The 57671-nt window shown below is 43.4% G+C and carries 53 protein-coding genes and 1 rRNA gene (1 of these 54 running past the window's edge); 26 read left to right on the top strand and 28 right to left on the bottom strand.

All coding sequences use genetic code 11. The annotated features are described in order from the left end of the window. Window positions 1–699 (bottom strand): 16S ribosomal RNA (locus AO382_RS05450); it reaches 830 nt to the left of the window's first position. Window positions 700–1310: 611 nt separating this feature from the next. Continuing rightward, a complete protein-coding gene (locus tag AO382_RS11045) occupies window positions 1311–1784 on the bottom strand; it encodes a hypothetical protein (RefSeq protein WP_227513637.1) in 474 nt (157 codons plus the stop codon). Window positions 1785–2374: 590 nt separating this feature from the next. Between AO382_RS11045 and AO382_RS05440 the strand changes: the two genes are divergently transcribed. From AO382_RS05440 to AO382_RS05425, 4 genes are read left to right on the top strand one after another with little or no spacing between them, the layout of a single operon-like run. Beyond that, window positions 2375–3301 carry a metal ABC transporter substrate-binding protein gene (locus tag AO382_RS05440; RefSeq protein ID WP_064618815.1) on the top strand — a complete coding sequence of 309 codons (927 nt, stop codon included), beginning with the start codon at window positions 2375–2377 and terminating at the stop codon, window positions 3299–3301. After that, window positions 3301–4209 carry a metal ABC transporter ATP-binding protein gene (locus tag AO382_RS05435; protein ID WP_064618813.1) on the top strand — a complete coding sequence of 303 codons (909 nt, stop codon included), beginning with the start codon at window positions 3301–3303 and terminating at the stop codon, window positions 4207–4209. The genes AO382_RS05440 and AO382_RS05435 overlap by 1 nt, the downstream gene beginning before the upstream one ends. Further along, the gene (locus AO382_RS05430; RefSeq protein ID WP_064606356.1) at window positions 4206–5063 is read left to right on the top strand and encodes a metal ABC transporter permease; all 858 of its coding nucleotides are present in this window, start codon (window positions 4206–4208) and stop codon (window positions 5061–5063) included. Before AO382_RS05435 ends, AO382_RS05430 begins: the two co-directional genes overlap by 4 nt. Window positions 5064–5066: 3 nt before the next feature. Further along, window positions 5067–5909 (top strand): metal ABC transporter permease, encoded by an 843-nt coding sequence (locus AO382_RS05425; RefSeq protein WP_172796543.1) that lies wholly within the window; start codon window positions 5067–5069, stop codon window positions 5907–5909. Here AO382_RS05425 and AO382_RS05420 read toward each other — a convergent pair. From AO382_RS05420 to AO382_RS05410, 3 genes are all read right to left on the bottom strand, one after another. Continuing rightward, window positions 5895–6557 (bottom strand): YczE/YyaS/YitT family protein, encoded by a 663-nt coding sequence (locus AO382_RS05420; protein WP_064618809.1) that lies wholly within the window; start codon window positions 6555–6557, stop codon window positions 5895–5897. The genes AO382_RS05425 and AO382_RS05420 overlap by 15 nt on opposite strands. Before the next feature lie 68 nt (window positions 6558–6625). Further along, window positions 6626–7840, bottom strand: coding sequence for a tyrosine--tRNA ligase (tyrS, locus tag AO382_RS05415; RefSeq protein WP_064618807.1), 1215 nt, complete (start codon window positions 7838–7840; stop codon window positions 6626–6628). A gap of 119 nt (window positions 7841–7959) precedes the next feature. Beyond that, window positions 7960–8373 carry a hypothetical protein gene (locus AO382_RS05410; protein WP_064618805.1) on the bottom strand — a complete coding sequence of 138 codons (414 nt, stop codon included), beginning with the start codon at window positions 8371–8373 and terminating at the stop codon, window positions 7960–7962. Between the two features lie 292 nt (window positions 8374–8665). On the opposite strand from AO382_RS05410, the gene AO382_RS05405 reads away from it, so the two are divergent. The 10 genes from AO382_RS05405 (at window position 8666) to acnD (ending at window position 19502) form a co-directional block, all read left to right on the top strand. Next, window positions 8666–9850, top strand: a complete 1185-nt coding sequence (locus AO382_RS05405; protein WP_064618803.1) for an anhydro-N-acetylmuramic acid kinase — start codon at window positions 8666–8668, stop codon at window positions 9848–9850. Between the two features lie 114 nt (window positions 9851–9964). Next, entirely contained in the window at window positions 9965–10918 is a 954-nt protein-coding gene (locus tag AO382_RS05400) for a LysR family transcriptional regulator (protein WP_064618801.1), read from the top strand. 266 nt (window positions 10919–11184) lie between these two features. After that, entirely contained in the window at window positions 11185–12075 is an 891-nt protein-coding gene (prpB, locus tag AO382_RS05395) for a methylisocitrate lyase (RefSeq protein WP_064618799.1), read from the top strand. 139 nt (window positions 12076–12214) lie between these two features. Continuing rightward, a complete protein-coding gene (locus tag AO382_RS05390; RefSeq protein WP_064610768.1) occupies window positions 12215–12988 on the top strand; it encodes a sulfite exporter TauE/SafE family protein in 774 nt (257 codons plus the stop codon). A 125-nt stretch (window positions 12989–13113) separates the two neighbouring features. Further along, entirely contained in the window at window positions 13114–14265 is a 1152-nt protein-coding gene (prpC, locus tag AO382_RS05385; RefSeq protein ID WP_064610758.1) for a 2-methylcitrate synthase, read from the top strand. 100 nt (window positions 14266–14365) lie between these two features. After that, entirely contained in the window at window positions 14366–14878 is a 513-nt protein-coding gene (locus tag AO382_RS05380; RefSeq protein WP_147286452.1) for a hypothetical protein, read from the top strand. Window positions 14879–15076: 198 nt separating this feature from the next. Next, window positions 15077–15679 carry a hypothetical protein gene (locus tag AO382_RS05375; RefSeq protein WP_064618794.1) on the top strand — a complete coding sequence of 201 codons (603 nt, stop codon included), beginning with the start codon at window positions 15077–15079 and terminating at the stop codon, window positions 15677–15679. Between the two features lie 32 nt (window positions 15680–15711). After that, on the top strand, window positions 15712–16482 hold the full coding sequence (gene tam, locus AO382_RS05370; protein WP_064618792.1) for a trans-aconitate 2-methyltransferase: 771 nt from the start codon (window positions 15712–15714) through the stop codon (window positions 16480–16482). Between the two features lie 50 nt (window positions 16483–16532). Next, window positions 16533–16886, top strand: a complete 354-nt coding sequence (locus tag AO382_RS05365) for a hypothetical protein (RefSeq protein ID WP_064618790.1) — start codon at window positions 16533–16535, stop codon at window positions 16884–16886. Window positions 16887–16910: 24 nt separating this feature from the next. After that, window positions 16911–19502, top strand: coding sequence for a Fe/S-dependent 2-methylisocitrate dehydratase AcnD (gene acnD / locus AO382_RS05360; RefSeq protein ID WP_064618788.1), 2592 nt, complete (start codon window positions 16911–16913; stop codon window positions 19500–19502). A gap of 43 nt (window positions 19503–19545) precedes the next feature. Here acnD and AO382_RS05355 read toward each other — a convergent pair whose 3' ends face one another. From AO382_RS05355 to AO382_RS05335, 5 genes are all read right to left on the bottom strand, one after another. After that, on the bottom strand, window positions 19546–20007 hold the full coding sequence (locus AO382_RS05355) for a hypothetical protein (RefSeq protein ID WP_064618786.1): 462 nt from the start codon (window positions 20005–20007) through the stop codon (window positions 19546–19548). Window positions 20008–20205: 198 nt separating this feature from the next. Then, window positions 20206–21168 carry a CobW family GTP-binding protein gene (locus AO382_RS05350; RefSeq protein ID WP_064618783.1) on the bottom strand — a complete coding sequence of 321 codons (963 nt, stop codon included), beginning with the start codon at window positions 21166–21168 and terminating at the stop codon, window positions 20206–20208. Further along, the gene (locus tag AO382_RS05345; RefSeq protein ID WP_064618780.1) at window positions 21165–21467 is read right to left on the bottom strand and encodes a hypothetical protein; all 303 of its coding nucleotides are present in this window, start codon (window positions 21465–21467) and stop codon (window positions 21165–21167) included. The genes AO382_RS05350 and AO382_RS05345 overlap by 4 nt, the downstream gene beginning before the upstream one ends. Window positions 21468–21537: 70 nt before the next feature. Next, window positions 21538–22383 carry a polysaccharide deacetylase family protein gene (locus AO382_RS05340; RefSeq protein WP_264753399.1) on the bottom strand — a complete coding sequence of 282 codons (846 nt, stop codon included), beginning with the start codon at window positions 22381–22383 and terminating at the stop codon, window positions 21538–21540. Between the two features lie 149 nt (window positions 22384–22532). After that, a complete protein-coding gene (locus AO382_RS05335; RefSeq protein WP_064618778.1) occupies window positions 22533–23900 on the bottom strand; it encodes an amidase family protein in 1368 nt (455 codons plus the stop codon). 386 nt (window positions 23901–24286) lie between these two features. Between AO382_RS05335 and AO382_RS05330 the strand changes: the two genes are divergently transcribed. Together AO382_RS05330 and prpF are read left to right on the top strand one after the other, a co-directional pair. Then, complete coding sequence (locus tag AO382_RS05330; RefSeq protein ID WP_064618776.1) at window positions 24287–25087, top strand: cation transporter; 801 nt, start codon at window positions 24287–24289, stop codon at window positions 25085–25087. A gap of 26 nt (window positions 25088–25113) precedes the next feature. After that, the gene (gene prpF, locus AO382_RS05325; protein ID WP_064618774.1) at window positions 25114–26280 is read left to right on the top strand and encodes a 2-methylaconitate cis-trans isomerase PrpF; all 1167 of its coding nucleotides are present in this window, start codon (window positions 25114–25116) and stop codon (window positions 26278–26280) included. Window positions 26281–26375: 95 nt separating this feature from the next. On the opposite strand, the gene AO382_RS05320 is transcribed toward prpF, so the two are convergent. Continuing rightward, window positions 26376–28160 (bottom strand): DUF389 domain-containing protein, encoded by a 1785-nt coding sequence (locus tag AO382_RS05320; protein WP_064618772.1) that lies wholly within the window; start codon window positions 28158–28160, stop codon window positions 26376–26378. A 232-nt stretch (window positions 28161–28392) separates the two neighbouring features. Between AO382_RS05320 and AO382_RS05315 the strand changes: the two genes are divergently transcribed. Both AO382_RS05315 and AO382_RS05310 read left to right on the top strand, forming a co-directional pair. Beyond that, the gene (locus tag AO382_RS05315; protein ID WP_064610202.1) at window positions 28393–28998 is read left to right on the top strand and encodes a class I SAM-dependent methyltransferase; all 606 of its coding nucleotides are present in this window, start codon (window positions 28393–28395) and stop codon (window positions 28996–28998) included. A gap of 13 nt (window positions 28999–29011) precedes the next feature. Continuing rightward, window positions 29012–30382, top strand: coding sequence for a deoxyguanosinetriphosphate triphosphohydrolase (locus tag AO382_RS05310; protein WP_064618770.1), 1371 nt, complete (start codon window positions 29012–29014; stop codon window positions 30380–30382). A gap of 18 nt (window positions 30383–30400) precedes the next feature. Here AO382_RS05310 and AO382_RS05305 read toward each other — a convergent pair whose 3' ends face one another. Beyond that, window positions 30401–30892 carry a type IV secretion protein Rhs gene (locus tag AO382_RS05305; protein WP_227513636.1) on the bottom strand — a complete coding sequence of 164 codons (492 nt, stop codon included), beginning with the start codon at window positions 30890–30892 and terminating at the stop codon, window positions 30401–30403. Between the two features lie 95 nt (window positions 30893–30987). Between AO382_RS05305 and AO382_RS05300 the strand changes: the two genes are divergently transcribed. From AO382_RS05300 to AO382_RS05290, 3 genes are all read left to right on the top strand, one after another. Beyond that, window positions 30988–32226: a replication-associated recombination protein A gene (locus tag AO382_RS05300; RefSeq protein WP_064618768.1), complete on the top strand. Its 1239-nt coding sequence runs from the start codon at window positions 30988–30990 to the stop codon at window positions 32224–32226. 114 nt (window positions 32227–32340) lie between these two features. Then, entirely contained in the window at window positions 32341–33435 is a 1095-nt protein-coding gene (gene ribBA, locus AO382_RS05295) for a bifunctional 3,4-dihydroxy-2-butanone-4-phosphate synthase/GTP cyclohydrolase II (RefSeq protein WP_064618766.1), read from the top strand. 163 nt (window positions 33436–33598) lie between these two features. Beyond that, entirely contained in the window at window positions 33599–33859 is a 261-nt protein-coding gene (locus tag AO382_RS05290; protein ID WP_064618764.1) for a GlsB/YeaQ/YmgE family stress response membrane protein, read from the top strand. 72 nt (window positions 33860–33931) lie between these two features. Here the strand turns inward: AO382_RS05290 and AO382_RS05285 are convergent, their stop codons facing one another. From AO382_RS05285 to rpmH, 13 genes are all read right to left on the bottom strand, one after another. After that, window positions 33932–34546, bottom strand: coding sequence for an L-threonylcarbamoyladenylate synthase (locus tag AO382_RS05285; RefSeq protein WP_064618762.1), 615 nt, complete (start codon window positions 34544–34546; stop codon window positions 33932–33934). Further along, complete coding sequence (dprA, locus tag AO382_RS05280; protein ID WP_064618760.1) at window positions 34533–35777, bottom strand: DNA-processing protein DprA; 1245 nt, start codon at window positions 35775–35777, stop codon at window positions 34533–34535. The genes AO382_RS05285 and dprA overlap by 14 nt, the downstream gene beginning before the upstream one ends. A gap of 3 nt (window positions 35778–35780) precedes the next feature. Next, window positions 35781–37196 carry a threonine synthase gene (thrC, locus tag AO382_RS05275; protein WP_064618758.1) on the bottom strand — a complete coding sequence of 472 codons (1416 nt, stop codon included), beginning with the start codon at window positions 37194–37196 and terminating at the stop codon, window positions 35781–35783. 318 nt (window positions 37197–37514) lie between these two features. Next, window positions 37515–38861, bottom strand: a complete 1347-nt coding sequence (rsmB, locus tag AO382_RS05270) for a 16S rRNA (cytosine(967)-C(5))-methyltransferase RsmB (RefSeq protein WP_064618756.1) — start codon at window positions 38859–38861, stop codon at window positions 37515–37517. Further along, window positions 38851–39876 carry a methionyl-tRNA formyltransferase gene (gene fmt / locus AO382_RS05265; RefSeq protein ID WP_064618755.1) on the bottom strand — a complete coding sequence of 342 codons (1026 nt, stop codon included), beginning with the start codon at window positions 39874–39876 and terminating at the stop codon, window positions 38851–38853. The genes rsmB and fmt overlap by 11 nt, the downstream gene beginning before the upstream one ends. 130 nt (window positions 39877–40006) lie before the next feature. Then, window positions 40007–40675: a riboflavin synthase gene (locus AO382_RS05260; protein WP_064618752.1), complete on the bottom strand. Its 669-nt coding sequence runs from the start codon at window positions 40673–40675 to the stop codon at window positions 40007–40009. Window positions 40676–40960: 285 nt separating this feature from the next. Continuing rightward, a complete protein-coding gene (gene ribD, locus AO382_RS05255; RefSeq protein ID WP_064618750.1) occupies window positions 40961–42013 on the bottom strand; it encodes a bifunctional diaminohydroxyphosphoribosylaminopyrimidine deaminase/5-amino-6-(5-phosphoribosylamino)uracil reductase RibD in 1053 nt (350 codons plus the stop codon). Next, window positions 42010–42480, bottom strand: a complete 471-nt coding sequence (nrdR, locus tag AO382_RS05250; RefSeq protein ID WP_064610171.1) for a transcriptional regulator NrdR — start codon at window positions 42478–42480, stop codon at window positions 42010–42012. Before nrdR ends, ribD begins: the two co-directional genes overlap by 4 nt. Before the next feature lie 99 nt (window positions 42481–42579). Continuing rightward, the gene (gene mnmE, locus AO382_RS05245) at window positions 42580–43980 is read right to left on the bottom strand and encodes a tRNA uridine-5-carboxymethylaminomethyl(34) synthesis GTPase MnmE (protein ID WP_064618748.1); all 1401 of its coding nucleotides are present in this window, start codon (window positions 43978–43980) and stop codon (window positions 42580–42582) included. A 165-nt stretch (window positions 43981–44145) separates the two neighbouring features. Continuing rightward, window positions 44146–45789, bottom strand: coding sequence for a membrane protein insertase YidC (gene yidC, locus AO382_RS05240; RefSeq protein WP_064618746.1), 1644 nt, complete (start codon window positions 45787–45789; stop codon window positions 44146–44148). A 169-nt stretch (window positions 45790–45958) separates the two neighbouring features. After that, window positions 45959–46279, bottom strand: coding sequence for a membrane protein insertion efficiency factor YidD (yidD, locus tag AO382_RS05235; RefSeq protein ID WP_064618744.1), 321 nt, complete (start codon window positions 46277–46279; stop codon window positions 45959–45961). 17 nt (window positions 46280–46296) lie between these two features. After that, a complete protein-coding gene (rnpA, locus tag AO382_RS05230) occupies window positions 46297–46737 on the bottom strand; it encodes a ribonuclease P protein component (RefSeq protein ID WP_227513635.1) in 441 nt (146 codons plus the stop codon). An 85-nt stretch (window positions 46738–46822) separates the two neighbouring features. Beyond that, window positions 46823–46957 carry a 50S ribosomal protein L34 gene (rpmH, locus tag AO382_RS05225; protein WP_003662232.1) on the bottom strand — a complete coding sequence of 45 codons (135 nt, stop codon included), beginning with the start codon at window positions 46955–46957 and terminating at the stop codon, window positions 46823–46825. Window positions 46958–47560: 603 nt separating this feature from the next. Here rpmH and dnaA point away from each other — a divergent pair. The 5 genes from dnaA to guaA all read left to right on the top strand — a co-directional run bounded on the left by dnaA (window position 47561) and on the right by guaA (window position 55698). Then, window positions 47561–48964 (top strand): chromosomal replication initiator protein DnaA, encoded by a 1404-nt coding sequence (gene dnaA / locus AO382_RS05220; protein WP_064618742.1) that lies wholly within the window; start codon window positions 47561–47563, stop codon window positions 48962–48964. Between the two features lie 36 nt (window positions 48965–49000). After that, on the top strand, window positions 49001–50158 hold the full coding sequence (dnaN, locus tag AO382_RS05215) for a DNA polymerase III subunit beta (RefSeq protein ID WP_064618740.1): 1158 nt from the start codon (window positions 49001–49003) through the stop codon (window positions 50156–50158). Between the two features lie 3 nt (window positions 50159–50161). Continuing rightward, window positions 50162–51370 (top strand): DNA replication/repair protein RecF, encoded by a 1209-nt coding sequence (gene recF / locus AO382_RS05210; RefSeq protein ID WP_064618738.1) that lies wholly within the window; start codon window positions 50162–50164, stop codon window positions 51368–51370. 135 nt (window positions 51371–51505) lie between these two features. Beyond that, the gene (gene gyrB / locus AO382_RS05205) at window positions 51506–53965 is read left to right on the top strand and encodes a DNA topoisomerase (ATP-hydrolyzing) subunit B (RefSeq protein WP_064618736.1); all 2460 of its coding nucleotides are present in this window, start codon (window positions 51506–51508) and stop codon (window positions 53963–53965) included. A gap of 173 nt (window positions 53966–54138) precedes the next feature. Then, window positions 54139–55698, top strand: a complete 1560-nt coding sequence (gene guaA / locus AO382_RS05200) for a glutamine-hydrolyzing GMP synthase (protein ID WP_064618734.1) — start codon at window positions 54139–54141, stop codon at window positions 55696–55698. A gap of 466 nt (window positions 55699–56164) precedes the next feature. Here the strand turns inward: guaA and AO382_RS10875 are convergent, their stop codons facing one another. The 3 genes from AO382_RS10875 to AO382_RS05185 all read right to left on the bottom strand — a co-directional run bounded on the left by AO382_RS10875 (window position 56165) and on the right by AO382_RS05185 (window position 57609). Next, entirely contained in the window at window positions 56165–56350 is a 186-nt protein-coding gene (locus tag AO382_RS10875) for a hypothetical protein (RefSeq protein WP_201030219.1), read from the bottom strand. A gap of 237 nt (window positions 56351–56587) precedes the next feature. Further along, window positions 56588–57193 (bottom strand): IS630 family transposase, encoded by a 606-nt coding sequence (locus AO382_RS05190; protein ID WP_064618732.1) that lies wholly within the window; start codon window positions 57191–57193, stop codon window positions 56588–56590. After that, window positions 57184–57609 carry a helix-turn-helix domain-containing protein gene (locus AO382_RS05185; RefSeq protein ID WP_064617994.1) on the bottom strand — a complete coding sequence of 142 codons (426 nt, stop codon included), beginning with the start codon at window positions 57607–57609 and terminating at the stop codon, window positions 57184–57186. Before AO382_RS05185 ends, AO382_RS05190 begins: the two co-directional genes overlap by 10 nt. Between the last annotated feature and the right edge of the window lie 62 nt (window positions 57610–57671).

Raw genomic sequence — 57671 nt, 5'->3', positions numbered from 1 at the left:
CAGATCTCTACGCATTTCACCGCTACACCTGGAATTCTACTCCCCTCTCACCTACTCTAGTCATCCAGTATCAGATGCAGTTCCCAGGTTAAGCCCGGGGCTTTCACATCTGACTTAAATGACCACCTACGCGCGCTTTACGCCCAGTAATTCCGATTAACGCTTGCACCCTCTGTATTACCGCGGCTGCTGGCACAGAGTTAGCCGGTGCTTATTCTGTGGGTAACGTCAGGGCTTATGGGTATTAACCATAAGCTTTTCCTCCCCACTTAAAGTGCTTTACAACCAAAAGGCCTTCTTCACACACGCGGCATGGCTGGATCAGGCTTTCGCCCATTGTCCAATATTCCCCACTGCTGCCTCCCGTAGGAGTCTGGGCCGTGTCTCAGTCCCAGTGTGGCTGATCATCCTCTCAGACCAGCTACAGATCGTCGCCTTGGTAGGCCTTTACCCCACCAACTAGCTAATCCGACTTAGGCTCATCTAATAGCGAGAGCTTGCGCCCCCTTTCACCCGTAGGTCGTATGCGGTATTAGCTTGAGTTTCCCCAAGTTATCCCCCACTACTAGGCAGATTCCTAAGCATTACTCACCCGTCCGCCACTAAGTATCAGAAGCAAGCTTCCTAACTTCGTTCGACTTGCATGTGTTAAGCCTGCCGCCAGCGTTCAATCTGAGCCATGATCAAACTCTTCAGTTTAATCTTTTATTTGCCAATGAAAAAGACAAGCTTTTTTATTGGACTTTAATTTTGGCTCATTCATCGTGTACATTATGTACTTACTAGCAATAATTGATATTTTTAAAATATCTGCTCATCGTGTAAATGAATTAACTTTGAGTATTTTTGCCTTACTTAAGATAAGTAATTAAGATAAGTAATAAGTATCAATGAATGATAATTTATTTAAGTATCTTGTATTGACAAAAATCCACACAAGTTGTTCTTTAGTTTGGATTTTAAATAGTTTTGAACACTGTCGTCCAGTTGCTCAATGAGTGGCGTATTATACGCCAAAATTTTATTAAGTCAAGCACTTTTTTTCAAAAATTTAAAATTTATTTTTTTAAGTTTTTGGTGCTTCAGTAAACGGTATACTAAATACTAAGTGATTGATTTAGCAATGTTTTTTACTGTGCTGTACTGCTTAAGTGGTGCGTATTATAGGCATGATATTATGACTTGTAAAGCAGTTTTTTTAGGATTGATGGTAGAAAGTTGGTAAGTGATTGATTTTGTTGGGGGTTTTGGTGAAATTTTTAAATAAAAAGCCACACGCTGATGATGTGGCTTTTTATGGCTGATGCAAATTAGCCTTTAATACGCTTTGTACCGACCACATCGCAAAGATAGCTGGCATAGCTGGCTTTTGCATCTGCATCATCTGGGTAAATGAGTATATCTGAATGATGATCCTTGCCAAGTTGTAAAGAATGATGATCGTTGTCAAGTTGTAAATAGAAGCCAGAGATTTGCCAACCCTTATCATCACCAAAATGCATGGAGTTGCCAGCTGATTCTACCAAATTAATTGGCAAGAAACGAGTTTTACCACCCAAATTGGCTTCGGCATAGGTCGGTAGTGCTTGATCACTGAAGCCATAATTCACTTGAACCGTGTCGCCTGTGGGGAAACTACCTGTGGGGCAACTATAAGTCACTTGGTGAACCTTATTGGCGAGTTGTTTGGCAGAGCGTACAGACATGGTATCTTTGGCATTTGCGATAGCTGTAAAAGATAGACCTAGCGCTAACACAGGTGCGATGATTTTTAGTGCTTTCATTTGTTTATTTTTCCTATTTCAATCTAAAAAGTAAAAATTATGAACACTGATGATTCATGCTTAATAATGATAGCATTTTAATAGCAAATAATATCATGTTATGGCAAATATTTGATAGCAAATATTTGTTGCTACGATAATAAGATTTTATTACAAATACGATTGTTAGAAAATTTTTGTTACATGTGGGTGTGTCGATTACAATTATTTGCAATTTCTATGATATTAATGATATTTGATAAAAAAGCAATTCATGATTAATTAATACATTCATGATTAAGTGGTGCATGCCATGGCATGACATCATAACTTAATAAAGCAGGTTTTAGGGTTGATGGAATTTTAGTTAATAAGTAACTGATTTTATTAAGATTTGGAATTTGATATTATTTTTATTGCGTCATTTTTATTTGTGCTATTATATTAGGGTATCTCTTTTTAACTTGACATTTTTTATGGTAATGATTATTATTATCATAAATGGTTAAATCATTTGAAGATAATAACTTAAATGGTTAAATCATTTGAAGATACTAACTTAGTATTTTGATATATTTATTTTAATGCCAGTCAAGCAAATAGGTTAACTTATGAAATCAATCAAAACTTTTACCGCCTGTCTTACGATGTGCTTAGCCTTGGTTGGGTGCGGTCAGCAGGTCAAAGAAGACACCAACGCACAGGATGCTAATTCTCCAAAAAAACTGTCTGTTGTCACAACTTTTACTGTCATTGCTGACATTGCCCAAAATGTTGCTGGGGAGGCTGCCGATGTTCAATCCATTACCAAGGCAGGTGCTGAAATTCATGATTATGAACCCACGCCTCAAGATGTGGTTAAAGCCCAAAAAGCAGATTTGATTTTATGGAATGGTCTTAATCTAGAGCTTTGGTTTGAAAAATTTTATCATGATACCAGCAATGTGCCTGCCGTTGTTGTGACACAGGGTATCACACCGATTAACATCACTGAAGGTGCTTATAAAGACATGCCAAACCCACATGCTTGGATGTCGCCAAGTAATGCCTTGATTTATGTTGAGAATATCAAAAATGCACTCATTAAGCAAGACCCAGCCAATCAGGAAGTTTATACCAAAAATGCTGAGCAGTACAGTGCAAAAATCAAAGCTATGGACGCTCCACTGCGTGCCAAATTATCACAAATCCCTGAACATCAGCGTTGGTTGGTAACCAGTGAAGGTGCGTTTAGCTATTTGGCCAACGATTATGGTCTTAAAGAAGCTTATTTGTGGCCAATTAATGCCGAACAGCAAGGCTCGCCTCAACAAGTCAAATCATTGATTGATACGGTACGCACCAATAATATTCCTGTGGTATTTAGTGAAAGTACGATTTCAGACAAACCAGCAAAACAAGTTGCCAAAGAAACAGGTGCCAAATATGGCGGTGTGCTTTATGTTGATTCACTGTCTGAAGCTGGTGGCCCTGTACCAACTTATCTTGACTTATTACAAACCACCGTCTCAACCATCGCCAGCGGTTTTGAAAAGTGATGGATAAAATCACCATCAGCCTTGACGATATTTCGGTTCGATACAATAATGGACATACCGCCTTGTATGATGTTTCGCTACATCTACAAGGCGGTACAACCTGTGCCTTGGTCGGCATCAATGGTAGTGGCAAATCCACCTTATTTAAGGTGCTGATGGGGCTAATTAAGCCCCAAACAGGTCATGTTAAGCTTTGTGATTTACCCATTGCTCAAGCACTTAAGAAAAATTTGGTCGCCTATGTGCCACAAAGCGAAGAAGTTGATTGGCAATTTCCTGTATCAGTTTTAGATGTCGTCATGATGGGGCGATATGGACATATGAATTTTTTACGCCGACCAAAACCAAAGGATTACCAAAAAATTGATGAAGCCATGTCACGCGTCCAAATTAACCATCTTGCCAATCGACAAATTAGTGAATTATCAGGCGGGCAAAAAAAACGGGTGTTTTTGGCAAGGGCTTTGGCTCAAGAAAGCAAAATCCTTTTATTAGACGAACCTTTCACAGGTGTTGATGTAAAAACCGAAAAAGCCATTATGAATCTTTTAGATGAATTGCGTCAAGAAGGTCATCTAATTTTAATCTCAACACATAATTTAGGGACAGTACCTGAATTTTGTGACCAAGTTATCATGATAAATCGCACCATTTTAGCAATGGGAAGCACCAAAAGTACATTCACCCAAGCCAATCTTGAAAAAGTTTTTGGTGGTGTTCTAAGGCAGCTTCACTTGGTGGGTGAAGACTTGCACGATGATGATGATAAACGCACTTTGACGATTTTGGCAGACGATGAAATTCCTGCTGTCTTTTACGGTCATCATCAAAATCGCAGCTCTTATCATCGCAAAAATGTCAAATCCAGCGAATCAAATCCCCAAGCTGAGCAAAAGGATAGGTCATGATTGCATTACTACTTGAGCCTTTTGCTTATGAATATATGCTCAAGGCAATTTTTTTAAGCTCATTAGTAGGCGGTGTTTGTGCCTTTTTATCAGCCTATCTGATGCTAAAAGGCTGGTCTTTAATCGGTGATGCTCTATCACATGCTGTGGTACCCGGTGTTGCAATTGCCTATGCACTGGGTGCACCTTATGCGGTAGGGGCGTTTTTTTCTGGCATTTTAGCAGCCTTATCTATTTTATGGATTAAGTCTGTGACCAAACTGCGTGAAGATGCTGTCATTGGATTTATTTTTACGACTTTTTTTGCCTTAGGCTTATTTATCATTTCTTTAAACCCCACCGCCATCAATGTTCAAGAAATTATTTTTGGCAACATATTAGGCATTGCCGATACAGATATGTATCAAGTGACTGTTGTTATGGTCATTACTTTGTTGATTTTATTAATATTTTGGAAGGATTTGCTATTGGTTTTTTTTGATGAAATACAAGCCAAAGCGGTGGGTTTATCAAGCAAATATTATAAATTATTATTTTTTAGCCTACTTAGTGCCTGTGTGGTCTCTGCATTACAAACCGTTGGTGCAATCTTGGTTATTGCTATGGTGATCACACCTGGAGCAACTGCTTATCAGCTCACTGATAAATTTCGTACACTGATTTTAATTGCTGGTGCTATTGGTGTTATAACCAGTGGATTTGGGGTGTATTTGAGTTATTTTTTGGATGGTGCCACTGGAGGCATTATTGTATGTTTGCAGACACTGCTATTTATCATTGCCTTTTTATTTTCGCCAAAGTACGGCAGATTCAGCCAAAAACAATCTCGGTCATTCAACTCATCGGTTCGCTAAATTATGTCAAATTCTGTTTTGTGGTGGTTCACCGAACCATTTAGCCACACCTTTATGCAACATGCGCTCATCTCTGCGGTGGCGGTGGCGGTCATTTGTGCAATTTTATCTTGCTACATTGTGTTAAAGGGATGGTCTTTGATGGGAGATGCCATCTCTCATGCGGTATTTCCTGGGGTGGTTTTGGCATTTTGGCTGGGCATTCCGATGACTTTTGGGGCATTTATTGCTGGAGTATGTTGTGCTGGTGCCGTAGGCTACCTAAAAAATCACACTCGGCTTAAAGAAGACACTCTGATGGGCGTGGTATTTTCAGGTATGTTTGCGGTGGGGCTTGTGATATTTCATAAGATTGACAGTGGTCAACACTTGACACATCTTTTATTTGGCAACCTTTTGGGCATCAGTCGTACCCTGATGTACCAAACTTTGGGTGTTTCAGCAATCATCTTTTTGATACTCATTTTAAAAAGACGCGACCTTTTGTTGTACTGTTTTGACAGCCATCATGCCCAAGTTGCAGGTTTATCGATACAAAAACTACACTATGGCTTATTGATTATATTGTCAGCAACCATTGTGGTTGCTATGCAAGCGGTCGGGGTGATTTTGGTGATTGCGATGCTTATCTCACCTGGCATGACTGCTTTTATTTTATGCAAACGCTTTGATGCAATGTTGCTGGTTGCCATCATTAGCTCATGTTTTACAAGTGTATTTGGGGTAATTATCAGTTATCATCTAGATTCTGCAACAGGTGCGACGATTGTACTGATGCAAGCTTTGGTATTTTTGGTCGCGATGATTTATGACAAAATTCGCTTGCGGCGTTTAAGCTCTGCTTAGGGATTGATTGATAGATGCATATCTGTTAAACAGCACATCCAGCGACACCTGCACCACCCACCCCACACCAAAGGCAAACAGCAGTGTCGCCAAGCCCACCACGCCACCAAGCAGCCAGCCTATCAGGCACACTGTACCTTCCAAAAAAGTGCGAATCACGCCCACTTTCAGACCTGTCAGCTGGGTCAAGCCCACCATCAAGCCATCTCGCGGACCTGCACCCATGTGCGATGTCAAATAAAGGCTAGACGCAATACCAACGATGACCACGCCCAGTACAGCCAGTAGGATTTGCCACACCAAATCATCCACCACAGGCAGCCAAACATCAAACAGCCCCAAGCTCAAAGCAATAATACAGATATTTAAAATCGTCCCCAAGCCAAATCTTTGTTTAAGCGGTATCCAAAGTGCCAACACACCACAACTAATAATAAAGGTCAAAAGTCCAATATTTAAGCCTGTCTGCACTGACAGCCCCTGAGCGAATACCGTCCAAGGGGATGAGCCCAGTTGTGATTTGAGCAGCAAGGCTTCGCCAAACCCAAACAGGCTGAGCGACGCACACAGCATGGCAAGGGGTTTGGCTTTGAGCGTCCAATAGGACGTGTTGCTCCATGGAGTGTTGGGTAAAACGCGTTTTTTCATCAGGCTACTCCTTTGACCGATAAAGCAGATTATACAAAAAAAAACGGTTTTTCAATATCTCACTGTGTTTAGGCTGATTGCACCGAAACTTTGGCATACGCCTTTTTACCTGCTTGAATCACCACCGTTTGCCCTTGTTCTAAGGCAAAACTGCCATCGACCACTTGACCGTCCACTTTGACCGCCCCACGAGACAGCATGTCTTTGGCTTGGGCGGAATTTTTGGCAAGGCTGGCTTGGTTTAAGACTTGGATGATGAATAATTTATCTTGACCATTTAAAGATAAACTTACCTCTGGCAAATCAACAGGTAACTCGCCATCTGCCAAGCGGTTGCCTGCTGATTTATGGGCATTATCAGCAGCATCTTTATCATGAAAACGCTCAATCAGCTCTAGAGCTAAAATGCGTTTGATTTCTTGGGGGTTGCGCCCATTTTTCATGTCATCAAGCAACGCATTAACCTCACTCATTGGCTTAAAGCTTAAAAGCTCAAAGTAGCGAGCGATGAGTGTGTCAGGCATGGATAGAATTTTTTGATACATGACACCAGCAGGGTCATTGATGCCGATGTAGTTGCCCAGCGATTTGCTCATTTTTTGCACACCATCCAAGCCTTCTAAGATTGGCATAGTAATACACACTTGCGGCTCTTTATCATAGCGACCTTGTAGCGTTCGCCCCATCAATAAATTAAAAGTTTGGTCAGTTCCGCCAAGCTCCACATCGGCATCTAAAGCAATGCTGTCATAGCCTTGCACCAAGGGGTATAAAAATTCATGAATTGCAATTGGGGTCTGATTGCCATAACGCTTGGCAAAATCATCACGCTCAAGCATCCGTGAAACAGTGACTTGGCTTGCCAGCTGTATCATATCGCCTGCACTCATTTTGCCAAACCACTCTGAATTAAAGACAATCTTGGTTTTGTCTTTATCCAAAATTTTAAAAACCTGCTCAGCATAAGTTTGGGCATTGGCTTTCACCTCGGCTTCTGTCAGTGGTGGTCGGGTGGCATTTTTGCCTGATGGGTCGCCAATGCGTGCCGTGTAATCACCAATCAAAAACAGCACCTCATGCCCCAAATCCTGAAAATGACGCAATTTATTTAACACAACCGTATGTCCAAAATGCAAATCAGGGGCGGTCGGGTCCATGCCAAGTTTGATACGCAGTGGGCGAGCTTGTGCAAGTTTCTTCAACAAGTCTTCTTCAGAATAAATCTCAACCACGCCACGTTTTAAAAATTCAAGTTGTTCGGCAGGAGATAAGAAATTTGACATGAGACACCTTTTTATAAAAAATTGTGCTATTATAGCAAACTAATTTTGATTAAAACACTTTGAACATTTATTTTACAAAAAAATAGTCCCAACTGGGACTATTTTTTGAGTATGGCGTATTAACCTTTGATTTTGCTAATACTAACCACTCGGCAATCTTTGTGCATGGTATCACTGGCAGGGTCTTGAATGCTTGCCAAACCTACTCTGTGGTAATTACCAAGCGTTAGAGCATCCACAAAGAGTTTGTAGCTGTCTTCTTGACCAAAGAAAGTGCCTGATATATCTGAATGTTTAAGATTGATGGGCATGAAACGATTTTTGCCACCAACAACTGCCTCAGCATAAGTTGGTTGGCTTTGCTCATTAAAGCCATATTTGACTGTCAATCTACCACCTGTGGCACAGGTATAATTTACTTGACGCACTTTTGTGGTATCTCTGACGGCCTGGGTGTGGTCTAAGATATCACTTGCGTGCGAAACAGTAGCAACCAATGCTAGGGCAGGAACAAGAGCCTTTAAAAATTTCATGATTTCTCCTTGGAAAAATGAAAAGTGTTTAATAAAATCACCTTAGATGTTAGGTGTCCTAAGTTGATTGCTTTAATATATCATCAGCTCATTTAGAATAATACATTATAATAGTAAAGAATTGTTAAAAATTTGATAATATCATTGCTTTTTCAACGTCTATTCAACGAATTTTATCGTTTTTGACATATTTCGTTACATTTTTGAACCCAATCAGATACTTTAAAGTTTGGTATGATGGATATTTTATAACCCATGTTAATCAAATAATCAGTTCAACCTAAGGATAAACATGATCTGTAATACCGCCTTTGACGTGGATTTGGCAGACCGCTACTATATTGGCATGATGAGCGGAACAAGTCTAGATGCCCTAGATGCTGTGCTGTGCGACTTTGACGGTGATACGCCCAAAATTATTGCCACCCACAGTAAGCCCTTTTGTAACAAATTGCGGGCGATTTTATTGGCACTGTGTACGCCAAATGGCATATCACACCTTGATATGGGTGAATTTGATGGATTTAGCGAGCTTGATTTTTGGGGTTTGGCAAGTCGTCTGTATGGGGAATTTGCCAGTGAGATTGTCAATGAACTCATTGCCAAAACCAACCTAAGAACCAATGACATCACTGCCATTGGCTGTCATGGGCAAACAGTGCGACACCGTCCAAATTGGCGGTTTAGTCTACAATTGCTTGACCCCAATATTCTGGCTGAACGCACAGGCGTGACGGTGGTGTCAGATTTTCGCAGACGAGACATGGCGGTGGGTGGTCAAGGAGCCCCCTTGGTGCCTGCCTTTCATCAGGCAATGTTTGGCAATGATCAGAGCATCAAAGCGGTGCTCAACTTGGGCGGTATTGCGAACATCACCTTACTTGACTACGACGGTCAAGGCACGCCGATAGGCTTTGATACGGGCGTTGCCAATTTGCTCATGGACGCATGGATCGCACGGCATACAGGCACGACTTATGATAAAGATGGCACATGGGCGGCAGAAGGACAAGTGATTGAGCCGCTGCTTGAGCTGCTGCTTGATCATCCTTTTTTTGCCAAACCGCCCCCAAAAAGCACAGGTCGCGAGGATTTTCATCTGTCATGGCTAGATGCCATGCTCGGTCAGCTTGGGCACAGCCACCCAAATTTACGCTACAGTCCTGTCGATGTACAGACCACCTTATGTGAGCTGACCGCCGTCAGCGCCGCCGAGCAGATTGCTCGCTTGGTTGATTCAGGTGTGGTGCTGGTGTGCGGCGGCGGTGCAAAAAATGCCTATCTGATGGCTCGCCTGCAAGCACATCTGCCCAATTTGTCGGTCAAGCCAACCAGCAGCCTTGGCATCGATGTGGCATTGGTTGAGGGGATGGCATTTGCTTGGCTTGCACGCCAAAACATCTTAGGGCGCACAGGCAATATCCCTGCCGTCACTGGCGCATCTAAAGCGGTCGTGCTTGGCCAAGTGTGTTTTTGATTTTTAAGATATAGCCGCCAAAGCCCATGCGATGAGCGGCGTGCGTGCGGTGATAAATGACAGCAAATGGTGCTATGATTTATAGGATCAATCAATGCTGAATAAGGTGCACTTATGGAATTTCGGCAATTGGGGTATTTTTTGCATTTGGCAGGCACAGGCAGTGTCAGCCAATCTGCCAAAGTCTTGGGGTTATCACAGCCGTCTTTGAGCCGTCAGATTCAGCAGCTTGAAGAAAACTTACAAGTTGAATTATTTGAGCGTCATCATCGTCCGATGGCATTGACTGATGCTGGAGAGTTTTTGTATCGTCATATCAAGCAGCCACTGCATGAGCTTGAGCAAGCCATGGCACTGACGCGCCGCTTTGGTGATGGTCGCCAAAACCGTCTGATCATTGGCTCGGTGGTGTCTGTATTGTATGGGCTGTTACCAGAAGTGATCTCTCAGCTTAGACAAGACATTGATGGCACGCACCCTGATTTTGACATCAAAGTCATTGAGATGAGCTTTGAGCAGCAGGTCAGCGCCTTAAAATCTGGTGAGATCGATGTGGGCTTTGGTCGTTTTGTTTGTCATGACCCTTTGATTCATCAGACTTTTTTGCGTCATGAGCCGTTTGTGCTGGCTGTGCCAAAATGGCATTATTTAGCCAAAAACGCTACTGCGCCAATCGCCCTATCAGATCTGACCACCGATACACTGATTTTGTATCACAAAACCCCCAACTCCCAAGCTGGCTTGACAGAAACCGATCCGCTGCTACAACTGTTTGAGCAGACCCAGACGCAGCCTAAAAATCATGTACACGTGCGTGATATCCAAGTGGCGCTCGCCATGGTCGCCGCAAGCGAAGGCTTTACCATTGTGCCTGATAGCCTAAAAACTGTCCGCACCGACCAAATTAGCTACCTGCCTTTGGCGCATGAGTTTACATCGCCCATGTACATCAACACCTTGGCGCATAATCCCCTACCCAATCTCGCCACTTTACACGGTGTCATCCTAAGTGTGTATGAGCGCCATCACATCCAAGTACCTACCCCTTTGGTGGATGAGCCAAATTAGGGCAAATGGGTTATTTGTTGTGTTTTTGTAAATAAAAATGGGTAAAATTATGTGTTTTGTAAATAAGTTTCGGGTTAATTATGTGAAATATTAAAATTATTATTTATAATTTGCATAATACAAGAAGGAGCCCTTTTAAATTTTACTGAACATTTGTACTGTATTTGCTGACAGCCAACAAAAATTGGGGTATAGTTAAACAAAAGCCATTTTATCATAATCATAGCCATCTGATTACAACTGATTAGTAGCATAAGGAAAATGATATGAGTCAAGTTTCTGCTGGTCGCCGTTTCCGCGACGCCATCACTAGCGAAAAAGCCAACAACAAACCCTTACAAATCGTCGGTACCATCAATGCTTATACCGCCATGATGGCGACACAAGTTGGGCATAAAGCCATTTATTTATCAGGCGGCGGTGTTGCCAATGCTTCGTTTGGTCTGCCTGATTTGGGCATGACAAGCCTAAATGATGTGCTAACTGACGCCACACGCATCACCAATGCGGTAGATACGCCGCTATTGGTGGACATTGATACAGGTTGGGGCGGCGCGTTCAATATCGCCAACACCATCAAACAAATGGAAAAAGCAGGCGTCGCAGCAGTGCATATCGAAGACCAAATCGCCCAAAAACGCTGCGGTCATCGCCCAAATAAAGAAATCGTCTCGATAGCAGAAATGATCGATCGCCTAAAAGCGGCTTTGGACGCCAAAGTCGATCCTGACTTTGTGGTGATGGCGCGTACGGACGCCTTGGCTGTCGAAGGCTTGGATGCGGCGGTTGAGCGTGCGGTGGCATTCCAAGAAGCAGGCGCGGATATGATTTTTGCCGAAGCCTTGACAGATATCAATCAGTATCGCAAATTTACCGATGTGCTGGATATTCCTGTGCTTGCCAACATGACCGAATTTGGTCAAACTGATTTATACACCACCGATGAGCTGTTTAATGTGGGCGTGGACATGGTGCTCTATCCGCTGTCTGCGTTTCGCGCGATGAATAAAGCGGCGCTCAATGTCTATCAAACACTCAAAGACGAAGGCGTCCAAACTTCGGTCGTCGATACCATGCAGACGCGCATGGAGCTTTATGATTTCTTAAATTATCATGCTTTTGAACAAAAATTAGACGAGCTATTTCGTCAAAAGTAATCCAATTTTTACCATGATTTGATGGTAATTTTAAGCTGCTTTGATCATAAAAACAGTTTTTATTTTTATGGTCAAGGCTAATTAAATAAGCTATATTAGCCATTTGGGTAATGTCACTTATTTACAAAAGGCACAATCGATGTCTGAGAGTTTTCAAGCGCTGATTTTTGGTGTCGCAGCCATCTTACACGGAATCACTGGCATGGGATTTCCGATGATTGCGACCAGCGCTTTGGCATTTTTGATGCCGCTATCGCAAGCGGTCGCCATCGTTGCGATACCCAGCCTGCTCATGAGCTTGTTGGTGCTGTGCACCAATAATCAAGGCTCGCTGATTGATGAGCTTAGATATTACGCTCAGCATTATCGACTGCTTGCGGCGATGAGCGTGATCGGTGGGATCATCGGTGTTCAGCTTTTGCTGGTTTTGCCAGTCGCTTGGCTGTATGTGATGATGGCGGCAGTGACACTGTACTATGCTGGGCATGGGTTTTTGTCGATGACAGGCAAGATAGGTGCGCTGACAGTGCCCACAGGACGGCTTAGCATGGCAGCCTTTGGGCTCATTGCTGGCATCGTCGGCGGTGCAACCAATGCCATGTCGCCGATTTTGCTGATATTTTTATTCAGTCAAACCGATGACAAAAACCGCATCGCCAAAGCAAGCAATCTGTGCTACTTACTGGGTAAACTGGTGCAGATATTCTTATTACAAGGTGAATATCGCGCCTTTGGTTATGGTGAATATGCGCTACTGATCATCTTAACCGCTGTATCGATGCTTGGTTTATTTGGCGGTATTCGCCTGCGTACCATCATCAGTACGACAGTATTTAAACTGCTGATTTTTGGTATTTTATTGGTATTAGCACTAAAAATAGGACAGTCAGGGATCGCGCAACTGACTGCGTGATGATATGAATTTGTAGGCGATCATAGCCCAAAATTCACACTTAGAATTTAACCGCCACCAAAGCACGTATCGTCTTTGGCAGCATATCACCGTCTGACGGTAACGCCATTCATAAGGAGATTAACATGGCAGACACTCAAACCCCCACTTTCAAACCCAAAAAATCCGTCGCTTTATCTGGCGTGCCAGCTGGTAACACCGCCTTGTGTACCGTCGGTCGCTCAGGCAATGACTTGTCCTATCGCGGCTATGACATCCTTGACCTTGCCAAACACTGCGAGTTTGAAGAAGTTGCCCATTTGCTTATCCACGGTCATTTGCCTAACAAATCTGAGCTTGCCGCTTATAAAGCCAAGCTAAAATCCTTGCGTGGCTTGCCGATTCGTGTGATTGAAGTCCTAGAAAGCCTGCCTGCCCACACCCACCCCATGGACGTCATGCGTACGGGCGTATCTATGCTGGGCTGTGTGTTCCCTGAGCGTGAAAGCCAGCCTGCCTCAGAAGCCCGAGACATCGCCGATAAGCTCATCGCTTCTCTTGGCTCTATGCTGCTTTATTGGTATCAATACAGCCACAATGGCAAACGCATCAATGTAGAGAGCGAAGAAGACAGCATCGGCGGACATTTCTTGCACATGCTGCATGGCAAACGCCCAAGCGAATCCCATGTCAAAGCCATGCACATCTCGCTCATCTTATATGCTGAGCATGAGTTTAACGCCTCCACCTTTACCAGCCGTGTCATCGCGGGCACAGGCTCTGATATCTATTCATGTATCACAGGCTCTATCGGGGCGCTCAAAGGTCCAAAACACGGCGGTGCCAACGAAGTGGCGTACGACATCCAAAAACGCTATCGGGGTGCCGATGATGCCGAAGCTGACATCCGTGAGCGTATCGCCAAAAAAGAAATCGTCATCGGCTTTGGTCATCCTGTCTATACGGTGTCCGATCCACGCAATGTCGTCATCAAAGAAGTCGCCAAAGACCTATCGGCAGAGACTGGCGATATGCGACTGTTTGACATCGCCGAACGCTTGGAGACCTTGATGTGGAATGAGAAAAAGATGTTCCCAAATCTTGACTGGTTCTCAGCGGTGTCCTATCAAAAAATGGGCGTGCCAACCGCCATGTTTACGCCGCTGTTTGTCATCGCTCGCACCACAGGCTGGTCAGCTCATGTGCTAGAACAGCGTCAAGACGGCAAAATCATCCGTCCGTCTGCCAATTACACTGGCCCAGATGATTTGGCATTTGTGGAGATGGATAAGCGTTAATCATTGATTAACCTGAATCATAGACAAAAGCCACCTGAAGCCCAAGTATTTTGGGTGGCTTTTAAAATACATTCAATACAGTTTCTCAATGGAAAATTTTATGAAAGCACTTAACTGGTTCTACTGCGTTATAGCGGTTTCTATGATTGCAATATCTGGCTGTTCAAAATCAGATGTGGAGTCGAATGTAGCACAAGAAGAGCCCAAGATGATAGAACAAGAACCCTTGCCATTACCGCAAACTGGTGTTCTAAGCCATCCAAACGGCGAAAGCGTTGCACCATTTAAAGTGGTTGTTGATGACAATGGTCATAATTACTATATCAAGCTTATTGATTCCATATCAGGAGATTTGGTTTCTACTTATTTTATTCGATCTGGCGAGTTCATTGATACTACAGTTCCCGTAGGAGATTACCAACTAAAATACGCTGCAGGTAAGGATTGGTTTGGCTATGATGATTATTTTGGTAAAGAGACTGTTTACAAAAAAGCCGATACAAACTTTTTATTTACTCAAGAGCCTAATGGATACTCAGGTCATGAAATCCAATTAATTTTGCAAGTCGATGGCAACCTAACCTCAAGTCATATTAGCACATCAGAATTTTAAAGGGTAAAAACAACTTATTCAACAGTCCAAGTTGATTGTCGATTATCTAAGAATTTTATTACGCAATTAGCACGGAGTAGCCAATATGGAACTAAACAGCCAATACCGTAAACCACTACCCAATCCAACCTTGACTATGTCTTAGTATTAGAACAACTACACCAAACCAAACACGCCTAATTTTGTATGGAGGCATTGATGAAACCTTTTTCTTATCCTGTGCTGATGGCGTGTGTGTTATCACTGGTTTTACCCCTGATGGCGTGTGCCAAACAGCCCCAAACCAAAACCAAGCACACACCGCCGCCGATTGGTCAAGTTGGGCAGCTGCGTTTGGCGGACAATCTTGACCACGATGATGGCTATTGTTTGGATATTTTAGGCTCTGGCGAGTACATTCGTTTTGATATGCCGATGACGGTGTATAACTGCAAACCGGGTTTGTACGAAGATGAAGCGGTCATGTGGCAAGCAGATGGCAAAATCCATTTTCCTGCCTATAACGCCTGTGCCACCGCCGCAGGGATCAATCAAAGCGTCTTGGCAGGGGCGGCGGTCATGCCAAGGGCGTGCGGTGAGCGCAGTCCGTTTTTGGAGAGCCAATATTTACAGCACTTTAGCTATCGTGATGATGGGCGTATTGAGCTTGTCGGCTCTGGACTTTGCTTGACAGCAGGGGCGGAATCTGATGCCACCTTTGACCCAAGCCATCGCTGGCGAACCTTGTCCATGCAACCATGCCAAAACGCCCCTTTGGCACAGTCGCAGTGGGTGTTTTATGAAGTTACACAGCCACGCTGATGATGGATTTAGATTTGATGATAGGAGTGATGATGAACGACTGGAACGCCGAGCAATACAGGAAATTTTTACAAGAACGCACTCGCCCTGCCAAGGAGCTACTGGCTTTTATTGCTCATCATCAGGCACACTTTATCACAGATTTGGGCTGTGGTCCTGCCAATAGCACCGAACTTTTGTACAAAAATTGGTCAGATGCTCATATCATCGGTGTGGATAGCTCACCAGACATGATCAAAACCGCCCAAGCCAGATTGCCACAAGTTAACTTTATCCAAGCTGATTTTCATCAGTGGCAGGCAGATACGCCCCAAGATGTGATTTTTGCCAATGCGTCTTTACAGTGGTCGCCCAACCAACACGAACTGTTACCTAGGCTGGTGGCAAATTTGGTAGATGGTGGCGTGCTGGCAGTGCAAATGCCTGATAATTTAAATGAGTCATCGCACCGTTTGATGCATGATGTTGCTAAGCACCCCAACTGGCGTGCCAAGCTGTCCGATGTGGCGGTGCGTCCTGCGATGTTAGGGGTTGATGATTATTATGGCATTTTGACACAAGCAGGCTGTGGCGTGGATATTTGGCGTGCTACTTATTATCACGTGTTGCCGAGTGTGGCAAGTATTGCCCAGTGGTTTGGCAGTACGGCAATGCGTCCGTATTTGGCAAAACTTGATGATGACCAACAGCAAGCCTTTATTGATGAGTACATACAGGCACTGAGCCAAGCTTATCCCACCCAAGCAGATGGCTGTATTTTATTGGCACTGCCAAGGCTGTTTGTGGTGGCGACAAAGCGTTAAACATCATAAATTTTAAATATTAGTCGTGATTTGAGCAAAGAAAATTAAATATGTCGTTATGCAGTTTAATCATCAGCAAACAACCAATAGATGATATTAGTAAAGACAGATATCACAAGCACGAGCTGATTCATGCAGATGCAAAAAGTGAGATTTATATTTATGGACGCATGGGCGACAATGTATTGTCGCAATCACAAACAGTTTTAATGCCTTATCATCAATTTTTATTAAAAATCCATCAAATTTCATCACCGATTTTTGTCATCATTGATGAATTAGCGCATCAGCAAAGCGAGTTAGATTTGGCAATGCAAAAAATAAGACTGCTAAATACTCAAAGCAAGACAACCCTGCCCATAGGTGTGCCAATAGATTATGGCAAAATTTATTTTCTAAACTAAGTTATTAACCACGGAGTAGCCAATATGACATTCAATAGCCAATACCGTAAACCCTTACCTAATACCGAGCTTGACTATTTTGACACTCGTCAAGCCATCAATGACATCACGCCAGATGCCTATGACAAGCTGCCTTATACATCACGCATCCTAGCCGAGCAGTTGGTGCGTAAAGTGAGCGATAAAGATGATCTCACCACCGCCTTAAAGCAGCTCATTAACCGTGAGCGGACATCTGATTTTCCTTGGTATCCGTGCCGTGTGGTGTGCCATGACATTTTGGGTCAGACCGCTTTGGTGGATTTGGCAGGACTAAGAGACGCCATCGCTGAGCAAGGGGGCGACCCATCCAAGGTCAACCCTGTGGTACAAACTCAGCTCATCGTGGACCACTCTTTGGCGGTGGAGTGCGGCGGCTATGACCCTGACGCTTTTGCCAAAAACCGTGCCATTGAAGAGCGTCGTAACGAAGACCGTTTTCACTTTATCAACTGGACTAAGACCGCCTTTGAAAATGTGGACGTCATCCCTGCTGGTAACGGCATCATGCACCAAATCAACCTTGAAAAAATGTCGCCTGTGGTGCAAGTCAAAGACGGCGTGGCGTTCCCTGATACTTGTGTCGGCACAGACAGCCACACGCCGCACACCGACGCACTGGGCGTCATCTCGGTGGGCGTGGGTGGACTAGAAGCTGAGTGCGTCATGCTGGGCTTACCGTCCATGATGCGACTGCCTGAGATTGTGGGCGTGCATTTGACAGGCAAACGCGGGGCGGGCATTACCGCCACGGACATTGTGCTTGCCTTGACCGAATTTTTGCGTAAAGAGCGTGTCGTTGGGGCGTATGTGGAATTTTTTGGTGAAGGGGCGAGCGATTTGTCCATCGGTGATAGAGCCACCATTTCTAACATGACGCCTGAATACGGAGCGACGGCAGGACTTTTTTACATTGACCAGCAAACCATTGATTATCTTAGACTGACAGGGCGTGAAGACAGCCAAGTCAAACTGGTTGAAGCATATGCCAAACACACAGGACTGTGGGCGGACAGCCTAGTGGGTGCCGAGTATGAGCGTGTGCTGACTTTTGATTTATCCAGCGTAACGCGTAACATCGCAGGTCCAAGCAACCCTCACGCTCGTGTCTCAACGGCTGACTTAAAAGCCAAAGGCATCGCAGGCGTGGTAGAAAACCGCACCGACGGACTGATGCCTGACGGAGCGGTGATTATCGCAGCGATTACATCTTGTACCAACACCTCAAACCCACGCAATGTCGTTGCCGCTGCCCTACTTGCCAAAAAAGCCAACGAGCTTGGCTTAACTCGTAAACCTTGGGTCAAATCATCTTTCGCCCCTGGCTCAAAAGTGGCTGAGCTGTATTTAAAAGAAGCCGATTTATTGCCTGAACTTGAAAAATTGGGCTTTGGTATCGTTGCCTTTGCGTGCACCACTTGTAACGGCATGAGCGGCGCCCTAGACCCTGACATTCAGCAAGAAATCATTGACCGTGATTTGTACGCCACTGCTGTCTTATCGGGTAACCGAAACTTTGACGGACGCATTCATCCGTATGCCAAGCAAGCCTTTTTGGCAAGTCCGCCACTAGTGGTCGCTTATGCCATTGCAGGCACGATTCGCTTTGACATTGAAAAAGACGTGCTGGGCGTGGTGGACGGCAAAGAGATTCGCCTGATTGACATCTGGCCTAGCGATGAAGAGATTGACGACATCGTGAGCAAATACGTCAAACCTGAGCAGTTTCGTGAAGTGTATATCCCGATGTTTGACCTTGATCGCAGCCAAAAAGCCGACAGCCCGCTATATGACTGGCGTCCGATGTCCACCTACATCCGCCGTCCGCCATACTGGGAAGGGGCGCTCGCTGGTGAGCGTACCTTAAAGGGCATGCGTCCTTTGGCGATTTTACCTGATAACATCACCACCGACCATTTGTCGCCGTCAAACGCCATTTTACCAAGCTCAGCGGCGGGCGAATATCTTGCCAAAATGGGTTTGCCCGAAGAAGACTTTAACAGCTATGCCACGCACCGCGGCGACCATTTGACCGCTCAGCGTGCCACCTTTGCCAACCCCAAGCTGTTTAATGAAATGGTCAAAAACGACGACGGCACCACCCGTCAAGGCTCTCTGGCTCGTGTGGAGCCTGAGGGCGAAGTCATGCGTATGTGGGAAGCGATTGAGACCTATATGAACCGCAAACAGCCACTCATCATCATCGCAGGGGCAGACTACGGACAAGGGTCAAGCCGAGACTGGGCAGCCAAAGGCGTGCGACTGGCAGGTGTGGAAGCCATTGTGGCAGAAGGCTTTGAACGGATTCACCGCACCAATTTGATTGGTATGGGCGTGCTGCCGTTGCAGTTTAAGGACGGTACGACTCGCCACACGTTGGGACTTGATGGCACGGAGATCTATGATGTGGTTGGCGAGCTTGCCCCACGCGGTGAGCTGACTTTGGTGGTTAATAAAGCCAATGGCGATACAATCAAAGTGCCTGTGACTTGCCGACTAGACAGCGACGCCGAAGTCAAGACTTATAAGGCAGGCGGAGTGTTACAGCAGTTTGCAGGGGAGTTTTTGGCGAAGTAACCATAAAAATGGCGTTAGTTCTGCACTAACGCCATTTTTTTAATTAAATAAAAGGTTTGTCAATACTAAGTGTTAGCCAGATTTTATCCGCTACACAATTTGGATTGTTAATATCATCAATGAAATCTTTGGTGTAATTTGTTTCAGACCCGCCAACACTGACTGTGTCGCCAAGTTTGAATTTTTCACCGTGATGGCTACCAATCCAAAATGGCTGATTTTGCCATTTGACATAAACACCAGTAACCAAAATCAAACAGTCATCAATATATAAACAGCCATTTTTTTCATTGAGAATACCTGTATAAAGGGCGGTATTGCCAACCTCATCTCGCTTAAAGAAATGAGCAACAAAAACAAATGGTTCTTTTTGAGTTGGTGGAGCAATAACCGCTTGCTGATGATTTGAATGGGTATCAGTTGGCGTTTTTAATTGTTCAATATCGGACTGACTACAACCCAATATTGTCATCACAATAACACTCAAAATACCTTTATTTAGCATATAAAACACTCTAACCAGTTGGCAGATAATTTATTGCTATATATTTATAATAATTAAATTTATCTCTGTAGATAAAATAAATTATTTAGAATTCAATAAATCCAAAGATTTTGATAAGCAATCTACAAATATTTTATGGATAGCCAAATGCGCAAACCTTAGATCTTTTAAAGCATAATAGCGAAAACAGTGCACTTATTACTCATTCATAAACACCTGTGCTGACTTTTGGATTTGGGAGATGGGTAAATCTCTGGTTATGAACACTAACCGAGAGATACTATCTTCCCAAAGCGGCTTATCGAGATGCTCAGGGGGATAAAGACAGTGCTGTACACCGTTTAGAACAATAGGTAATTCTGTATCTTTAAGATAAAGCATGCCTTTAATACGTAAAATAGACTCACCATGTCGATGTAATAGTAGATGAAGCCATAACCCAAAACGCATCCAATCTACAGGCTGATAAAAACTGATCACACCTGTCTGCACTGATTGGTGTCGACTGATTTGGCTGGGTAGAAAAAAGCGATTTGTTTGCTGGCATAGCGATAAATCAGTAGCGAATAGTAACGTCATATTGACAAATTCATCAATATTGATCCAGCTTGCTTGATGTATGCGGGCAATATATTCTTTGACGGCACGTGCCTGGGCAGCGGTGATTATGTCTTTTTTAGATAAGACTAGCTGGTGGCTTGCGACGACTTGCGTGAGCCACTCAGGTTGAGCATCCGCTTGATCAAGTGCCAACTCGCCATCAATTACACATGTCATACCATGCAAGGAAAACATACCCTTTAAATGTGTATCTTGAGTAAGTGTGCTTAGAATAGAGGCAGGATTAGCAAGCCCTGTAGTCTCAATGATGATTTTGTCAAAGGGCTGAATATTGCCTTTCATTACCTCGCTCGTTATACTGAGTAATGTTTCTTTGACATCGCTAAGTACAGCACAACACATACAGCCAGATGGCAGTAGGAATGTATTATCAGCAATAGGTTTAACCAATAGATTATCAAGCCCAATTTCACCAAGCTCATTAATGAGTATTAGTGTGTTATTTGAATTATCATGAGCCAGGATACGCTGAATAAAAGTGGTCTTACCACTGCCTAAAAATCCTGTGATGACATGTATAGGGACGCGTACATCCGTCATGATAGCTCTAATTTAATTTGCTTTAAATAATCATTATTCAGCACATCCAATGGGCGAGACGTTACATCCTCAATCTGTTCCCACAGTTCGCTCAAGCCATTGGCAATAGCTTGCTTACCTGTCAGGTTTTGTACCAAATAATTCAACCCTTGTATATCACTAACTTGAACATGGTAAGGCTTGACAATTTGATTAATAAGAGCGAGCCGTTTATAACGTGCCTGTCGCTTAGGTATTTCACTTGTAAAGGTATCAGTCCAGTCAGTTCTTTCGGCGATAAGACCACATAATCCACACATAGTTTTACCTAAAATTTTATAAGAAATTTAAAAAACAAGCCCTTGAGTCATAGGGCTTGTTTGAGCATTACTATTTGCTACGAGGCGAGCGTCTAGCAAAGTCGTCAGCGATTTCATTCATGGTCACGAATTTAACCCCATCATGTGAGCTGATATGTTTTATCAAGCGTTCAAGCATTAGGAGCACTTGTGGACGTCCAGACACATCAGGGTGTATGGTGATAGGGAATACTGCATAGTCCATATTAGCATAGACCCAGTCAAATTGATCACGCCACATCTCTTCTAGATGACGTGGATTGACAAAACCATGTGAGTTAGGTGATTTTTTAATAAACATCATCGGTGGCAAATCGTCTAAATACCAACTAGCAGGAATTTCAATTAAATCAGTCTCGATACCACGTTCTAACGGTTTCATCCATGTTTCAGGATGCTGACTATAATCAATCTTAGTCCATTTATCACCGACACGTACATAGTAAGGAGTAAAGTCATTGTGCATTAGGCTGTGATCGTATTTGATGCCCTTTTGTAAAAGTAGCTCATTAGTTACATTACTAAACTCCCACCATGGTGCCACATAACCCCGAGGTGCTTTTCCTGCTAATTCGGTTATTAAATCAAACGATTTGTCTAGTACAGCCTGCTCTTGCTCACGAGTCATGGCGATGGGATTTTCATGGCTATAACCATGAATACCAATCTCATGACCCGCTTTGACAACTTCTGCCATCTGCTTAGGAAAGGTCTCTACGGAATGTCCTGGTATAAACCAAGTGGTCATCAAATTATACTTTGCAAAGAGATCAAGTAATCGAGGTGTACCAACTTCACCTGCAAACATACCACGAGAGATGTCATCAGGTGAGTCTTCACCACCATAAGAGCCCAACCAACCTGCTACAGCGTCCACATCCACACCTATAGAGACAAATATTTCTTTTGCCATGATATTTCTCCTATACTAATAGTATCCTGACGTTGATCATTCTAACTGCAAACCATATTGGTATAAATGAGACAAAATAGCCACAGCTGCTTAGGTAGTGGCACCTTGCACACTTACAAGCTATCATAAGCTATTTTATAGGCGCTTTGCAAGACTTGTTTATCTGTACCTGTCAAACCTAAGATGCTCACTGATGTAGGTAGCCCATAATTTCCTAAGCCTGAAGGCATAGCAACTACTGCCAAATCCAAAAAGCTACCTATCATGGTGAGCCTAAGGGCTGCCAGATTAGCTTGGGCAAATAACTCACTATCTGTTTCTAGTGGAGCAATCTGTGGAGCGACGTGAGCAACGGTTGGCAATAATAGCAGGCCTGCGCCAAGTTCTCTGGCGATAAGTTTTTGGTATACATATTTGGCTTTATAAATCTGTATCTGTGTACTGGCAGGTATATCTTTACCCTTCATAAGTCTGGCATAGACCCGTTGATCCATTAGTGATATTTTTTGACTTGATAGTAATTCGGCGTGTAGTGTGTAAGCTTCAGCAACACCAATCCAATGCCCACTGTCAATCAAAGTTAAGACTTGTTTAAGTGTATCAAAAGGCTTCTCTATGACACGAAAGCCTTGGTATCTAAGCTTATTTATAAAAGTATAAAAATTATCTAGCACATCATCATCACAATCAGATACCAAGCATGTATCAACATAAAATGTCGGCTGAGTACTATCCATAAAACTTGGTCTGTAATCAGCATCGAGCCACGCCGATGTATCACAACCAAGTAATAGCTCGTCCATAAGGTAGCTATCTGCTGCATCTTTAGTTATCCCTCCTGTAGTATCCACCGAGTGTGCCAGTGGAAATATACCTGTCATGTCATAGCGATGTGTGCTAGCACGATGACCAACTAAGCCATTAAATGCGGATGGAATTCGAATGGAACCTGCGGAATCCGTCCCCATTGCCACAGGTACAAGCCCACTGCCTACAGCAGTTGCTGAGCCTGATGATGAACCGCCTGGGATATGCTTAGGATTTACCGTATTGAGAGGCGTACCATAGTGGGGGTTCAATCCTAATCCAGAGTAGGCATATTCGCTTAAGTTGGTTTTGCCAATGCCGACAAGTCCCATGCGAGTCAATTTAGCAACTTGGGCAGCATCGTGCTTGGCAACGAAAGCATCTTGACGAGTGAGCGATCCTGCAGTAGTGATGGTTCCTTTAATATCAAACAAATCCTTGTAGGCAATAGGTATGCCATCAAAGATAGACAAAGGATAGCCTGCCTGCCAGCGTTCGGTCGCTTGTTGTGCTTGCATAATGGCACGATTTTGGGTTAAAGAAATAAAGGTATGAGGAGCAATGTCTATGTGCTTATAGATGTCTGAGATGACTTGACTGGGCGTTGTCGTACCTGCTTGATATAGACGTGATAGCTGCAAGGCAGTCAAGTGTGCATGAGGAATAATATTCATAACATTCCAATAAAAATTTATTTTGCCAATCCTGATCTTAAATTTGCGTGAAATTACAAAGGTTAGCTTGATTAAGAATAGATTTTGTTGGGCTCTAAAATAAAAATTAGTATATTAAGTTTATAAAAGTAATTAGATATTGTATTATACTTTAAATAATGTTGAAAAAGTCAAAAAATTAGTTAAAAAATATTAGTATATATTAAAGGATATGTATGAAAACCTTCATCTCTCAAACCCCTACCCGTGCCACCTACATGCGTGGCGGTACTTCCAAAGGTAAATTTTAACCTAATCAATTTACTCAAACCATCCAAAAATTACCAAGCAGCAATATAAACACAGATTTATTTGAGCCAACCTGATCAAAACAAGGAACTAAATAGATGAAAAAGACCATTTTTAACATTGCTAAAATGGACTGCCCGTCCGAAGAGCAGCTCATTCGCATGCGTTTAAAAGATGTATCTGATATTTATGAATTACAGTTTGATATTGCTGGGCGGTGCTTAACCGTCTATCACGATAATCAAGATACAACGATTTTACAAGTACTTGAACCGCTTAATTTTGATAGTCATATCATTTCCACCGAAGTGATTGTTGATAAGATAGTGTTTAATAAGCCTGATGAGCGCTTAGAAAAAAGATTATTATATCAAGTGCTCATGATTAACTTTGTGTTTTTTATCATAGAGTGTTCGGTTGGTATTTTTGCTAATTCTATGGGGCTGATTGCTGATAGTCTAGATATGCTGGCGGACAGCTTTGTCTATATATTGGCGCTATCAGCCATTGGTATGACGCTGGCGTATAAAAAACGTGTGGCATTTTTGGCGGGGATAACGCAGATAATATTGGCGTTATTTGGGGTGATAGAAGTGATTAGGCGTTTTATCGGTACTGAGCAGCTGCCCAATTATCAACTGATGATTGGCACGGCATTTTTGGCATTGATTGCAAACTGGCTGTGCTTATATCTACTGAGCAAAAATCAAAATAAAGAAATCCATATCAAAGCCAGCATGATTTTTACATCCAATGACATTATCATCAATATCGGTGTGATAGCGGCGGGAGCATTGACGTTATTGACTCATTCTAGCTATCCTGATTTAATCATTGGCATGATTATCTTTGTCATTGTACTATTTGGTGCCAGAAATATTTTAAAATTGGCAAAATAATTCATTTCACCAGCAAAGGAGTTTTTATGCAAACATCAGTCAAAGCCACCTACATGCGTGGTGGTACTTCCAAAGGTACATTTTTTAAATTATCCGATCTGCCCGAGCGTTGCCAAGTGGCGGGGCAGGCACGAGACAGCTTTTTATTGCGTGTGGTTGGCAGTCCTGACCCCTACGGCAAGCAAATTGACGGACTGGGCAATGGCTCATCGAGTACGTCCAAAGTGGTGATTTTGTCCAAGTCAGACCATGCTGACCACGATGTCGATTATTTGTTTGGGCAGGTGGCGATTGATAAGCCGATGATTGACTGGTCGGGCAACTGTGGCAATCTAACCGGTGCGGTCGGTGCCTTTGCCATCGCCAATGGCTTGGTGGATGCTGATCACATCCCTGACAATGGCGTCTGCGTGGTGCGTATTTGGCAAGAAAATATCGGCAAGACCATCATCGCCCATGTACCCATCACCAATGGTCAAGTACAAGAAACTGGCGATTTTGAGCTAGACGGCGTAACTTTCCCTGCCGCAGAAGTGAAGATTGAGTTTATTGACCCTGTGGATAGCGACGGCGATATGTTCCCCACCGGTAATTTGACCGACCGCTTAGTCGTGCCTGAGATGGGTGAGTTTGAGGTTACCTTGATCAATGCAGGCATTCCCACTATATTTTTGCACGCTCGTGATTTGGGCTTTACTGGTACAGAATTACAAAAAGACATCAATGGCGACAGCGAGCTGTTAGCCAAATTAGAAAAAGTGCGTGCCTATGGGGCAGTGCAAATGGGCTTGATTAGTGATATCAAAGAAGCCCAAACACGCCAGCACACACCCAAAATCGCTTGGGTGGCATCTCCTGCCGACTATACAGCGTCTAGCGGTAAACAGGTGAAAGCAAGTGAAGTCAATCTTTTGGCACGAGCGATGAGCATGGGGCAGCTACACCATGCGATGATGGGAACGGCAAGCGTGGCGATTGGCACGGCGGCGACCATCGTGGGAACAGTGGTCAATCAAGCCGCAGGCGGTAAGAACATGAGCGAAGTATGCTTTGGACATCCGTCAGGCACGCTGACGGTGGGCGGTCAGTCTGAATATGTGGACGGCAAATGGCTCGCCAAAAAAGTCTCCATGAGCCGCTCTGCTCGCCGTCTGATGACCGGTGAAGTGTGGGTGCCTGTGGATAGTTTTTGATAAGTTTGGATATTAAGGCTAGAGCGTGCCTCGCTTTGGCGTTAGTCATAAAATATGACTGTTTAAAAACAACACAAAGACAACGCTTATTTATCCTAATTCTTATTTTCTTCTAATTGACTGATTGAGGCATCATCAAGCTTCACATCCGCTTTACTGACTGGGGTGGTTTCAATCACTTGCTCTGGTACAAATCGCACTTGCAATTTAATTGGCGAGCGTTTGGGATAACGCTCGGTTGTTATGGTTTGAATGTTTTGCTCCATCTGCGAAATATCCTGATGGCTCGGTGCAATCAGCCCTTGCAACAATACTCGAATCATATAGCTATCAGCAGAAGCTTTATTATTTTGACCTTTTTCCACCACACCAAAATCACTACTGACAACATAGCTAGGCTGGTATTGGATTTGTTGCTGAACAACCTCAATAACTGCCTTTTCATAGCTTTTTTGACGAATGCGTTGCTGAAAATCAAGCGTCAAATACACACTTAGCCCAATCAATAAAATCAAAGTGACTATATTGCGGCGAATGAATAACCAGTTTTGTTGCCATCGTGAATCTTTGACTGTTTCATCTTCGCTTTCATCAATATCCAGTCGGCGAAACCCCACCGCCCAAAGCACTAAAGCATTGGTAAACTGAATCGCCAAAATATTGGTCAAAGTTAGTATCAATGCCCCTAATGCCAATTGATAATGTCCTGTGGCAAGCAATATCCCGCTGGCAGTCAACGGAGGGACAAGTGCTGTTGCGACTGCCACGCCAACCACGGCAACCGATAAATTACGAGAAATCAACGCATACGCCCCTGCCACGCCACCTGCCAATGCCACAAAAACATCCATCGTATTCGGGGCAGTTCGGGCAATAATCTCTTGGCTTGCAGCTTGATCGGGATATAAAAAGCCAAGCAGTACACCAATGGCATAAATCAACGCACCGCCAGACAATAAGGTTAACAGTGATTTTTTAAGTAAAGCCAAGCGAGCATCAATAATCGCCAAAGCAATGCCGCTGATCGGGCCTATCAGCATCGCAATTAACATCGCACCAATCACCACCGCAGGTGAATTTGCTAATAGCCCAAACCCTGCAATCACAGCCGATAAACCATTCATCAAATAAAAATGGCGTGTCGGTAATGCTCCAGATTCAATATCAATCCGAATTTGGCGATAGTCGATGGCTGTTTCGCTGTTTTTCTTGGCAAGATATTGTTTAAATGCTTCGTATTGTTGCTCTTGCTGTTCTTGTTGTTCTTTGAGCTGTTTTTCTACTGCCTCATGAATATCATTATCCAAACTTTCTGCAATCTTAGCCACAGATGCATCAGCTGACTGTGCTAAAGCGTGAGCAACATGAGATTTAGTATCATCGGTTTTGGCAGGATGTGACGGGTTTTGAGCCAACTTGTGAGCTTTGCTTTGATTTGGGCTTGAGGTATGGGCAAAATCATTGGGCGTGCTGCTCTTTTTGGTGATTGGCTTTATTTTTGAGTGTGTCTGATTGGCATCATCACCTTTGGGCAGATTATCATCAGTATGATCATCTTGCTTGGCATCATCATTTGCATTCTTGCTTAGCTGTTTATTGACTGCCTTTGAGACGCTTTCGATGGTTTCTTCACTAAATCCTTGCTCAACCAAATTTTCAATATCTTCTTCGGTAAGCGTAATACCATCATCGCCGTCCTTGGTTTCATTATTGGACTGTTTTTGTTGCTCTTGTACCTGCTTTTTTGCCAGAAGCTGGGCGTACATGGCAGGCTGAGTTAGCAGATGATTGGTGAGTTTTTCAATCGGTGGCTGATAAAAAATCAATAACGACAAATCAATGTTGACATGCGGTGATACAATGGGCTTTGGTGTTGTCATGATAAAAAATCTGATTTTAAAGATATGCTAAGATAAGTTGGTATAAGTCATGAGTATTACTTACTATTATAAACCATTATAATCAAGCATGGCTAAAAATTCGGTGAAACAATCACCCCAAACCATCAATCGCATCAGCGGCAGATAACACCAGTAGCGTTTTATGATTAAAATATGCTACAATCTGCCTTATTTGTGAATGCCATTTTATCTATTAACTCACGAGTACACCATGCACCAAATTAACCCTGAACTGCTGACCAAATCCAAACAGTGGCGGCATGATATTCAATTTTCTCAAGAGGTGCTGGGCAAACCCTTTAACTTTACCAGTACTTGGGGGATTTTTAGCCCTGAAAAATTAGATGATGGCAGCTTGATGTTATTAGATTATATTGATTTTCAAACACAAGATAACTCCATTGACCTTGGCTGTGGCTATGGCGTACTTGGCATGACGGCGGCGCGTGAATGCCCAAAGGGTCATCATTTATTGATTGATAAAGATTTTGTCGCCATAGAATACGCCAAACTTAATTGTAAAAATAATGGGCTTAGTAATGCTGAGGTGATGCTTTCTAATGGTTTTTATCATGTGGATAAATCTCGCCAATTTAGCTTAGTCATGAGTAATTTGCCCGCCAAAGCCAGCAAAGAACAGCACTATTTATACTTACTTGATGCTTACAATGCCATGACAAGTGGCGGTAGATTTTATGTTGTAACCATCAATGGATTGCGTGATTTTATGAAGCGTTCTTTTACCGAGGTTTTTGGCAATGCCGATAAAATCAAGCAAGGCAAAACCTATACTGTGACCATGGCGGTCAAGGAATAATCAAAGGGATATTATGACCACCGTCAGCGCTCAAGATTGGCAAGATAGGCTATCAACGACACGCTATAGTGTCATCAATGGCGAGATTCTCCCAAAAACCACTGGCGACATGGACAGCATTCGCAGCAGCTTTCATGTGGATTATGACAGGGTGGTGTTTAGTCGTGCGTTTCGTAGGCTTGGGCGCAAAACGCAAGTCCATCCTTTTGCCATCTCAGACCACACGCACAATCGGCTGACCCACAGCGTTGAGGTGGCAAGCGTCGGACGCAGCATTGGTAATATGGTGGGCGCCGCCCTACAGTCCGCCAATTTATTACCTCATGGCTACAGCCCAAGCAACATCGGCACAGTCGTGCAGGTGGCTTGTCTTGCCCACGATTTGGGCAATCCTCCTTTTGGTCATACTGGCGAGGCGGTGCTCAGAGAGTGGTTTAATGACCCAAAGCACCGTATTTATTTGGACGCACTGGATGACGATAAGCAGCGCTGCGATATTTGTACTTATGAAGGTAACGCCCACAGCTTGCGCACCGTGCTGCGTCTTGAGATGCACCAAAATCAAGGCGGTATGCGCCTGACTGCTGCTAGCGTCGGTGCCTTGCTCAAATATCCTTGGGAGAGTAGTAATCCTCGCTCTGATGGCGGCAAATTTAATTTTTATCAAAGTGAGATGCCATTGGTTCGCCAAATTGCCACCAAGCTTGGTCTACCCAAGCTTGGTGAGGATCATTGGGCACGCCATCCGCTGTCATATCTCATGGAGGCAGCTGATGACATTTGCTATGCACTGCTTGATCTTGAAGATGCGGTGGAGATGGGGCTGATTGATATCGAAGATTTTTATAAAACCGTGCAAAACATCGACGGCATCGATAAGCTTAAAAACATCCCCAATCCTGAACAGCGCTGCGGTGCCATGCGCGGTGTGACGATTGGTAAAGCCATCGAAAGCGTCAGCCATGCCTTTATGCAGCATCATGATGCACTGATGATGGGCAAGTTCACGGATAAAGATTTGTTGGCGGTTAGCGACGACGCCATCAAAAAAACCCTGCAAGATGCCAAGCAGCTTGCCGCCAATAAAATCTTTCGTCATGACAGTAAAATTGCCACTGAAATCGCCGCCTTTGGTTGCTTAAGCTCCATTTTGGATTTATTAATTCCTGCGGTCTATGCACATCATCAAAATCAAAAAACCCAAACCAAGTATGCCTTAGCGCTGAGTCTCATCGGCTTTGACACTCAAAACAAGCGCTCGCTTTATGAGGACTATATGATGGTGCTTGATTTTATTTGTGGACTCACCGACAATACCGCCGCGCGACTTGCCAAAGATATCTCAGGGGTGAGCATGGGGCACGATCATGGCTTGAATTTTTAATCCATTTAATCAGATGAATTAAGCTTGTGTATCAGCTTGTTTGTGCATGTCATTTAGGTCAGATTTTAAAAAGGGTACGCATTCATACCATTTATCGCAGTCTTTGCCACATTCACGGCGTATATAAAAATCCTCAACCATGCGTGCTTGCTGCTCAATACCATATCTTAAAAATGCCTTTCCTTGTATCCACCGATATCGATAGCGGCGGCTCAAAATCGCACGCCAAAACACCCCAATGCCTTGTTGTACCTGCCACACATGTACCAGCTCATGAATAAGCCAAGCACGCTTCATCAAGTGTTGAGCTGAAAAATCCTCACAAAAATCTTTAGGATGAAAATACACATGACCATTAGGTGAGACGGCATAGCCTTGGATAACCCACCATGCGGTCTTTAGACGAATATCATCTAATTTAAGTGCATCGCCAAATACGCTGATCGCCATTTGCCGCTCACCGAAACTTAGAGGGCGAGATTTGGCAGAATAACAATATGGGCAGCTCATCTTCATAAATGACCATCAAAATGGGATTGATTTTGTGCTAAAATAGCATAAAACCAATCCAAATCCAACAAACCCAGCCCAATAAAGATACTTTTATGAAACCTCTTGCCGAACGCATGCGTCCAACCACGCTTGATGCTGTCATTGGTCAAACCCACTTACTTGGTGAGGGAGCACCGATTTTTAATATCGTACGCCAAGGGTTTTTGCCATCTTTGATTTTGCATGGATCAGCAGGGATTGGTAAAACGACGCTTGCCATGCTACTGGCTGATGCTGTTGGTCGTCCGTTTCGCCCCTTATCAGCAGTCAGCAGCGGCGTCAAAGAGCTCAGAGAGGTGCTTAGATCTGACGACGGGCTATTTCATGAGCCACCTGTCGTCTTTGTCGATGAGATTCATCGATTTAATAAAGCTCAGCAAGATGCTTTGTTACAAGCAGTTGAGACAGGTGAGATTACTTTGATTGGTGCAACTACCGAAAACCCTTCTTTTAGCGTCAATAATGCTCTACTGTCACGCTGTCAGGTATATAAACTTAAACCTTTAAATGATGATGAGATTTACGCACTCATTGTGCGTGCAATACGACAAGACACCTTACTAAAAACCAAAGATATTCAAATTAATGATTTAGCAGCACTCATTGACCTATCCCAAGGCGATGGCAGGCGTGCACTAAATTTACTTGAACTTGTGGCAGCAGCACCTGAGCCAATTATCATCGATAATGCTTCTGTTGCTGCTGTGGCAGGTCAGCCCTTGGTACGCTATGATAAATCAGGTGATGGGCATTATGACCTTATCTCTGCTATGATCAAATCCGTGCGTGGCTCGGATGCAGATGCAGCGGTGTACTGGATGGCTCGGATTTTGGCGGCAGGCGAGGATCCTGCATTTGTCGCAAGGCGGCTTGTCATCTTGGCAAGTGAAGACATCGGACTTGCCAATCCCAATGCACTGCTACTGGCAGATGCTGGACTACGCTCAGTTCAGTCCATTGGCATGCCTGAGGCACGCATTATTTTAGGGCAGGTGATTATTTATTTGGCAAATAGTCCTAAGTCAAATTCAAGCTACAACGCCATCAATCGTGCCTTAAAGCTTGCCGAAACCGATCAATCGCCCGTACCACTACATTTACGCAACGGTATCACCAAGCTTATGCAAACTGAAGGCTATGGCGTAGGCTATATCTATCCGCACGATTATCCCAATCACTATCACCCACAGCAGTACCTACCTGATGCACTGATAGGTACACGGTTTTATGAATTTGCTGATAACCAAAAAGAGCAAGCCAATTTTGCTTTTATCAATTGGCTAAAAACCTAAAAACCAAATGCCATCCACGCTATCTGAAATGCTTAATACCTTTATAAAATTAAATCCGCCCCCATGTTGATGGCAAATATGCTAAGATAACCCAAATCCCAACAAGAGAATATTATGGCTTTAAATACTATTCCTGAAATCATCGAAGACATCAAAGCAGGAAAAATGGTCATCTTAATGGATGACGAAGACCGTGAAAACGAAGGCGATCTTATCATGGCGGCAAATCATATCACGCCTGAGGCGATCAACTTTATGATCACACACGCACGAGGTTTGGTGTGCCTAACCTTAACCGAAGCACGCTGTCAGCAGCTTGATTTGCCTTTGATGAGTGATAAAAATGGTGCAAAATTCAGTACCAATTTCACCCTATCCATCGAAGCTGCCGAAGGGGTGACGACAGGTATCTCGGCATCTGATCGTGCGCGTACTGTCCAAGCTGCCATCGCAGCTAACGCCAAACCAACCGACATCGTCCAACCAGGTCATATTTTCCCTATTATGGCAAAAAAAGGCGGTGTGTTACATCGTGCAGGTCATACCGAAGCAGGCTGTGATTTGGCACGCCTAGCAGGACTTGAGCCTGCCTCGGTGATTGTTGAAATCATCAAACCTGATGGCGAGATGGCACGCCGTGATGATTTGGAAGCGTTTGCCAAAGAGCATGGGCTAAAAATTGGTACCATCGCTGATTTGATTCAATATCGTATGGCAACCGAACAAACCGTCAGCGAAGTTGAGCATTTTCCCATCCAAACCGAGCATGGGGATTTTACCGCATATCGTTTCAGTGAGTTTGGCTCAGACGATGTTCATTTGGCATTTGTTAAAGGTAAGCCTACTGGCGGCGTCAGCACAGTGCGCGTACATAGCTTTTCGCCCATGAAAGACTTATTTGGGATTCATACCAGTGGCAGCCGCTGGAATATCCAAAATGCACTGGCAAAAATCGCCACGGCTGATCATGGTGTGCTGGTGTGGATTGGTCATGATGATGCGCTCAATCTTGGTGATGGGTTTGAGGCACTAAAGGATAAACAGTCGGCAACTTCGACAAATCGCCGTGCACCTTATCAGACCATTGGCGTTGGTGCGCAGATTCTCAAACACTTAGGCGTTAAGGACATGCGTTTATTATCAAGCCCTATCAAATTCAATGCCCTATCAGGTTTTGATTTGAATGTGGTCGAAACGGTAGATAAATAACCTGTCTTTATCAAACAGCCCTAAGATACAGGGCTGTTTTTTGATAAGCTTGAGTAAGAATACTCACACACGCTATACTTCATTTACAGGATTATAAACCATTTTGCTGGCAGTAATCGCTATAATGGTTGTCAGAGTAATTATTATAATTAAGGAAATGGCAATGTTTTCAATGATTTGGGTATTAATTGTAGGTTTTGTTGTGGGGTTATTGGCGCGAGCAATTAAGCCTGGTGCCGATGGCATGGGCTGGATACTGACCATGATTTTAGGCGTTGCCGGTGCTTATGTGGGTGCATTTATCGCCGACTTTGTGGGTGTGAACGCCCAATCAGGGTTTAGTTATTTGATCTTTTCTGTGATCGGCGCGATGATTTTATTATTTATTTATGAAATTTTGGTCGGAAAACGCCGTTTAAAATAACCCTGGATGTTCAGCGAAAAAGCACCTTATGGGTGCTTTTTCATTTTAGGCTGAGCCTCATGACTTACTTATCTATCTTAAGATATCGCCTGTTAACAGATCCTTAATACAGCTTGGCTGATCAAAGCCCAAACCATCGGTATCTAAGTAAGCGATTTGATCCCCAAAATATTCCATCGCTTGTGCCAAATTTTGGGCGGGCGCTTGCCCAGAAGGATTACAGCTGGTTGATACCAAAAAGCCATAAGGGTTAGCAGGTGAGATCAAGGCTTGGCATAAATCCTTTAATAAAGGATGTGTGGTGATGCGCACCGCCAGAGTGTCATATGCACCGATCAGCGCTGAAGGTAATGCCGACGGTTTAATAGGCACAAGCCATGTCAAGGCGCGGGAATGCTGCTGCGTAAACTCATCCGAGAATGTTTGCATATAATCAATTAAAGAGGTTTCATGTGAAACATCAATTAACGATTTTAAGCGTTCGGCTACATCTGTCAGTACAATCAAACCCTTACCAATATCACGATGTTTAAGATTGATGACTTGATGAATGGCGTCAGCATTGAGTGCATCACAGCCAAGCCCCCAAACGCTTTCGCTAGGATATGCCAGCACACCGCCTGCCTGCAAATAACTGGCAGCCAAATCCAGCTCATCAGCCATAAAAATTGGTTTAGACCCTGCCATAGCGTCCCCCTACCTGCTTGATCAAGCCTAATATCTCAAGCTCCATCAGTTCTGCCAATAGACTGCCAGTCTCTTTTTGGCTGCTAATAACAAGCTGATCCAAATCACAAGGCTCATTCATCAAAGCGTACAAATCCGCCAAATGCTCTGGCACACCAGTACTATGACTTGCAGATTGTAAGTGATGAGTGGCTGTCTTAGAGTTTAGACTTGCCAAGGTATTTGTATCAGGTGCGTGAGATGGATGAGTATTAAACTTACTTGACTCTTCACTAAATATTGACATACCTTGGCTAAAGCTTTTTGGTAAAGCATTAAAAAACTCTTGATCCTGCTGACTTAGATCTTCCAAAATTTGATCAGGATGGTATATCAGTGTCGCCCCTTCACGAATCAGATGCAGGCAACCTTCAGCATTAGGATTGTGAATGTGGCTTGGTATGGCAAAAACCTGTTTGCCTTGTTCTGCTGAGAGACGAGCCGTAATCAAAGAGCCACTTTGAAGCGCCGCTTCCGTAACGACCGTGGCAAGTGACAGCCCTGCCACCAAACGATTGCGACGAGGAAAAGTATGCTTACTGGCTGGTGTGGCAGGCAAAAGCTCGCTGACCAAGCAGCCACCATCTTCGATGATCTGGGCAAAAAGCGCATTATGATTGCGCGGATAGCACACATCGATGCCCGTTCCCATAACGCCAACAGTACGCCCAGATAAAACAGGTAATTGAGAAAGAGCACCCAGATGTGCTTGTTTATCCACGCCCTGCGCCAGACCACTGGTGACGGTATATCCTGACTGAACAAGGTATTGTGCCAAATCAAAGGTGATTTTTTGCGCAGTCTCAGTCGGCGATCGACTGCCCACGATGGCAATCTGACGGTCTTTAAGGCGTATCAAATTACCACGATAAAATAGTACTGGCGGTGGGTCATAAATACTTTTTAGTGTTTCTGGATAATCTTCATCACTGACATATACAATGCCATACATCTTAGGTTCTACATCATGGTGAACCTTATCAAGAAAAGCCAAAACATCGTTGACATCCTGCCAACGCTTAATATGCGCCGCATGGATGCCAAGCGATTTCCAAACAGACTGATTTTGGCTTAATGCAGATGCTGCATCGCCACAATGATTGACAAGCTTATAATATGAAATCAATGAAGTATTGGTCACATACCAAAGTGCAAGCATTGATTGCTCAGGTGTTAGCGATAAATAGCTCATTAATCAGCACGCAGTAACATATTGCTCAATCAATGCTGCTACCGCTTGAGTATCATTAGGCACCACAGTGACATATTGGGGCTTATCTTCTAAGCCTTGGGTATGCTCAGGTCGTGGTAAAGTCATCTCACCTACTGCCTCTACGATGGTTTCTTGGAATTTGGCTGGTAATGCTGTTTCGGCAACCAAAATCATCTCATCTGATTTTTGTAGCTCAATTGCAACTTTTACACCATCAGCAGTGTGTGGATCGATCAATCGCTGCGTATCATCATAAACTTTTTTGATGGTTGCCAAGCGGTCTTGGTGCGTGGATTTACCAGCTATAAATCCAAATTTTTCATTCACCAGTTTTAAATTATCCGACAAATCAAAACCCTTACCACTTTTGACATCTCCAAACAGCTTAGCGACTTGTACGCTGTCCTTATCAAGCAATAAAAACACAAAGCGTTCAAAGTTTGAAGCCTTTGAAATATCCATTGATGGGCTAGAAGTCACATAAGTTTCGACCGAAGTGCGTGGTGTATATTTGCCCGTATTAAAAAACTCATTTAAAACATCATTTTCATTCGTTGCCACGATCAATCGATCAATCGGTAAGCCCATCTGGCGTGCGATGTGACCAGCACAAATATTGCCAAAATTCCCAGAAGGCACACAAAAACTGATTTTTTGGGCGTTATCGGTGGTTGCACCAAAATAACCTTTAAAATAGTATACAATTTGTGCCAAAATACGACCCCAATTGATTGAATTGACCGTACCTAAGCTATATTTTGCCTTAAATTCTGCATCTTCTTGGAGCGCTTTGACGATATCTTGACAATCATCAAACATTCCCTCTACGGCGATATTATGAATATTGGCATCATCCAAGCTATACATCTGTGCCCGCTGAAAAGCACTCATTTTACCTTCAGGCGACATCATAAAAACCTCGATATTATCTTTACCACGCAGTGCATATTCAGCCGCACTGCCCGTATCGCCAGATGTCGCACCAATGACGGTTAGACGCTCGTTTTTTTGTTTTAGTACATATTCAAACGCATTACCCAAAAACTGCATGGCAATGTCTTTAAAAGCAAGCGTTGGACCATTTGACAGCTCAAGCAATGCCAGCCGATCATAAAGACGAGTCACAGGCGTAATATCTTCACTGCCAAAAGCTGCTTTTGTATAAGTTTTATTGATGATATTTTTTAAATCATCTGCAGGAATATCTGTCACAAACAGCGACATAATCTCAAATGCAAGCTCGCTATAGCTAAGCTTTCGCCATTTTTGTAAAGTTGCCTCATCAATGCTTGGATAAGTTTCTGGCAGCATCAGACCGCCATCAGGCGCAAGCCCCATCAAAAGCACATCACTAAACTGCATCGGCTGAGTCTTGCCACGGGTACTGATATATTGCATAAAAACTCCAATTGTCTTAATATCTTAACTATGAATTGAGCTAATTTTAGCATAAATTTTCAGCAATTGGCGAACTATCAATCGGTCGATGGCTTCATCCAACTTTACCCACCAATCACGCTTATCTATTACCGCTAAATTTACATGCTATCAATATCGCCATAGTTTAATTTGATTGGTCTAAGAGTTATCTTGGTCAGTTGCTGGGTTATTTTAAGATACATGGCGTAATTTTAGCACCCAAAGTCCGCTCAATCATCAAAATTCTTATAACCACATTCACCAAATACATCAAAATTACCATTGATTAAATGGCTGTCATTTTGCTGTTTTTGTCAGCAAAGCATAATAAAAGCCATCGCCACCCTTGGTATCTAAAGGTAAGCATTGATAACCTACCTGCTGCTTGATTTGATGTGGTAAGCTTAAATCAAAAGGCATGGCGTTTGCATCATCATTAGCGTTCAAAAAATCAATGATTTGTCGCTCATTTTCAGCCTTCAAGATAGAGCAAGTCACATACAAAAGCACGCCGCCAACTTTTAACTGTGACCATAGATTGTTCAGTATGGTTCTTTGTAAATTAACGGTAGTTGCAATATCCTGTTCTTGTCTAAGCAGTCCAATATCTGGATGGCGACGCAAAACACCTGTGGCAGTACAAGGCGCATCAAGCAAAATCACATCAAAGCATTGATCCGATCGCCAAGAGGTACCATCAGCATAAACCACAGAAATATCTTTTGTATCAAGCTTAAGGCGACTGATGTTTTCGTGCATTCTTTTTAATCGAGCACTCTCACTATCAACGGCGGTCAAATGTTTCATGTGAAACATCTCAAGCAAATGCGTGGTTTTACCGCCTGGAGCACAACACATATCTAAGACCGATTGCTGACTGTCTTGCACTTGCAGAATAGGTGCTAGTAAAAACCCTGCCAACTGTGCATGTGCGTCTTGGACGGACACCCATCCTTCATCAAAATAAGGCAATTCACTAATTCGTACACCACCATCTAGCCTGATGGCTTGTGCCTGATTATATCCAAGCGATACCACACTGTGCTGTATATGATGCTCATCTAAAATCTGGCAATAAGATGCGTTGTCTGAAAACTTCGTATTAACTCTCAAAAAAATCGGTGCGGCAAATCTAAGTGTACTGCCCAGCTCATCATAATACTCACCCCAATCTTGTTTGAGCTGCTTAGCCAGCCAATTTGGTAAGCTGTGGTTTTTATTGACTTTCTTGGTAAATTTCGCTTTTGATTTTTGAGTTTTTCGAAGAATTGCATTCACAAGCCCTGTGCCATATTCTTTACCAAGCTGTTTTAAGGCCTCCACCGTGTCATTAATCGCAGCATATTCTGGTATATTCATATAGATAAGTTGATACAAGCCGATATTAATAGCAGCCTGCACCCCTTGATCTGTCACAGGATTTTCAATCAAGCTCTCAGAAATTCGAGATAATGCCCACCACTGCCGCAAAGTACCCAACAGCAATTCATGCACAAACCCTCGGTTGTCCATCTCCGTTGATTCTAGCAAAGGATCAAGTAGCTCTGACAGCGATTTACCGTTTAAAATTTCTTCAATAACTAATATCACTTTTGCACGAGATGAAAGCTTATGATTGTGTAGTTTTTTTATATTATTTGTCATTAGAATTCATCTCAAAATAGTCGCCATCACAGATTTTATTGCTTTGGCAAATCTGTTCAGCAGTCAGTGGCTTACCACCTGGCCATTGCATACTTATAATGTTAATCAGGTGTTGAACACCCTTGGCATTAGCGCCACAGGCAACCAAAATGGCATTTTTGCCCACACTGACGATTTGGCCAGCTGGCACCGATGTGGTTTGATCAGATTTAATGGGCGGCGCCGCTAACACCTTGATACGCTCCGACTTATGATAAGTATAAGCATTGAGCGCACGGATTTGACGCTGGATTGTCAAAGCATCTTGATTCCAATTGATCAATCCGTCTTGGCTGTGAATTTTCTCGGCATAATTTGCCAAGCTGTCGTCTTGAATTTCCGCCAATGACTGAAAATGAGATAGATTTTGTAATACCGTGGTTATCGCATCAGCACCAATGATTGCCAGCTTATCATGAAGTGTCTGAGCAGTATCAGTATCCAAAATAGGGCACGCGACCTTATAAAGCATGTCGCCTGTATCCAGACCTTTTGCCATTTGCATAATCGTAATGCCAGTTTCTAGATCGCCTGCCATGATAGCACGCTGAATGGGCGCTGCGCCGCGCCATCTGGGCAGTAGCGATCCATGAATATTCAAGCAGCCAAATTTTGGTATCTTCAAAACTCCCAAAGGTAAAATCAGCCCATAGGCTGCGACAATCATCACATCAGGCTGATAATTAGCCAAAGTTTCACGTGAAACAGCGCCACTAATCCCATCTTCAGGCTGATACTTTAGGCTAAAGCTCACCGGCTGCTCAACTGGTATATCATAGGCCTGCGCCACTTGCTTAACCGCTGAAGCGGTCAATTTTTGACCCCGTCCAGACTTACGATCCGGCTGCGTATAAACTGCGACGATTTGTATATTTAAGACATCTTGTAGATCAATGAGACGCCTTAGGCTGACCGCAGCAAATTCAGGCGTCCCTGCAAATATGACACGCAGTTTTGGTTGAGTAAGATGATCCATAAAATTCCTTTGTTTATATTTATTAATTAATTTAATTTTATTATTTATAACTAATATTTTAATATTAAATAATTATAATATTAGTTATATTAAATAATATAAATTTTTTTAATAAATAAAAATTTAATAATTAAAGATAAAATCCCGCCTTATTCAGCAGCTCTTCGGAAATGCTACCGGCAGATTTTTGTGCTTGGTTAGAGGTCAGCAATAATCTTTCAAGATACCGAGAAATCAAATCCACCTCAATATTCACAAGTCCACCCACCGACCAATGCCGATCAATGTTAGTACGTTCGGCTGTATGCGGGATGATATTAAGGCACACGATGTTTTGTTCGGGCTTGATGGCATTGGTTGTCAAGCTAATCCCATCAACAGTGATCGATCCTTTATCGGCGGTGTAGCGCATGAGATCACTTGGAATTTCAATTTCTATATAAATCGAACGGGCGTCTTTTGAGATGTGGCGAATCACGCCCACACCATCTACATGCCCTGCCACAATATGCCCGCCAAAACGTGTGGTTGGCAGCATGGCTTTTTCAAGATTAATCGTATCGCCAGTGCGCCAATTTTTTAAAGCCGTTTTGCTCAGCGTTTCGCGCGATACGTCCACCGCATAGGTCTTATCACCAATATCCACCACCGTCAGACAGATGCCATTTGATGCGATCGAATCACCAAGATTAACATCGCTAAAATCCATCTCTGGCGCATGGATCACGAGCTGAATATCACCACCAATTTGGTTGATGGATTTGAGCCTGCCTGTGGTTTCAATAATTCCTGTAAACATAATAATTTCTCATAAAATTGTGGAAAACTTTTTTATGATGACAGTGATAAAAATTACAAGTACAATCACGCCTTTAAGTTTTCCACAGGCTAATATTTGTCCTCTAAGTAAATATTAATACTTATAAAAATCAAAGAGTTAATTATAATTTGGATCAGATTAAATGGTTAATAATCATATTTATCCACAAGCCTAAAAATCAGTTTTCTTTATACTTAATCATAAAACACTCATTAAAATAAGCTGTGGACAACCGAATACAATTAACCAATTCGCTAAAATAAATTAAGTTAAACTTTGATAAATCAGCCGAATGTCGTTGCCAATTTTATCGACAGAATGCAGCTCAAATCGATGCTGCTGTGCTAATTGATCAAGCTGACATGCAAACATCGGACGGGCATCTTGACCCAAAATACAAGGCGCTTGATATACAATCAGCTCATCGACCAAGCCTTCTGTGATAAACGCCCCAGACAGCTCGCTGCCCGCTTCTATCAATACATCATAGCAAGCGTATTGTGATACCAAAGTTTGTAGCAGGCTAAGTAAATCATCGCGCCAAATCAAGGTATCCTCGTGATTTAGGACTTGATAATTATCCAATGCTGACAGTCTGCCTCTACGATCGACAATGATCACCTTGGGCTTGGGTATCATCTTTAGATCCACGCCAAGTTGCTTACTTCGCACTGTCATCGCAGGGTCATCCGCCATGATGGTGCCGGACCCTGTAATGATCGCGGCACTCCGAGCACGCAGCCGCTGCACATCTTCTCGCGCCTCCGATCCTGTAATCCATTTGGACTCGCCGGATGCCATCGCTGTGCGTCCATCCAGACTACTTGCGGTCTTTAGCCTCACATAAGGCAAGCCCGTCCTCATCGCCTTCAAAAAACCCAAATTTAACCCGGCCGCTTGCTGATCGCACACACCCACCAAGACCTCAATTCCCGCATTTTGAAGTTTTTTAACGCCATTACCGGCAACTTTGGGATTGGTATCTAAACTTGCGATGACAACCCGCTTCAGATCCGCGGCAATGAGCGCATCAGCACAAGGCGGTGTACGACCCGTATGGCTGCAAGGCTCAAGTGTCACATAGGCTGTCGCACCTTTGGTGTCAAAACCTTGCGCTTTGGCATCAGCCAAGGCGAAAATCTCAGCGTGCGGCTGGCCGGCTTTTGGATGGTATCCCTGACCGATCACCATGCCATCTTTGACCAACACACAGCCAACGGCAGGGTTAGGCCTGGTGGTATAAATGCCTTTTTTTGCCTCTGCGATGGCAAGCTGCATATAATAAATATCTTGCTGAGTAAATGGTTTGTCAGTCATGAAGATTCACCGTGTTTTGGCAGATTAATCTTGTCAAGCTCAGCCTGAAACTGACCAATGTCCTGAAAATCACGATACACACTGGCAAAGCGCACATAAGCAACATCATCAAGCGTCTTTAATTCATTCATCACAATCTCACCTAAGATCTTACTTGATACTTCCCGCTCGCCCGTTTTTCTAAGCTGATGCTCTATGCGGCTGATACAAGCTTCGATTTCATCGGCACTGATAGGGCGCTTTTGGAGCGGTAGTGAAATTGAGCGTCTAAGTTTTGATTGGTCATAAGGCTCGATTCGGCTATTGGTTTTGATGATTCTTGGCATCACGATTTCACAGATTTCAAAGGTTGTAAACCTCTCACCACACGCCGAACATTGGCGACGGCGGCGCACTTGAGCACCTTCGGCAGCTAACCGAGAATCGGTTACCTTGGTATCTGCTTTATTGCAAAATGGGCAATGCATCAAAACTCCTGAATTTTTATTATTAAGTAAAAATAATCAAATCTAATATGTTATAAAAATATCCATCAATAGGATTGTTAAGATTTACTGGTGATAGCACTACTTCCCAATACAAAAACTTGAAAAAATCTTGCCCAAGAGCTCATCTGCACTCATCTGACCTGTGATCTCGCCCAATGCTTGCTGCGACTGCCTTAGGCTCTCTGCGACTAACTCTCCGGCATGGTATATGGTAAGCTGCTCATGCGCCTCAATGGCGAACGCTTTGGCGCGATTTAAAGCATCGATATGACGAGTGCGGGCAATCAAACTGTTCTCAGGGGGATGAAAGCCCACTTTTTGGGTTAAAACTTCAATCAACTCATCAAGTCCTTCACCTGTTTCACATGAAACATAGACGAGCTTCGGCGCTGATTTGGTTTCACATGAAACCTGCAAAACCGGTTTTGATGCCAATAAGTCACTTTTATTTGCCACCAAGATTAATTTTTGGCGAATCATATCGCCAACATCCTCGTTCACACCTTCACAAAATAGTTGATTAGCCAATGCCAACGGATCAGCTTCTGCTGTGACATCATACACCATCATCAGCACATCCGCTTGATGGATCGCATCAAATGCACGTTTGATACCAATTTTTTCGACATGATCGGTGGTTTCGCGAAGTCCAGCTGTATCTGTCAAATGCACTGTCAGACCGCCCAATACCAAGGTTTCTTCAAGCGTATCTCGCGTGGTACCGGCGATATCGGTGACAATGGCGCGTTCAGTGCCTGATAGGCGATTAAGCAGACTGGATTTACCCGCATTAGGTTTACCGGCAAGCACAACATGCACGCCATCGCGGAGCAGCTGACCTTGCTTTGCTGTCGCCAAAATATGATCTATACCTGCCAAGATCTCAGTTAATTTGCTTTTTATGACACCATCTGACAAAAAATCAACATCTTCCTCATCAGGAAAGTCAATCGATGCCTCCACATACAAACGAAGATGAACAAGCTTATCTAATAACTCATTGATTTTTTGGGAAAATTCACCAGTCAAAGAGCGAATGGCGCTGGTTGCTTGAGCAACGGAAGTGGCTGAAATGGCATCACTGATGGCTTCAGCCTGCACCAAGTCAACTTTATCATTTTCAAAAGCTCGGTATGTAAATTCGCCTGCTGTTGCTTGACGCGCACCAAGCTCAAACACCCGAGCTAGCAGCATATTTTGTAGCACCATGCCGCCATGACCTTGCAGCTCTACCACATCCTCTCCTGTAAATGAGTGCGGCGCCTTAAAATAAATCACCACACCTTCATCAATCACTCCCTCTTGACCATAAAAACCGCCAAAATGTGCTACTCTGGGCGTCAGAGTTGAGCGTCCAGTGATCAAGCAGCCGATGCGATAAGCATCCTTACCTGACAGTCGAATGATACCAACGCCGCCTTGACCGATAGGGGTGGCGATGGCGGCGATGGTAGGTAGTTGTTGAATATTGGTTGTCATAGACTGATAAGATCTTTTGCTAAGTTAACCTTTTATTCTATCATCATTGTACAAAAAATTGCTAGCACTGGTTATTGACCCACAAACTTATTACCCCATAAGAGCATGACGACAGCCATAAAAAATCCCACAAATTTATGATTTGTGGGATTTTAAGAGATCAAATTAAGCTTGTCTTGCTTGCATTTGGCGCTCCACGCGCTTATTGACAAGATGCTGATGAATCATACTAAATAAGTTATTCACCGTCCAGTATAGCACCAGACCTGCTGGGAACCACAGCATAAACACTGTAAAAACTACGGGTAAAATTTTCATCATTTTTGCTTGCATCGGATCGGTTGGCTGCGGATTGAGCATTTGCTGCACAAACATCGTCACACCCATAAAAATGGGCAAAATAAACCAAGGATCCATCGCTGACAAATCGGTAATCCAGCCGATCCAAGGCGCATGGCGCAGCTCCACCGACTCAACCAGCATCCAATAAAGCCCCAGGAAAATTGGCATCTGAATCAAAATTGGCAAACAGCCCGCCATAGGATTGACTTTTTCGTCACGGTACAGCTGCATCATCTCTTGGCTCATCGCCATGCGATCATCGCCATGCTTATCTTTGAGTGCTTGCAGTTTTGGGGCGATGGCGCGCATTTTCGCCATCGAAACATAACTTTTATTTGACAGCCAAAATAGTGCAATTTTAATGATCAAGGTCAAAACGATGATCGACCAGCCCCAGTTGCCAATCACTTTATTGATATTATCCAAAATGGCAAAGAGCACTTTTGAGATTGGCCACAGCAGTCCATAATCCACGGTTTGATTCAAGCCTTCAGCCACCGACGCCATCTCAGACTGCACTTTTGGACCTGCGTATAGCGTGCTATTTAAGGTCATTTGCTTACCTGATGCCACATTGATCACTGGACTATTATAACCGATATAAAAATCATTACCGGTCGTGCGTGCAAAGAAATCGGCATCAAAGCTGTTTGATGGCGTCCAAGCGGAGACAAAATAATGCTGAACAATCGCAACCCAGCCATCTTTACTTCTGATATTGATATTATCGCCAAAATCAGAAAACTTAAGCTTATTATAAGGATCACTTGGCGTACCCCAGGCACCGCCTAGATAAGTTGCCATGCCAAGCATGCCCTTATCATCCAACCCAGGGTCTTCGCTGCTGTCACGCTTTAGCTGCGCGTACATCTGACCTTGCCATAGCTGATCAGAGTTATTGTTGATGTTATAGCTTAAATTGATTGGGTAACGACCAGCATTAAATGTATAGGTCTTGGTGATGGTCAAGCCATCTTTTTGATAGGTTAAAGGTACTTGTAAAGACCCTGCACTTGGATTAAGTACATAGCTACTGCGCGGACTGTGATAAACCGCACGACCGTCAGCAGTATCAATACCATCTCGTCCGATCAATCCAGACTGTGCCACATAAGTGCGAGAATCCGTCTCAAGCAACACAAACGGCTCAGCACTGTCTTTGGTGGCATTGTACTGCTTTAACGCAGCATAAACAATGTCACCGCCCACAGGATTGATCTTAATCTCATATCGATCAGTACTGACGCTGATCAAGTTTGCACTGGTCGTATCCGCCACAGAACCTGCGCTCAGACTAGGTATGTCGCCTGTTTCCTGCGTTGTTGGCACATCCGAATGAGTGGTTTGAGCTGCCACCGGCTGCGTGGTTGCAGGTTTTCCTGCATAGTCATCACGCCACGCCAATATCAGCAAATATGCTGTGATCAGCATCGCCACAATGATTAAAATTCTTAGAATTTTTTGCATAAATTCAAATCCATTAGCAATAAACAACACAGGCCATTAGCCTAAATCGATTTTCAAACCCTTTATTGTACTAAAAATACCTGTAAAATCCTAGAAAATATTGCTTAAGTTACCGATAAATTATGGTTAACAAGGTGATTTTTAGGTTTTGACCGAATAAATTCTGGCACTAAGTGATTTTCATCAAATGATTGAGCCGCACTCGATAACTCAAAACATCTTTAAAAACATAAGAAAAACAAATACGGCTTGGCTGATAGTGATAGCGAGCCAAAGGCAGCGGAACAAAATCAATGCCACTGCCGCCCCAAGGATGACAGCGGCTGATCCGGCGGACGCTCAATCCAAGCCCTTTGGCGGCGCCATGCCAGATAATGGCCTGACGGCTATAAGCCGAACAGGTGGGATAATAACGACATCTTGGCGCCATCATCGGACTGATCCATCGGCGATAAATCTCGATCAAACGTAGTAGAATATTTTTTAACATATCTAACTATTAAAAAATTAATCAGCTGATTTATCAGAGTATGATTTATTAATTTTATTAAATAATTCTGCCACTTCCGTAGCGATGTCAAACTCTCTAGGATAGCTAACCTTGACAATAACAACCACATCAATCGCCATCCAAGAAGCGTAATGATGGCGAAAGTTTTCACGGCACAGTCGCTTGAGTCGATTGCGATCCACTGCCTTTTTTAGCTTTTTTTTGGTGATTGCCAGACCCAATCTTGACTCTATGCCTTGATTTTGAGCAATGAATGCCAACAAATGCGGGGTATGCACCTTTTTGATGGGTGAGTCAAACACTGCTTTAAAATCAGCAGGTGTCAGCAGGCGGTGACGTTTTTCAAAGCTGTAAGCAGTTGGCGAAGAGACAGCTATATCTATAGAGGCTTGAGTTAGGACAGGTGTCATAATGGCAGGTTTTGTATAAATAGGCATGATTTTAACATAATTAAGCCATGGTATCGTATATTTTTGACATAAAAAAGCACCGTATGATCGGTGCTTTTAATTTGACTGGCTATTACACAGTCAAACGATGACGACCTTTAGCACGGCGACGTGCCAAAACTTGACGGCCTTTTTTGGTTGCCATGCGAGCACGGAAACCGTGAGTGCGTTTGCGCTTTAAAACGCTTGGTTGAAATGTACGTTTCATAAATCACCTTTAAAGATGTCAGCACCTAAGGGTGCCAAAAGTTGTCAAAAGTGAAACTGATGAACAACTCAAATTACAATTAACTAGTTAATGTTTTCACTTTAAATGAGTGAAAAACTTGACAATACTATCAAATATTTTTTGAGTTGTCAATTCGTTATTGAACTCAATTTAAATTTTTATACCATAAACTTAATTTTGTTTCGTCCAAAAGGTTTAATATTCGGGCGGTAAATGATTGACTTTGATAAGCTTTTTCAAGGCAGATTTTAAAAGTTATCCACAGAATCAAAAGCGCCTTATTATTTAATTTTAAACCTAATTATAATAATAATATAGACCAAAAATTTTTGTGGATAACCACAATATTATGATAATTTTCATTGACTTATCTTGTGGAAACTAATGTTTATAAAATGTGCGTAAACTGTGGAAAAGTCTGTATTTTTGGTTATCCACAAGGTTATTCATAAAGTTATCCACAAAAATAACGCTTGTAATTTGATAAAATTATGATACTATTTCACTCCATCGATTGAGCGCAATTTGGGTCATGCGCAGTACAAAATCACTTTGAGCTGTTTTTTTAAATTAGGATAAGTCATGAGTCTGTTTGAAGATTTGCCAGTGCAAGATAGCGTCTCGCCAAATGATTTGGGTGAGCGTGTGTGGCAATTGTGCCTGCCTGATTTACAGTTTGCTATGGCGGATAAAGACTTTCGCCAATGGATCGCACCCCTAAAGGCAGAAGTGAATGATACTGAGCTTTTGCTACTTGCGCCTAACATGATGTGGGTGCGGCATGTCAAAGACAATTATCTAAGCCAAATCACCGATCTTGCTCGTCAGCATGGCAAAGGGGCGATCCAGTCGGTTCGTATCGAGATGGTGGTGAGCACGACGCCAAGCGACGCTGCGCTAAAAAAAACCAAAACCAACAAAGCCGCCACCAAAAAACCGGGCATTGTTGAAGGGCTGCCCATTGATCCAGGATTTACTTTTGATGTATTTGTCAAAGGTAAGTCTAATGCCTCTGCGTATAACGCTTGTAATGAACTTTCTAAAAAAGACAGTAAGCATAACTACGGTCCTATCTTTATATACGGCTCATCAGGTTTGGGCAAGACGCATTTGATGCATGCCATGGCACATCGCTATCAAAAATATGGCAAGCAATTTTTTTATTTTACCAAAGATCACTTTTATAAGATCACGCTAGAAGCATTTCGTACCAATGACATCGCACAGATGGAAAAAGAAATTTGTCAAGCGGATTTGCTGATCATTGATGATGTGCATATGGTCAGTGGCTCAAAGGCACCCAAGGTCACCGAAATTTTGATGAAGCTTTTTGATGCATTTTCAGCCGGCGGTGCCCAAAAGCAAGTGGTGCTTGCCTCAGACCGCCCGCCTTCACAGATGACCAGTTTTGGTGAGCGCTACATTTCTCGCTTATCAAGCTGTTTGCAGCTGTCGATTGAGCCGCCAGACATGGAGATGCGCGTCCAGATTTTGGAAAAAAAAGCACAAGTGCTCAATTTGCTACTGCCCAAAGAGTGTGCGCTGTATATGGCGCAAAACCTACCGCCAGATGTGCGTGGCTTGGAGGGGGCACTTAAACGCGTGCAGCTGTCTGCGACCATTTTGCGTAATGAGCCGGTCAGCTTGCCACTTGTCAAAGACGCCATCAAAGACCAAGTTCAAGCGCGCGCTCGGGCATTGAATGCTGAGAGCATTCGTGATTTGGTGGCTGAGTATTATGAAATCTCCCCAAAGGATTTGATGGGCAAAAAACGCGCGCGCCACATCGCCAGACCCAGACAGATGGCGATGGCACTCATTCGCGAATTGACGCGTGACAGCTTCCCGGAAATTGGGCAGGTGTTTGGTGGTCGTGACCACACCACAGTCATGCATGCCTGTGAGAAGATCGAAGAGCTGCGCGCCCAAGACGCCAAAATTCAAAAGGATTATCATTCTTTGAAGATGATGTTAGAATATGTCTAGTATTGCCCTAGCAACCAACACATTCAGTGAGTTTTTATGAAATTATCTATCAATCGCGACTTATTACTCAAAGCCATCAATTTGGTGGTAAAGGCAGCAGACAAGCGCCATCGTTTTGCAATTTTAGCAAACATCAAATTGGTGCTCGAAGAAGGATTTTTGACACTGACGGCGTCGGATTTGGAGCTTGAGCTGACCACACGATTTGCTTTGCCTGAAGGTGGCTGTATTCAGCCAGGCAGCACAACCTTGCCAGCTGAGATGTTTTTTAGCATTTGTAAGTCGCTGCCAGAAGAAACGGTGGTGATTGATGTGCCTGAGAACACCACACGCTGCATCATCACCAGTGGCACGGGCAGATATACATTAAGCTGTTTGCCTGCGGATGATTTTCCAAGCATCGGTACGGCGGCGCCTTTGAGTGTGATAAAAATCAGCCAAGGTGATCTTAGCAGCCTGATCCATCATACGCGCTTTGCGATGGCGACCCAAGATGTGCGTTATTATTTGACGGGCATGCTGTTTGATATTGGGGAAAATACACTGACGGCAGTTGCGACAGATGGACACCGTTTGGCGGTGGCGCATCGATTGCTGGACGAGACTTATACGCCCAATCAAGTCATCATTCCGGGTAAGGCAGTGGCTGAATTGGAGCGCCTGCTGATTGAGCTTGCCAAAACAGTTGATGAGTCTAATATCGTTGAGCTTGGTTTTGATACAGAGTTTTTACAAGTAGGTTTGATGCTAAAAGATGAAGACACTGGCAATGAGATCGCAGTGAAACTGTCTGCACGCTTAATTGAAGGTAAATTTCCTGACTATCGCCGCGTGATTCCTACCAATAATGATAAAATTGTTTCATTTAATAAAGATGAAGCGGTCGATGTGCTGCGCCGCATCTCGGTACTAAATACCAAAGATGAGCCAGGCGTGCTGATGAATTTTGACACCACGGATTTTTGTAAAGTGGGCGTCACCAACAAAACCCTTGGTGAAGCTGAAGAAATGCTTGGGGTTAATTATAGTGGTCACGCCATTGAACTGACCTTTAATGAGGCGTATCTGCGTGCGGTACTCAATGTCTTAGAAGGAGAGATTCGCCTTGAGCTCAATCAGCCAAGCTCACCTGCGCTGATTTATCAAGTGGGCGATGATCTGCATCGCTATGTCATCATGCCGATGCGTCGGTAATTTATGATTAAGCAGTTACAAATACATGGGCTGCGCAATCTTAAGCAGGTGAATTTGACACTTGCGGCATGTAATTTGATTGTGGGGGCTAATGGAAGTGGCAAAACATCGCTGTTAGAGGCGGTGTTTTTGTTGTCACGAGGTAAAAGCTTTCGCCACCATGAGCCCAAACGATACATCCGCCATCATCAAAGCGCTTGCACTGTGTGGGCGCGCACGACATTTGAAGACTCATGCACGCTTGCCATCCAAAAAAAGCTCGACGAGACAGGCAAGTCCGACACCATTTTAAAATTTAATGATCACACTGTCCCAACCCAAAGTACGCTAAGCTTTCACCTGCCAACCTTGCTCATCGACCCTGTCAGCATGAGTCTATTGGATGAAGGCAGCGTCTCTCGGCGTCAGATGCTTGATTGGCTGGCTTTTCATATTCAGCCTAAGTTTTATCATCAGTGGTTACAATACCAGCGCCTACTCAAGCAAAGAAACGCCCTATTAAAACAGCCTGGCATTCATCACAAGCTGCCCGAGCTTTTTGCTTGGGATGAGCAGCTTGGATTTTATGCCCATGCTTTACACGAGCATCGCTTGGCGGTTTTTGATCAATGGACCAGATATTTTGATGAGATGATAAAGCAGCTTTTGCCTGAGTATCATTCGTCGCTTAGACTTCAATATTTGGCAGGTTTTGATCACTCAGAACCCTTGAGCCAAACCCTAAAGGCGCGCCTTAATCAAGACATCGACTTAGGTTACACGCGCATCGGTGCGCACCGCGCGGATGTCAATGTCAAAATCCATTTTCAAAACGAGCAAGGACAAAAGATCCGCGAACAAGCCACGCATGTTTTATCGCGCGGTGAAAAAAAGCTACTCATTACCGCCCTAAAACTGTCTCAGCTAAAGCTGATGTGTCATGCTATCCAGGAAGTATCGGTGCAGACAGCTCATCCGCCAGTGGTCTTGATTGATGATCTTGATGCAGAACTTGATGATGCTGCCATTGAAATTTTGCTTAAAGCAGTGCTGTCGTTGCCTTGTCAAGTGATCATCACCAGCCTTAATGTACAGACGCACCAAAAAATCTTAGCGCTTAAGTCTGATGGCTTTATGGCAACTTCTATACCAAATCAGCGTACCGCCGAAGATTTATCTTATAAGATGTTTCATGTGGAACAGGGTAAATTCCAAGAGTGCAGCATTTCATAAAGTCGATAAAATAACTGCCAAAAGCTAGGCGTGACAATGACTTTTTATAAAAAAAATGCTATAATATACCCTGTTTTTTATGAATAATTGTGGGCAATTTGCTTAAAAATTAACCGCCCCACTTAAGGAAGTTTCATGACCGATAGCATTAACGATAATCCACAGGTCGATACACAAGACATTGAATACACTGCTAAAAATGTCCGAGTTCTGCGTGGGCTTGAGGCGGTGCGTGTCCGTCCAGGTATGTATATCGGCGATACCGATGATGGTACAGGCTTGCACCATATGGTGTTTGAGGTGGTGGATAATGCCATTGATGAGGCATTGGCAGGTCACTGTGATGAGATTAATATTATCGTCCATGATGACGAATCTGTCTCAGTGATGGACAATGGGCGTGGTATTCCTGTGGATATCCACCCTGAAGAAGGTGTATCGGCTGCCGAGGTTATTATGACGGTGCTTCATGCAGGCGGTAAATTTGATGATAATTCATACAAAGTATCTGGTGGTCTACATGGTGTTGGCGTCTCGGTGGTCAATGCGCTGTCCAAAAAGCTGGTCTTGAATATTTGGCGTGATGGTCATGCTTACACTCAAAGCTATACTGACGGTGTGCCTGACGCTCCGCTGTCTAAGCTTGAGCCATCCACTCAGACAGGCACTCAGGTACGATTTTATCCAAGCTTTGAGATCTTTAAGGGTGTGCAGCAGTTTGACTATGATATTCTTGCCAAGCGGTTGCGTGAGCTGTCATTTTTGAATTCAGGGGTGCGTATCATCTTGACTGACGAGCGCACAGGCACCTCTCAGGTGTTTGAGCATAAAGGCGGTTTGTCTGAATTTGTCAGCTATATCAATGGTAATAAACAGACCTTAAACGACATTTTTCATTTCAGTGCAGATGGTGCAGAGGGCATCGGTGTTGAAGTGGCGCTACAATGGTCAGACAGCTACAACGAAAAAGTATTGTGCTTTACCAATAATATCCCCCAAAAAGATGGTGGCACGCACTTGTCTGGTTTTCGTTCGGCATTGACACGCTGTCTTAATCACTACCTTGATTCTGAAAATATCACCAAAAAAGAAAAGGTTCAAATCACAGGGGATGACGCCAGAGAAGGCTTGACTGCCATCATTTCGGTCAAAGTACCCGATCCAAAATTCAGCTCACAAACCAAAGATAAACTGGTATCAAGCGAAGTCAAGTCTGTGGTAGAAACTACCATGCATGAGCGCTTATCAGAATATTTGCTTGAAAATCCTGCTGCTGCCAAGACCATTGCAAGTAAAATCATCGATGCAGCAAGAGCGCGCGATGCAGCGCGTAAAGCCCGAGAGATGACGCGCCGTAAGAGCACTTTAGACATCGCAGGCTTGCCAGGTAAATTGGCTGATTGCCAAGAAAAAGACCCTGCTTTGTCTGAATTATTCATCGTCGAGGGTGACTCTGCGGGCGGTTCAGCCAAACAAGGGCGTAATCGTAAAATGCAGGCGATCTTGCCTTTAAAAGGTAAGATTTTGAATGTCGAGCGAGCGCGATTTGATAAGATGCTTTCAAGTGCTGAAGTGGGCACGCTCATCACCGCACTGGGTACAGGCATTGGACCTGATGAATATAATCCTGATAAAATTCGCTATCATAAAATCGTCATCATGACTGATGCGGATGTGGATGGTAGCCATATTCGCACTTTGCTGCTGACTTTCTTTTTCCGTCAAATGCCGGAGCTGATTGAGCGCGGCTATATTTATATCGCTCAGCCGCCTTTGTATAAGGTTAAGCGCGGTAAACAGGAAGTGTACTTAAAAGATACCGAAGCTTTGGATGCTTATTTATTATCATCAACCATCGATGATCATCAGCTGTTTTTGAGTAAAGACACGCCACCTGTGACGGGTGTCGCGCTCGAAAAACTGCTTAAAGACTACAGTCAAAGCCAAGTAATTAAAGCACATTTGCAATCAAAATATCCGTCTCATCTGTTGGATGCACTAACTTTCTTGCCTAAGCTTGAGGTGTCTGCAATCAGTGATAAGCAGGCGGTCAGCCAGTGGGCTTTGGCGCTTGAAAATCAGCTTAAAGACCTAGAGCCAAAGCTTGATGCCAAAGTTGAAGCGGTGCAAGTCTTGGGCGAAGATGACAGCAACGGACAGTGGTTGCCACGCGTTACCGTTTATATCCACCGTCTGCCACATCAGTATTTGTTGGATACAGGGTTTTTGGGTTCTTCTGACTATGCGCGTCTTTTGCGCTTGACTGCTGAGTGGAATACTGTGCTGTCAGAAGATGCGTTTTTACGCCGTGGTGATAAAGATTTGGCAATCAAAAACTTTGATCATCTTTGGCAGCAGCTGATGCTAGCAGCGCGCCGCGGTGTGGATGTGCAGCGCTATAAAGGATTGGGTGAGATGAACAAAGAGCAGCTTTGGGAGACCACCATGGATCCTGAAAATCGCCGAATGCTCAAAATCACCATCGAAGATGCCATCAAAGCCGATCATTTATTCAGCTGCCTGATGGGAGATGAAGTTGAGCCGCGCCGCATCTTTATCGAAGAAAATGCACTCAATGCTGATATTGATGCCTAAATCATAACACCGATGCCCAAAAAGCATCGGTTTTTTAGACTGCGCTAAAAACATGGCTTGATGCATGATAATTTAAACGCTCAAGCGCATTAGCCACTTATTTTTAGACTCAAAAAATGCTAAAATAGCGCAAATTTAATGCCGTTTATTCTACTGATCTGTAAGGTGTCTCAATGACCAACATTACCCAAGACCGCATTCTTATTCTTGATTTTGGCTCACAATACAGCCAACTCATCGCCCGCCGTGTTCGCGAAGCAGGCGTGTACTCTGAAATGCACGCTTTTGATATGTCTGATGAAGAGATTCGTGCATTTAATCCCAAAGGGATCATTTTATCTGGCGGTCCTGAAAGCGTTCATGAAGCAGACTCACCACGAGCACCAGAAGCGATCTTTGATCTTGGCGTGCCTGTTTTGGGGATTTGCTATGGTTTTCAGACCATGTCTGAGCAGTTGGGTGGTAAGGTTGAAGCGGGTGATGTGCATGAATTTGGCTATGCCAAAATTGATATCACACATCAAGATAAACTGCTTAGCAAAATCAGCGACGAAAAAAATCAATCCGAAGTTTGGATGAGCCACGGAGATAAAGTAGCCAGCTTGCCAGAAGGCTTTACTGTGACATCATCTACCCCAAGCTGCCCTTATGCATCTGCTTCTGACGAAAGCCGTGGATTTTATGGCGTGCAGTTCCACCCAGAGGTCACACATACCCAAAAAGGTGTGGAGCTGATTTCAAACTTTGTCCACATCATTTGTAGCTGCGGCAATGCGTGGAATTCTGAAAATATCATCGAGATGCGCATCAAGCAGCTTCAAGATCAAATTGGCGATCAAAAAGTCTTGCTTGGCTTATCAGGCGGTGTGGACAGCTCTGTGGTTGCAGCGCTGCTACATCGTGCGATCGGAGATCAGCTGACGTGCGTGTTCGTGGATAACGGGCTTTTGCGCCTAAACGAAGGCGATCAAGTGATGCAAATGTTCGCCGACAATATGGGTATTCGTGTGATTCGCGCTGACAGCGAGGCACGTTTTTTGAGTGCGCTTTCAGGCGTGACTGATCCTGAAGCTAAGCGCAAAGTTATTGGACGCGAGTTCATCGAAGTGTTCTCAGAAGAGGCGCGTAAGCTTGATGGCGTTAAGTTCTTGGCTCAAGGCACAATTTATCCTGATGTCATCGAGTCAGCAGCCAGCAAACAAGGCAAAGCCCATGTGATCAAATCACATCACAATGTGGGCGGTCTGCCTGATGATTTGGCGTTTGAGCTGGTCGAGCCTTTGCGTGATTTATTTAAGGATGAAGTCCGCAAATTGGGTGTTGCGCTGGGCATTCCGCATCATATGATTTATCGCCATCCTTTCCCTGGTCCTGGCTTAGGCGTGCGTATCTTGGGTGAAGTCAAAAAAGAGTATGCCGATATCTTGCGCTTAGCGGATGATATTTTTATGCAGGAGCTTCGCCAATCGGGCTGGTATGATAAGACCGCACAAGCCTTTGCGGTGTTTCAGCCTGTCAAATCGGTGGGCGTCGTCGGTGATGGCAGACGCTATGCGTGGGTGATCGCTCTGCGTGCGGTTGAGACCGTTGACTTTATGACCGCTCGCTTTGCTCATTTGCCTTATGAGTTGGTGGATAGAATCTCAACGCGTATCATGAATGAGATCAAGGATGTCTCTCGTGTGGTTTATGATGTCTCAAGCAAGCCACCTGCGACGATTGAATGGGAATAGCTAAAAACAGGTTCTAAAGCCTTATAAATAGCCATTTTGTGAGCGTTGTACTTGCAAAGTTTAGAAATGGGCCACCTGAAGAGTAATTCTTTGGGTGATTTTTTTTGTATTTAAAGATACTACAGAGAGTCCCCATAGCATTTCTTTTGATAGTAAATTATTTTCTTTCAGGTATTCAATTTTCTTTTTTAGAATCTTATCTCTTGACAGTTCTTTAAATTCTTTCTGTATTAGTGGTAGAGAATAATACTCTACAGCCATTTTTCAAAGAATTAAACTGTTCTTTTGTGATAGAGCAGGACTTTAGGTCAAATAGATTATCAGGCAACTCTTTTAGAATATTGCATACATTAGCACTAAAAGAAAAGCGTGTTCTTTATCATTACCATAGAACACAAGCTTAATATTCCATTTACTTTCATCGGTTTCAATGTCATTATTTCGGAATTTATCTTCCACAATTATTTCAAATCCAATTTCTTTTTTTTATTACTAGTTCATACATAAATAATACAAAATCTTTCATACTTAAAATACCGAAAGTGTAATCACTTCTTCCAGCAAGCCAGTTTAAAGATACTTTACATTTATCGGTAATATCTATCAGAACATCTATTGTAGGATTATTTTTTCCATTTCCATATGCAGGCATAGAAGGCTGAGGTATTCCTAAAAGCTCAGTAAATTCTTTTTATGTTTTTTCATTTATAGAACGAAGATATTCCAATCGTTCCGATACAGTTTTATTATTCATATTACAATCTACTATATTTATTATATCTTATAATAAAACTGTATACTAAAGATAAAGATAAAGAGAAATTCTGATAAAAATTAGAAATAACTATTTACTTCTGTTATATAAATCAGCATAAGTAATCCGACAAAATTAAATAATTACATTAATAAACTGTTTAAAGTTCAAGTTTAACGTTGAACCGATATTAGCAAAAACACGATTTACACCGTAACGCAGTGAATCGAAATCGACATAATCACACGGTCTAAGCCAGCCTTGTTTTACCTCTTTCCATAAACGCTCAATAATATTAAGCTGTGGACTGTAAGGCGGTAAATAAAAGATAAACAAACCACGCTGTTGCCAAATCTTTAACCGCTTTTGAATCACTTTGGCAGTATGGACTCTGGCATTATCTAATACAAGTACCGTGTATTTGTTAATTTTTAATGATATCTCATCAATAAAGGTAAGTATATCATTAGCCGTCATATTCGTTTCGCTTAGTTGGTAATGAAACTGCATGGTTCTTGAGAGTAGACCAAAACAGTTAATATCTTTACCCCGTTGCACAGAAATGCTGATGTTTTCATCCTTGTGTTGCCAACCATAGGGTACATAGCCTGTTTGACTGATTTTGGTTTCATCGCCGTAGTATAGGTCGATGTGGTTGTTTTGGCTTAAGTTCTCAAGTATGGCAAGTTGCTGTTTTTTAAGTTGGTATAGTTTTAGGTGACATTGCCCTTTTAGTCGCATTCGGATGCGTTTGTAGGTGTAGCCAAGACTTTTAAAAAATGCTCAAGGGTGCGTTGGCTAAATTGTTTACCTGTTTGCTCAGTGAGTTCATTCATAATGAGTTTAACTCGTTGGTGTTCTCGGCTAATACAGTCTTTGACGATTTGTTCATGCTCATGGGTGAGTATGGCTTTTCTGCCTTGTCCTAGTTTGGTTTGTAGTCCTTGTATGCCATGCTCTCGGTAGCGTTTGATCCAGTTATAGACACTTTGGATGTTGGTGTCTAGTATGTTTGCTATATCTTTAGCTTTGTAGCCTTGGCTTTTGAGTAGAATGAGATGACATCGTTGTCGATAGACTGCTGTTTCGCCTAGTTTGTAGCCTTGCTCAAGTGCTTGTTTTTGAGTGTCTGTTAGTTCAATGGTGCTGATTTTCATTTGTGTTTAATGTTATGATGGGTAGTTGATAATATCATAACATTAATTTGGCGGATTACTTA

Source organism: Moraxella catarrhalis, from assembly GCF_001656295.1.
Lineage (GTDB): Bacteria > Pseudomonadota > Gammaproteobacteria > Pseudomonadales > Moraxellaceae > Moraxella > Moraxella veridica.
Note: the sequence above shows the minus strand (reverse complement) of the source record. Positions and strands in the feature narration are given on the sequence as shown.

Bases quoted from the DNA above. Each gene is read 5' to 3' on its own strand.
- tam (WP_064618792.1), top strand. From the start codon at position 15,712: ATGAACGACTGGAACGCCGAGCAATACAGGAAATTTTTACAAGAACGC.
- AO382_RS05400 (WP_064618801.1), top strand. From the start codon at position 9,965: ATGGAATTTCGGCAATTGGGGTATTTTTTGCATTTGGCAGGCACAGGC.
- thrC (WP_064618758.1), bottom strand. From the start codon at position 37,196: ATGCAATATATCAGTACCCGTGGCAAGACTCAGCCGATGCAGTTTAGT.
- recF (WP_064618738.1), top strand. From the start codon at position 50,162: ATGATTAAGCAGTTACAAATACATGGGCTGCGCAATCTTAAGCAGGTG.
- rsmB (WP_064618756.1), bottom strand. From the start codon at position 38,861: ATGACAAATAATATAAAAAAACTACACAATCATAAGCTTTCATCTCGT.
- AO382_RS05390 (WP_064610768.1), top strand. From the start codon at position 12,215: ATGTCTGAGAGTTTTCAAGCGCTGATTTTTGGTGTCGCAGCCATCTTA.
- dprA (WP_064618760.1), bottom strand. From the start codon at position 35,777: ATGAGCTATTTATCGCTAACACCTGAGCAATCAATGCTTGCACTTTGG.
- AO382_RS05365 (WP_064618790.1), top strand. From the start codon at position 16,533: ATGTCGTTATGCAGTTTAATCATCAGCAAACAACCAATAGATGATATT.
- rnpA (WP_227513635.1), bottom strand. From the start codon at position 46,737: ATGCCTATTTATACAAAACCTGCCATTATGACACCTGTCCTAACTCAA.
- AO382_RS10875 (WP_201030219.1), bottom strand. From the start codon at position 56,350: ATGCCTGCATATGGAAATGGAAAAAATAATCCTACAATAGATGTTCTG.
- prpB (WP_064618799.1), top strand. From the start codon at position 11,185: ATGAGTCAAGTTTCTGCTGGTCGCCGTTTCCGCGACGCCATCACTAGC.
- prpC (WP_064610758.1), top strand. From the start codon at position 13,114: ATGGCAGACACTCAAACCCCCACTTTCAAACCCAAAAAATCCGTCGCT.
- ribD (WP_064618750.1), bottom strand. From the start codon at position 42,013: ATGACTGACAAACCATTTACTCAGCAAGATATTTATTATATGCAGCTT.
- AO382_RS05430 (WP_064606356.1), top strand. From the start codon at position 4,206: ATGATTGCATTACTACTTGAGCCTTTTGCTTATGAATATATGCTCAAG.
- prpF (WP_064618774.1), top strand. From the start codon at position 25,114: ATGCAAACATCAGTCAAAGCCACCTACATGCGTGGTGGTACTTCCAAA.
- AO382_RS05260 (WP_064618752.1), bottom strand. From the start codon at position 40,675: ATGTTTACAGGAATTATTGAAACCACAGGCAGGCTCAAATCCATCAAC.
- AO382_RS05405 (WP_064618803.1), top strand. From the start codon at position 8,666: ATGATCTGTAATACCGCCTTTGACGTGGATTTGGCAGACCGCTACTAT.
- AO382_RS05320 (WP_064618772.1), bottom strand. From the start codon at position 28,160: ATGACAACACCAAAGCCCATTGTATCACCGCATGTCAACATTGATTTG.
- AO382_RS05425 (WP_172796543.1), top strand. From the start codon at position 5,067: ATGTCAAATTCTGTTTTGTGGTGGTTCACCGAACCATTTAGCCACACC.
- AO382_RS05185 (WP_064617994.1), bottom strand. From the start codon at position 57,609: ATGAAAATCAGCACCATTGAACTAACAGACACTCAAAAACAAGCACTT.
- AO382_RS05435 (WP_064618813.1), top strand. From the start codon at position 3,301: ATGGATAAAATCACCATCAGCCTTGACGATATTTCGGTTCGATACAAT.
- yidD (WP_064618744.1), bottom strand. From the start codon at position 46,279: ATGTTAAAAAATATTCTACTACGTTTGATCGAGATTTATCGCCGATGG.
- dnaA (WP_064618742.1), top strand. From the start codon at position 47,561: ATGAGTCTGTTTGAAGATTTGCCAGTGCAAGATAGCGTCTCGCCAAAT.
- AO382_RS05345 (WP_064618780.1), bottom strand. From the start codon at position 21,467: ATGTGTGGATTATGTGGTCTTATCGCCGAAAGAACTGACTGGACTGAT.
- AO382_RS05355 (WP_064618786.1), bottom strand. From the start codon at position 20,007: ATGCTAAATAAAGGTATTTTGAGTGTTATTGTGATGACAATATTGGGT.
- fmt (WP_064618755.1), bottom strand. From the start codon at position 39,876: ATGGATCATCTTACTCAACCAAAACTGCGTGTCATATTTGCAGGGACG.
- AO382_RS05420 (WP_064618809.1), bottom strand. From the start codon at position 6,557: ATGAAAAAACGCGTTTTACCCAACACTCCATGGAGCAACACGTCCTAT.
- mnmE (WP_064618748.1), bottom strand. From the start codon at position 43,980: ATGACAACCAATATTCAACAACTACCTACCATCGCCGCCATCGCCACC.
- yidC (WP_064618746.1), bottom strand. From the start codon at position 45,789: ATGCAAAAAATTCTAAGAATTTTAATCATTGTGGCGATGCTGATCACA.
- AO382_RS05190 (WP_064618732.1), bottom strand. From the start codon at position 57,193: ATGCGACTAAAAGGGCAATGTCACCTAAAACTATACCAACTTAAAAAA.
- rpmH (WP_003662232.1), bottom strand. From the start codon at position 46,957: ATGAAACGTACATTTCAACCAAGCGTTTTAAAGCGCAAACGCACTCAC.
- AO382_RS05380 (WP_147286452.1), top strand. From the start codon at position 14,366: ATGAAAGCACTTAACTGGTTCTACTGCGTTATAGCGGTTTCTATGATT.
- AO382_RS05410 (WP_064618805.1), bottom strand. From the start codon at position 8,373: ATGAAATTTTTAAAGGCTCTTGTTCCTGCCCTAGCATTGGTTGCTACT.
- AO382_RS05335 (WP_064618778.1), bottom strand. From the start codon at position 23,900: ATGAATATTATTCCTCATGCACACTTGACTGCCTTGCAGCTATCACGT.
- AO382_RS05440 (WP_064618815.1), top strand. From the start codon at position 2,375: ATGAAATCAATCAAAACTTTTACCGCCTGTCTTACGATGTGCTTAGCC.
- acnD (WP_064618788.1), top strand. From the start codon at position 16,911: ATGACATTCAATAGCCAATACCGTAAACCCTTACCTAATACCGAGCTT.
- tyrS (WP_064618807.1), bottom strand. From the start codon at position 7,840: ATGTCAAATTTCTTATCTCCTGCCGAACAACTTGAATTTTTAAAACGT.
- guaA (WP_064618734.1), top strand. From the start codon at position 54,139: ATGACCAACATTACCCAAGACCGCATTCTTATTCTTGATTTTGGCTCA.
- gyrB (WP_064618736.1), top strand. From the start codon at position 51,506: ATGACCGATAGCATTAACGATAATCCACAGGTCGATACACAAGACATT.
- AO382_RS05290 (WP_064618764.1), top strand. From the start codon at position 33,599: ATGTTTTCAATGATTTGGGTATTAATTGTAGGTTTTGTTGTGGGGTTA.
- AO382_RS11045 (WP_227513637.1), bottom strand. From the start codon at position 1,784: ATGAAAGCACTAAAAATCATCGCACCTGTGTTAGCGCTAGGTCTATCT.
- AO382_RS05350 (WP_064618783.1), bottom strand. From the start codon at position 21,168: ATGACGGATGTACGCGTCCCTATACATGTCATCACAGGATTTTTAGGC.
- AO382_RS05315 (WP_064610202.1), top strand. From the start codon at position 28,393: ATGCACCAAATTAACCCTGAACTGCTGACCAAATCCAAACAGTGGCGG.
- nrdR (WP_064610171.1), bottom strand. From the start codon at position 42,480: ATGCATTGCCCATTTTGCAATAAAGCAGATACCAAGGTAACCGATTCT.
- AO382_RS05285 (WP_064618762.1), bottom strand. From the start codon at position 34,546: ATGGCAGGGTCTAAACCAATTTTTATGGCTGATGAGCTGGATTTGGCT.
- AO382_RS05305 (WP_227513636.1), bottom strand. From the start codon at position 30,892: ATGAGCTGCCCATATTGTTATTCTGCCAAATCTCGCCCTCTAAGTTTC.
- AO382_RS05375 (WP_064618794.1), top strand. From the start codon at position 15,077: ATGAAACCTTTTTCTTATCCTGTGCTGATGGCGTGTGTGTTATCACTG.
- ribBA (WP_064618766.1), top strand. From the start codon at position 32,341: ATGGCTTTAAATACTATTCCTGAAATCATCGAAGACATCAAAGCAGGA.
- AO382_RS05330 (WP_064618776.1), top strand. From the start codon at position 24,287: ATGAAAAAGACCATTTTTAACATTGCTAAAATGGACTGCCCGTCCGAA.
- AO382_RS05310 (WP_064618770.1), top strand. From the start codon at position 29,012: ATGACCACCGTCAGCGCTCAAGATTGGCAAGATAGGCTATCAACGACA.
- dnaN (WP_064618740.1), top strand. From the start codon at position 49,001: ATGAAATTATCTATCAATCGCGACTTATTACTCAAAGCCATCAATTTG.
- AO382_RS05300 (WP_064618768.1), top strand. From the start codon at position 30,988: ATGAAACCTCTTGCCGAACGCATGCGTCCAACCACGCTTGATGCTGTC.